The 54,631-nt window shown below is 62.2% G+C and carries 49 protein-coding genes and 2 pseudogenes; 21 read left to right on the top strand and 30 right to left on the bottom strand.

Annotated elements, in window-relative coordinates:
* Positions 1–231: 231 nt before the first annotated feature.
* From sat to ABT23_RS04790, 3 genes are all read right to left on the bottom strand, one after another.
* Positions 232–1,440, bottom strand: a complete 1,209-nt coding sequence (sat, locus tag ABT23_RS04800) for a sulfate adenylyltransferase (RefSeq protein ID WP_296631933.1) — start codon at positions 1,438–1,440, stop codon at positions 232–234.
* Between the two features lie 165 nt (positions 1,441–1,605).
* On the bottom strand, positions 1,606–2,019 hold the full coding sequence (locus ABT23_RS04795) for a hypothetical protein (RefSeq protein WP_018507696.1): 414 nt from the start codon (positions 2,017–2,019) through the stop codon (positions 1,606–1,608).
* 122 nt (positions 2,020–2,141) lie between these two features.
* Positions 2,142–2,852 (bottom strand): type 1 glutamine amidotransferase, encoded by a 711-nt coding sequence (locus tag ABT23_RS04790; RefSeq protein WP_296631930.1) that lies wholly within the window; start codon positions 2,850–2,852, stop codon positions 2,142–2,144.
* A gap of 234 nt (positions 2,853–3,086) precedes the next feature.
* On the opposite strand from ABT23_RS04790, the gene ABT23_RS14790 reads away from it, so the two are divergent.
* Complete coding sequence (locus ABT23_RS14790) at positions 3,087–3,446, top strand: TIGR02281 family clan AA aspartic protease (protein ID WP_366366158.1); 360 nt, start codon at positions 3,087–3,089, stop codon at positions 3,444–3,446.
* Positions 3,447–3,586: 140 nt separating this feature from the next.
* Here ABT23_RS14790 and folE2 read toward each other — a convergent pair.
* The 4 genes and pseudogenes from folE2 to ABT23_RS04765 all read right to left on the bottom strand — a co-directional run bounded on the left by folE2 (position 3,587) and on the right by ABT23_RS04765 (position 7,390).
* Positions 3,587–4,346, bottom strand: a pseudogene (folE2, locus tag ABT23_RS04780) (GTP cyclohydrolase FolE2).
* A 63-nt stretch (positions 4,347–4,409) separates the two neighbouring features.
* Complete coding sequence (gene dxs, locus ABT23_RS04775; RefSeq protein WP_296631928.1) at positions 4,410–6,266, bottom strand: 1-deoxy-D-xylulose-5-phosphate synthase; 1,857 nt, start codon at positions 6,264–6,266, stop codon at positions 4,410–4,412.
* Position 6,267: 1 nt separating this feature from the next.
* Positions 6,268–7,155: a polyprenyl synthetase family protein gene (locus ABT23_RS04770; RefSeq protein WP_296631926.1), complete on the bottom strand. Its 888-nt coding sequence runs from the start codon at positions 7,153–7,155 to the stop codon at positions 6,268–6,270.
* Entirely contained in the window at positions 7,148–7,390 is a 243-nt protein-coding gene (locus ABT23_RS04765; RefSeq protein ID WP_296631923.1) for an exodeoxyribonuclease VII small subunit, read from the bottom strand. Before ABT23_RS04765 ends, ABT23_RS04770 begins: the two co-directional genes overlap by 8 nt.
* A gap of 278 nt (positions 7,391–7,668) precedes the next feature.
* Between ABT23_RS04765 and ABT23_RS04760 the strand changes: the two genes are divergently transcribed.
* The 3 genes from ABT23_RS04760 to ABT23_RS04750 are packed head-to-tail and all read left to right on the top strand — an operon-like array spanning position 7,669 to position 10,102.
* Positions 7,669–8,781 carry an aromatic ring-hydroxylating dioxygenase subunit alpha gene (locus ABT23_RS04760; RefSeq protein WP_296631920.1) on the top strand — a complete coding sequence of 371 codons (1,113 nt, stop codon included), beginning with the start codon at positions 7,669–7,671 and terminating at the stop codon, positions 8,779–8,781.
* Positions 8,782–8,839: 58 nt separating this feature from the next.
* Complete coding sequence (locus ABT23_RS04755; protein ID WP_296631916.1) at positions 8,840–9,706, top strand: DMT family transporter; 867 nt, start codon at positions 8,840–8,842, stop codon at positions 9,704–9,706.
* A gap of 27 nt (positions 9,707–9,733) precedes the next feature.
* Entirely contained in the window at positions 9,734–10,102 is a 369-nt protein-coding gene (locus ABT23_RS04750; RefSeq protein ID WP_296631913.1) for an STAS/SEC14 domain-containing protein, read from the top strand.
* 34 nt (positions 10,103–10,136) lie between these two features.
* Here the strand turns inward: ABT23_RS04750 and ABT23_RS04745 are convergent, their stop codons facing one another.
* Genes ABT23_RS04745 through pip form a run of 3 tightly spaced genes read right to left on the bottom strand, consistent with a single transcriptional unit; the run spans position 10,137 to position 12,726 of the window.
* Positions 10,137–10,904: a DUF3025 domain-containing protein gene (locus tag ABT23_RS04745; protein WP_296631910.1), complete on the bottom strand. Its 768-nt coding sequence runs from the start codon at positions 10,902–10,904 to the stop codon at positions 10,137–10,139.
* Positions 10,901–11,764 (bottom strand): tetratricopeptide repeat protein, encoded by an 864-nt coding sequence (locus ABT23_RS04740; protein ID WP_296631907.1) that lies wholly within the window; start codon positions 11,762–11,764, stop codon positions 10,901–10,903. Before ABT23_RS04740 ends, ABT23_RS04745 begins: the two co-directional genes overlap by 4 nt.
* Positions 11,764–12,726 (bottom strand): prolyl aminopeptidase, encoded by a 963-nt coding sequence (pip, locus tag ABT23_RS04735; protein WP_296631905.1) that lies wholly within the window; start codon positions 12,724–12,726, stop codon positions 11,764–11,766. Before pip ends, ABT23_RS04740 begins: the two co-directional genes overlap by 1 nt.
* 238 nt (positions 12,727–12,964) lie before the next feature.
* Between pip and ABT23_RS04730 the strand changes: the two genes are divergently transcribed.
* The 4 genes from ABT23_RS04730 (at position 12,965) to ABT23_RS04715 (ending at position 17,032) form a co-directional block, all read left to right on the top strand.
* The gene (locus tag ABT23_RS04730; protein WP_296631902.1) at positions 12,965–13,354 is read left to right on the top strand and encodes a hypothetical protein; all 390 of its coding nucleotides are present in this window, start codon (positions 12,965–12,967) and stop codon (positions 13,352–13,354) included.
* Between the two features lie 62 nt (positions 13,355–13,416).
* Positions 13,417–14,520, top strand: coding sequence for an FIST N-terminal domain-containing protein (locus tag ABT23_RS04725; protein WP_296631899.1), 1,104 nt, complete (start codon positions 13,417–13,419; stop codon positions 14,518–14,520).
* Positions 14,521–14,546: 26 nt separating this feature from the next.
* Positions 14,547–14,810, top strand: a complete 264-nt coding sequence (locus ABT23_RS04720) for a hypothetical protein (protein WP_018507711.1) — start codon at positions 14,547–14,549, stop codon at positions 14,808–14,810.
* A 14-nt stretch (positions 14,811–14,824) separates the two neighbouring features.
* Positions 14,825–17,032 (top strand): EAL domain-containing protein, encoded by a 2,208-nt coding sequence (locus ABT23_RS04715; RefSeq protein WP_296631895.1) that lies wholly within the window; start codon positions 14,825–14,827, stop codon positions 17,030–17,032.
* Between the two features lie 159 nt (positions 17,033–17,191).
* Here the strand turns inward: ABT23_RS04715 and ABT23_RS04710 are convergent, their stop codons facing one another.
* From ABT23_RS04710 to cydP, 8 genes are all read right to left on the bottom strand, one after another.
* Positions 17,192–18,463 (bottom strand): FAD/NAD(P)-binding oxidoreductase, encoded by a 1,272-nt coding sequence (locus tag ABT23_RS04710; RefSeq protein ID WP_296631892.1) that lies wholly within the window; start codon positions 18,461–18,463, stop codon positions 17,192–17,194.
* 49 nt (positions 18,464–18,512) lie between these two features.
* Positions 18,513–18,944, bottom strand: coding sequence for a group II truncated hemoglobin (locus ABT23_RS04705; protein WP_296631889.1), 432 nt, complete (start codon positions 18,942–18,944; stop codon positions 18,513–18,515).
* A gap of 4 nt (positions 18,945–18,948) precedes the next feature.
* Positions 18,949–19,236 carry a cyd operon YbgE family protein gene (locus tag ABT23_RS04700; RefSeq protein WP_296631886.1) on the bottom strand — a complete coding sequence of 96 codons (288 nt, stop codon included), beginning with the start codon at positions 19,234–19,236 and terminating at the stop codon, positions 18,949–18,951.
* Complete coding sequence (locus ABT23_RS04695; RefSeq protein ID WP_296631882.1) at positions 19,233–20,381, bottom strand: FAD-dependent oxidoreductase; 1,149 nt, start codon at positions 20,379–20,381, stop codon at positions 19,233–19,235. Before ABT23_RS04695 ends, ABT23_RS04700 begins: the two co-directional genes overlap by 4 nt.
* An 82-nt stretch (positions 20,382–20,463) precedes the next feature.
* Positions 20,464–20,601 (bottom strand): cytochrome bd-I oxidase subunit CydX, encoded by a 138-nt coding sequence (gene cydX / locus ABT23_RS04690; RefSeq protein WP_296631879.1) that lies wholly within the window; start codon positions 20,599–20,601, stop codon positions 20,464–20,466.
* An 11-nt stretch (positions 20,602–20,612) separates the two neighbouring features.
* The gene (gene cydB, locus ABT23_RS04685; protein WP_296631872.1) at positions 20,613–21,749 is read right to left on the bottom strand and encodes a cytochrome d ubiquinol oxidase subunit II; all 1,137 of its coding nucleotides are present in this window, start codon (positions 21,747–21,749) and stop codon (positions 20,613–20,615) included.
* A gap of 9 nt (positions 21,750–21,758) precedes the next feature.
* A complete protein-coding gene (locus ABT23_RS04680; RefSeq protein WP_296631869.1) occupies positions 21,759–23,351 on the bottom strand; it encodes a cytochrome ubiquinol oxidase subunit I in 1,593 nt (530 codons plus the stop codon).
* Positions 23,341–23,559, bottom strand: coding sequence for a cytochrome oxidase putative small subunit CydP (gene cydP, locus ABT23_RS04675; RefSeq protein WP_296631866.1), 219 nt, complete (start codon positions 23,557–23,559; stop codon positions 23,341–23,343). Before cydP ends, ABT23_RS04680 begins: the two co-directional genes overlap by 11 nt.
* A 178-nt stretch (positions 23,560–23,737) precedes the next feature.
* Here cydP and ABT23_RS04670 point away from each other — a divergent pair, with 178 nt between their 5' ends.
* On the top strand, positions 23,738–25,021 hold the full coding sequence (locus ABT23_RS04670; RefSeq protein WP_296631861.1) for a sigma-54-dependent Fis family transcriptional regulator: 1,284 nt from the start codon (positions 23,738–23,740) through the stop codon (positions 25,019–25,021).
* A gap of 67 nt (positions 25,022–25,088) precedes the next feature.
* On the opposite strand, the gene acnA is transcribed toward ABT23_RS04670, so the two are convergent.
* From acnA to ABT23_RS04645, 5 genes are all read right to left on the bottom strand, one after another.
* Entirely contained in the window at positions 25,089–27,737 is a 2,649-nt protein-coding gene (gene acnA / locus ABT23_RS04665) for an aconitate hydratase AcnA (RefSeq protein ID WP_296631859.1), read from the bottom strand.
* Positions 27,738–27,819: 82 nt separating this feature from the next.
* On the bottom strand, positions 27,820–28,170 hold the full coding sequence (locus ABT23_RS04660) for a DUF3147 family protein (protein ID WP_296631856.1): 351 nt from the start codon (positions 28,168–28,170) through the stop codon (positions 27,820–27,822).
* 10 nt (positions 28,171–28,180) lie between these two features.
* Positions 28,181–29,689, bottom strand: a complete 1,509-nt coding sequence (lysS, locus tag ABT23_RS04655) for a lysine--tRNA ligase (protein WP_296631853.1) — start codon at positions 29,687–29,689, stop codon at positions 28,181–28,183.
* A gap of 13 nt (positions 29,690–29,702) precedes the next feature.
* Positions 29,703–30,137, bottom strand: a complete 435-nt coding sequence (locus ABT23_RS04650; RefSeq protein WP_296631851.1) for a type II toxin-antitoxin system VapC family toxin — start codon at positions 30,135–30,137, stop codon at positions 29,703–29,705.
* Positions 30,137–30,370 carry a type II toxin-antitoxin system prevent-host-death family antitoxin gene (locus tag ABT23_RS04645; protein ID WP_296631849.1) on the bottom strand — a complete coding sequence of 78 codons (234 nt, stop codon included), beginning with the start codon at positions 30,368–30,370 and terminating at the stop codon, positions 30,137–30,139. Before ABT23_RS04645 ends, ABT23_RS04650 begins: the two co-directional genes overlap by 1 nt.
* Before the next feature lie 240 nt (positions 30,371–30,610).
* Between ABT23_RS04645 and recQ the strand changes: the two genes are divergently transcribed.
* The 5 genes and pseudogenes from recQ to ABT23_RS04620 form a co-directional block, all read left to right on the top strand.
* On the top strand, positions 30,611–32,407 hold the full coding sequence (gene recQ / locus ABT23_RS04640; RefSeq protein ID WP_296631847.1) for a DNA helicase RecQ: 1,797 nt from the start codon (positions 30,611–30,613) through the stop codon (positions 32,405–32,407).
* 87 nt (positions 32,408–32,494) lie between these two features.
* A complete protein-coding gene (locus tag ABT23_RS04635; protein WP_296631845.1) occupies positions 32,495–33,043 on the top strand; it encodes a metalloregulator ArsR/SmtB family transcription factor in 549 nt (182 codons plus the stop codon).
* Positions 33,027–33,509: an SRPBCC family protein gene (locus ABT23_RS04630; protein ID WP_296631842.1), complete on the top strand. Its 483-nt coding sequence runs from the start codon at positions 33,027–33,029 to the stop codon at positions 33,507–33,509. Before ABT23_RS04635 ends, ABT23_RS04630 begins: the two co-directional genes overlap by 17 nt.
* A gap of 184 nt (positions 33,510–33,693) precedes the next feature.
* The gene (locus ABT23_RS04625) at positions 33,694–34,134 is read left to right on the top strand and encodes a helix-turn-helix transcriptional regulator (protein WP_296631840.1); all 441 of its coding nucleotides are present in this window, start codon (positions 33,694–33,696) and stop codon (positions 34,132–34,134) included.
* A 288-nt stretch (positions 34,135–34,422) separates the two neighbouring features.
* Positions 34,423–34,686, top strand: a pseudogene (locus ABT23_RS04620) (integrase core domain-containing protein); the annotation flags it as partial.
* A 61-nt stretch (positions 34,687–34,747) separates the two neighbouring features.
* On the opposite strand, the gene ABT23_RS04615 reads toward ABT23_RS04620, so the two are convergent.
* The 4 genes from ABT23_RS04615 to ABT23_RS04600 all read right to left on the bottom strand — a co-directional run bounded on the left by ABT23_RS04615 (position 34,748) and on the right by ABT23_RS04600 (position 42,366).
* Positions 34,748–36,550: an autotransporter outer membrane beta-barrel domain-containing protein gene (locus ABT23_RS04615; protein ID WP_296631837.1), complete on the bottom strand. Its 1,803-nt coding sequence runs from the start codon at positions 36,548–36,550 to the stop codon at positions 34,748–34,750.
* Between the two features lie 710 nt (positions 36,551–37,260).
* Positions 37,261–39,942: an aminopeptidase N gene (gene pepN / locus ABT23_RS04610; protein ID WP_296631834.1), complete on the bottom strand. Its 2,682-nt coding sequence runs from the start codon at positions 39,940–39,942 to the stop codon at positions 37,261–37,263.
* A 24-nt stretch (positions 39,943–39,966) separates the two neighbouring features.
* Positions 39,967–41,071, bottom strand: a protein-coding gene (prfB, locus tag ABT23_RS04605) for a peptide chain release factor 2 (RefSeq protein WP_363928506.1) whose coding sequence is annotated in 2 segments (ribosomal slippage) — positions 39,967–40,989 and positions 40,991–41,071 — 1,104 coding nt in all. Because the reading frame shifts where the segments join, the coding sequence is not laid out codon by codon here.
* Between the two features lie 14 nt (positions 41,072–41,085).
* Positions 41,086–42,366, bottom strand: coding sequence for an MgtC/SapB family protein (locus ABT23_RS04600; RefSeq protein WP_296631829.1), 1,281 nt, complete (start codon positions 42,364–42,366; stop codon positions 41,086–41,088).
* Between the two features lie 254 nt (positions 42,367–42,620).
* Between ABT23_RS04600 and ABT23_RS04595 the strand changes: the two genes are divergently transcribed.
* From ABT23_RS04595 to ABT23_RS04580, 4 genes are all read left to right on the top strand, one after another.
* Positions 42,621–43,670: a c-type cytochrome gene (locus ABT23_RS04595; RefSeq protein ID WP_296631826.1), complete on the top strand. Its 1,050-nt coding sequence runs from the start codon at positions 42,621–42,623 to the stop codon at positions 43,668–43,670.
* Positions 43,667–44,134 (top strand): DUF302 domain-containing protein, encoded by a 468-nt coding sequence (locus tag ABT23_RS04590; protein WP_296631823.1) that lies wholly within the window; start codon positions 43,667–43,669, stop codon positions 44,132–44,134. The genes ABT23_RS04595 and ABT23_RS04590 overlap by 4 nt, the downstream gene beginning before the upstream one ends.
* Before the next feature lie 160 nt (positions 44,135–44,294).
* Positions 44,295–44,738: a universal stress protein gene (locus tag ABT23_RS04585; RefSeq protein ID WP_296631820.1), complete on the top strand. Its 444-nt coding sequence runs from the start codon at positions 44,295–44,297 to the stop codon at positions 44,736–44,738.
* Between the two features lie 36 nt (positions 44,739–44,774).
* Positions 44,775–45,008: a hypothetical protein gene (locus tag ABT23_RS04580; RefSeq protein WP_296631818.1), complete on the top strand. Its 234-nt coding sequence runs from the start codon at positions 44,775–44,777 to the stop codon at positions 45,006–45,008.
* 82 nt (positions 45,009–45,090) lie between these two features.
* Here the strand turns inward: ABT23_RS04580 and dsrA are convergent, their stop codons facing one another.
* Positions 45,091–46,395, bottom strand: coding sequence for a dissimilatory-type sulfite reductase subunit alpha (gene dsrA / locus ABT23_RS04575; RefSeq protein WP_296631815.1), 1,305 nt, complete (start codon positions 46,393–46,395; stop codon positions 45,091–45,093).
* Positions 46,396–46,931: 536 nt separating this feature from the next.
* Between dsrA and ABT23_RS04570 the strand changes: the two genes are divergently transcribed.
* The 3 genes from ABT23_RS04570 to ABT23_RS04560 are packed head-to-tail and all read left to right on the top strand — an operon-like array spanning position 46,932 to position 50,980.
* Positions 46,932–47,324 carry a response regulator gene (locus ABT23_RS04570; protein ID WP_296631812.1) on the top strand — a complete coding sequence of 131 codons (393 nt, stop codon included), beginning with the start codon at positions 46,932–46,934 and terminating at the stop codon, positions 47,322–47,324.
* 6 nt (positions 47,325–47,330) lie between these two features.
* A complete protein-coding gene (locus ABT23_RS04565) occupies positions 47,331–48,398 on the top strand; it encodes an HD domain-containing phosphohydrolase (protein WP_296631809.1) in 1,068 nt (355 codons plus the stop codon).
* Between the two features lie 50 nt (positions 48,399–48,448).
* The gene (locus ABT23_RS04560) at positions 48,449–50,980 is read left to right on the top strand and encodes a response regulator (RefSeq protein WP_296631806.1); all 2,532 of its coding nucleotides are present in this window, start codon (positions 48,449–48,451) and stop codon (positions 50,978–50,980) included.
* Positions 50,981–51,166: 186 nt separating this feature from the next.
* On the opposite strand, the gene ABT23_RS04555 is transcribed toward ABT23_RS04560, so the two are convergent.
* Positions 51,167–53,521 carry a serine protease gene (locus ABT23_RS04555; RefSeq protein WP_296631804.1) on the bottom strand — a complete coding sequence of 785 codons (2,355 nt, stop codon included), beginning with the start codon at positions 53,519–53,521 and terminating at the stop codon, positions 51,167–51,169.
* Positions 53,518–54,573: a tetratricopeptide repeat protein gene (locus tag ABT23_RS04550; RefSeq protein WP_296631801.1), complete on the bottom strand. Its 1,056-nt coding sequence runs from the start codon at positions 54,571–54,573 to the stop codon at positions 53,518–53,520. Before ABT23_RS04550 ends, ABT23_RS04555 begins: the two co-directional genes overlap by 4 nt.
* Between the last annotated feature and the right edge of the window lie 58 nt (positions 54,574–54,631).

Raw genomic sequence — 54,631 nt, 5'->3', positions numbered from 1 at the left:
TTGTCCTGACCCTTGCAACCGTCGCACTTGTCGGTACGAACATAGGTTGGCATTACAGTCTCCTAAAGTTAGCTAACAATCCGCGTACGTCGCGGTCCGCTTAGAACTGAACCCGTCCTTGGCCGGGGCGACTCGCGAATCCGCTTCCGGTAGGCTCGTGTCCTAAAACTCTTTTCTGGCCACAGTGCGGCGCAGAAAAACGGACGGTCCGTGGACCGTCCGCAAAAATCATCATGCCGCCGAGTGACCTTTCAACTCGATCTTGACGTTTTGTTCGGCCGAGAGTCCAGCGTAGTACTTCTGGAGCACTTTCGCGACTTCCGGGCGGCTGAATTCGACCGGCAGGTCCTGACCTTCGGACAGCATCGAGCGCACCTTGGTGCCGGACAGCAGGATGCGGTCGTCCTTGGTGTGCGGGCAGGTACGCTGCGAGGCCATGCCGCCGCACTTCTTGCACCAGAAGGTCCAGTCGATGTTCATATTCTGCGTTTCGAGCGAGCCCTTGGGGATCTCGTCGAAGATCTTCTGCGCGTCGAACGGGCCGTAATAGTCACCGACGCCAGCGTGGTCCCGGCCGACGATCAGGTGCGAGCAGCCGTAGTTCTGACGGAACAGGGCGTGCAGCAGGGCCTCGCGCGGTCCGGCATAGCGCATGTCGAGCGGGTAGCCAGCCTGGATCACGGTGTTGGGGGCGAAGTAGTTCTCGACCAGCACGCTGATCGCTTCGGAACGCACTTCGGCGGGGATGTCACCCGGCTTCAGCGCGCCCAGCAGCGAGTGGACCAGCACGCCGTCCATGGTCTCGATGGCGATCTTGGCCAGGTATTCGTGCGAGCGGTGCATCGGGTTGCGGGTCTGGAATGCCGCGATCTTGGACCAGCCCAGCTTCTCGAACAGGGCACGGGTCTCGGCCGGGGTCATGAACTGGTCGCCGTATTCTTCCTTGAAGGTGCCGGTGGACAGGACCTTGACCGGGCCGGCCAAGTTGTACTTGCCCTGCGCCATGACCATCTTGACGCCGGGGTGCTCGAGATCGGTGGTCTTGTAGACCTGCATGCACTCGTGCGCCTTGTCGATGGTGTACTTATCGGTCACCTTCATGGTGCCCATGATCTCGCCGGATTCGCCGTCGACCAGGGCGATCTCGTCGCCGTCCTTGATGGCCTCGTCGTCGGTCGAGAGGGTGACTGGGATGGGCCAGAACAGGCCGTTTGCCATCTTGTAGCCGTCGCAGACGCCCTGCCAGTCGGACTTGGTCATGAAGCCGTCCAGCGGGGTGAAGCCGCCGATGCCCATCATGATGAGGTCGCCGGTTTCGCGCGAGCTCATCTTGAGCTTGGGCAGCGAGGCTGCGCGGGCTTTTTCGGCGACGAGTGCGTCGCCCGTCAGTAGCAGGGGTTTGAGTTCACCGCCGCCATGGGGGCGTACCAGTTTGGACATGCTGTCTCCTCAGACTGTATGGGGGTATTAGAGTCTGGGCAGAATAGCACCGGGGGGGAGCCCTGAATAATCCTTTATTTTTATTTGAGGATAAGCAGGTTTGATATTAATCGCAAAAATGAAAAAGCCCGGATTACCCGGGCTTTTTCATTCAAAAACAAATCGTTATGCGTCAAAGAAGGCTGGCATGTCGGTTTGCTCGGTCTTGATGACATCGACCCAGGCGGGTTTGGTATCGCCGCCGGCCGCGGCCAGCTTTTTGGTTTCTTCGTAAAGCATTTTCCAGCGATTGTAGAGACAGTCGCTGACCTTGCGCATACCCGAGTCGAAGTAGGAGTTGTGCAGGTCGCCTACGGTGCGGGTGAAGGATTCCATCTGCTCCAGCAGGTTATGCGGGTAGCCGTGGCGGTTGGGGTCAGCATATTTGACCATTTCGCGTTTGACTGCGCGCACGAAGACCTTCTGGCCTTCGGTAAGGTCGGCTTCGGTTCGCGGCGCGCCGCCGAAATTCATCACTTCGTTGATGAAACCGTTCAGGCGCTCGCCGAAATCGAAATTGGCGTAATCCACGTTCTGCATAAATCCTCCAATATTTCCTGTTTCAGGTATTCAGGTGATGCTGTAAGACTGGATATGACTCCGCCGTCTATCCTACGCCGCGCGATGTGGCTGTCCAGCGTCTTCCCGGGGCGGTCTTGCGATTATTTTCTAAGCCCTTGAATCCAGCGGGAATAAATTTTGTCCGCCAGTTCATGCAGACGGGCGGTGCGGGCTGGCAAATCCGCCTGGATCGCATCGGGCGACTGCACACCGGGACTGTCGCTGGCGGCGATTTCGTCGGCGCCGTTGTCGCACCAGCTGGCGACGAGTTCGGGCGTCATTTCGACATGGCATTGCATGCCGATATGGCGGTCGTTGAGCACATAAGCCTGGTTGACGCAGAAGGCGCTGTCGAGAAGGCGCGTGGCACCCGGCGGCAGGGTGAAGGTTTCGCCGTGCCAGTGGAATGCCAGCATGGGCTGCGTGGTGTCGCCCAGCCAGGAGCGCGCGGCATCGGCGTCGGTGATGCGAACGTCGCCCCAGCCAATTTCCTTGACTGGATTGGCGCCGACCGTGCCGCCCAGCGCTTTGGACATAAGTTGGCCACCCAGACAATGGCCGATCACCGGAATGTCCGAGGCGACCGCCTGGCGGATCAGCGCCAGTAGGGGCGGGATCCAGGGCAGATCGTCATTGACGCTCATCGGGCCGCCCATCAAGCAGACGCCTGAAGCGCCGTTAAGGTTTTCAGGCACGCTGTCGCCGGCGTCGACGCGCACCAGTTGCCAAGGAATGCCGTGACGATCCAGGAATGTGGTGAAATACCCCGGCCCCTCGGTGGGCGAATGACGGAAAACCAGAACAGGACGCATGATGCCTCTCAAGAAAAAAACGGTCGCGATGATGATAGCTGCTGGCGGGCTGGCCTGCACAACCGTCTGGGCCACAAGCATATCGGTGGTGGGCCTGTTCAAGGACAAGGCGATCGTCAGTATCGACGGCGGTAAACCGCGTACCCTCAGTGCGGGGCAAACGATCCAGGGCGTGAAACTGGTCTCCGCGGATTCCGACAGCGCCAGCTTACGGCGACGGACAGCCGCCCGAGCATTTCCCTCACGGCCGACGCGCGTGGTCATTTCGCGGCGGCAGGTGCGCTCAACGGATATCCGATGACCTTTCTGGTCGATACGGGTGCTACCGCCATCGCCATCAGTGCAGCCGAGGCCAAGCGTATCGGGATCGACTACCGGTCGGGCCAGCCGGTCGGTGTGGGGACTGCGGCGGGTGTGGTGCCTGCGTGGCGCGTCAAGTTCAATACGGTCAAGGTCGGCGGGATCTCGGTCAACCAGGTGGACGGGATGGTGGTGGAAACCGGTCTGAACGTGCCGTTGTTGGGGATGAGCTTCCTGAACCGGATGGAAATGAAGCGCGATGGCCAGACGATGACGCTGACGCAGCGTTACTGATTATTCGTTGACATCAAAACACAAGGCCTGCAATGCAGGCCTTGTGTTTTGATGGGTTCGGGTTGGGAGCGGGCCGGTTTCGCGTGTGGCTCCGGTCGCGGCGTTTAACGTTAGCCTGCGCCGCAAACGGGGCCAGCGCTTTACGCCTGGATCTGTTTGTCGCGTTCGATCACGGCATAGGCGCTGTGATTGTGGATGGACTCGAAATTTTCGGCTTCCACGACATACGCATCGATCAGCGGTTCGGCGTTCATCGCCGCGGCGACATCACGCACGATGTCTTCGACGAACTTCGGATTGTCGTAGGCGCGTTCGGTGACGTATTTCTCGTCCGGCCGCTTCAGCAGACCGAACAGTTCGCACGAGGCCTGATCCTCGACCTTGCGTACCAGGTCCTCGATCCACAGGAAGCCGTTGGTCTTCGCGGTGACGGTGACGTGCGAGCGCTGGTTGTGCGCACCATACTCGGAAATTTTCTTCGAACACGGGCACAGGCTGGTCACCGGCACCAGCACCTTGGTGGTGTGGGTGTACGCGCCGTTCTCGATCGCACCGATGAAGGTGACCTCATAGTCGAGCAAGCTCTGCACGCCGGAGACGGGCGCGGCCTTGTTGACGAAGTAGGGGAAGCTCATTTCGATGTAGCCCGATTCGGCTTCCAGGCGTTCGACCATCTGACGCAGCATGCCCTCGAAGTTCTCCACCGAAATCTCGCGCTCGCGCGTGTTGAGGATTTCGATGAAGCGCGACATGTGCGTGCCCTTGAAGTTGTGCGGCAGGAACACGTACATGTTGAAGGTGGCGATGGTGTGCTGCGACCTTGTTGATGGCGATTTGCCGCGTGTCGGCCGAACTTTGCACGTCCGGCATGCAAACGGCGGTATCGCAAATCTGGTTCATGGCAGGCTCCTTGGTATCGATGCAGTTTAGACTAAGTATAAACTGCCGGAATAGTTGAGTAAACTACTCGGGTAATAGGGTTATCCGTTGACGGACGGCATGCTCGATGCCTGCGGCATCGAGTCCGCAGTCGGCCAGCATCCTGGTGGGGTCGCCATGTTCGATGAAGGTGTCGGGCAGGCCCAGATGCAGGATCGGCATGATGACACCGAGTTCGGCCAGCGCCTCGGCCACGCCGGCACCGGCCCCGCCCGCCACCACGTTTTCCTCCAGTGTGACGAGCAGGCGATGACCGTGCGCCAGTTCGCGCAGCAGGTCCAGATCCAGCGGCTTCACGAAGCGCATGTCGGCCACGCTGGCGTCGAGTGCCTCGGCAGCTTGAAGGGCGGGTGCAACCAGGCTGCCGAAGGCGATCAGCGCCACGTCATGGCCGCGCCGCCGCAGCACGCCTCTGCCGATCTCGACGGCGTCAAGCCCGGCGTCGATCGTGGCGCCGACTCCGCTGCCCCGCGGATAGCGCACTGCCGCAGGGCCTTCGTGCAGGAAGGCCGTGGTCAAGAGTGCCCGGCATTCGTTCTCGTCCGACGGCGCGGCGATCAGCATGTTGGGGACACAGCGCAGGAAGGAGAGATCGAAGCTCCCGGCATGGGTGGGGCCGTCTGCGCCGACCAGGCCGGCACGGTCGATCGCCAGCATCACCGGCAGATTCTGCAGGGCGACGTCGTGGATCAACTGGTCGTAGGCGCGCTGCAGGAAGGTGGAGTAGATCGCCACCACCGGCTTGATGCCTTCGCAGGCGAGGCCGGCGGCAAAGGTCAGTGCATGCTGTTCGGCGATGCCGACATCGAAATAGCGCTTGGGGTAGTCCTGCGAAAAGCGCACCAGGCCGGAGCCCTCGCGCATCGCGGGGGTGATGCCGACCAGTCGCGTGTCGGCAGCGGCCATGTCGCACAGCCAGTCACTGAATACTTGCGTGTAGGTTGGCTTGCCACCGGTTTTTTCCGCGACGCCCGCAGCGGGGTCGAAACGCGATACGCCGTGATACAGGCAGGGATTGGCTTCGGCGGGCGCGTAGCCCTTGCCTTTGCGGGTGACCACATGCAGGAATTGCGGGCCATTGAGCTGCTTGATGTTGGAGAGCGTGTCCAGTAGTACGTCGAGGTCATGGCCGTCGATCGGACCGATGTAGTTGAAGCCGAATTCCTCGAACAAGGTGCCCGGCGTCACCATGCCTTTCATGTGTTCCTCGGCGCGCTTGGCGAGTTCGCGGATCGGCGGGGCGACGGACAGCACTTTCTCGCCGGCACGGCGTGCCGCCGCATAGAACTTGCCCGACATCAGCCGCGCCAGGTAGTTGTTGAGCGCGCCGACATTGGGCGAGATCGACATGTCATTGTCGTTCAGCACCACTAGCAGGGGGAGATCGGTTGCCCCGGCGTTGTTGAGCGCCTCGAACGCCATGCCAGCAGTCATCGCGCCATCGCCAATGATGGCCACGGCGCGCTGGTCGCTACCCAGTTGATGAAAGGCTTCGGCCATGCCGAGTGCCGCCGAGATCGACGTGCTGGAGTGGCCGGCGCCGAAGGCGTCGAACGCGCTTTCGGCGCGACGCGGGAATCCGGCGATGCCGCCCGGCTGGCGCAGGCCGGCCATCCCGGCGCGACGACCGGTCAGAATCTTGTGGGCGTAGGTCTGATGGCCGACGTCCCATACGATGCGGTCACGCGGGGTGTCAAATACATAGTGCAGGGCGATCGTGAGTTCCACCGTGCCGAGATTGGAGGCGAGATGGCCGCCGGTCTGGCCGACTGAATTGACCAGGAACTCGCGCAGTTCGTTGGCGAGTTTGGGCAGGTCGGCAGGCGACAGCGTGCGCAGTTCGTCCGGCGAATTGACGGTGTCGAGCAGGGACGTGGGCATGTCAGAACGTCCGCTCGATGACGAAGTCGGCCAGCTGGCGCAAGCGTGCTGCGGGCGGCCCAAGCTCGGCCAGTGCGGCGTGGGCATCGGCGCGCAGCTCCTGCGCGAGTTCGCGTGCGCGTGCTGTCCCGAGCAGGCTGACGTAGGTTGGTTTGTTGTTGGCCGCGTCCTTGCCCGCGGTCTTGCCCAGCGTCGCAGTGGGGGCCTCGGCATCGAGCACGTCGTCGACCACCTGGAAGGCGAGGCCGATGCACTTGGCGTAATGGTCGAGCGCGGCGGCGGTCGTGTCGGATAGCGTGCCGCACTGCGCACCCAACAGCACCGAGGCGCGGATCAGCGCGCCTGTCTTGTGGATGTGCATGAATTCGAGTTCGGTCAGGTCGAGCGGTTTGCCGACGCTGGCCAGATCGATCGCCTGGCCGCCGGCCATGCCGCGCGAGCCGGCTGCCTGTGCCAGTAGCTGCACCATCTTCAGCTGCGTCGCCGCATCGTCGGCGAGCGCCCGCGATGCGAGGATGTCGAACGCCAGGCTCTGCAGGGCATCGCCCACCAGCAGTGCGGTCGCTTCGTCGAACTCGACGTGCACCGTGGGTTTGCCGCGTCGCAGCGCGTCGTCATCCATCGCCGGCATGTCGTCGTGCACCAGCGAATAGGCGTGGATCAGTTCGACCGCCGCCGCGGCGTGCTGCACGCGTTCAGAGGCGGCGCCCGTGACGTCGGCCGCGGCGAATGCCAGCAGTGGACGCACGCGCTTGCCGCCGCCCAGGACGGCATAGCGCATGGCCTCGTGCAGGCGTTGCGGGGCAATGCTGGATGGCGGGAGCCACTCGGCCAGCACGCTTTCCATGCGCGTCTGGCATGCCTGGGTCCAGGCGGAAAAATCAGTCATCGGTGTCTTCGGTCTTGAAAAGCAGCAAGGCCCCATTTTCCAGAATCTTCACCTGCTGCTCGGCATCGGCGAGCTGCAGGCGACAGTATTGCAATAGCTCGGCGCCGCGCTTGTAGGCCGTCAGCGAGGCTTCCAATGGCAACTGGCCGGATTCCATTTCGGCCACGATGGCTTCCAGTTCGGCCAGTGCGGACTCGTAATCTTTGGGGGGCGTGGCGGCGCGGGACTTGGCCATGAATATCGAACCCGGCGGAGAAAGGACGATACTTTAACAAATTCAGCGTTGAGGCGCCTCCCCGGGTATGCGGCTATGCTAGAATTTCGCGCTTTCCCTGCCAGGCGATACCTTCGTCTGACGGGGGGTCATCCGTACCCGCACCCCTCAAGGGGCGGGGGAGGCCGTGGTCGCCAAGACGCCAAAACGTCAGCAACCACGCTCTAAATCCGGTGGGTCATTTACTTGCCGCTCCAGTGTCATTACTGGAGGGGGCTTGGTTTTGAGTAGGGTACGCCATGAGCGATCTCGCCGAATCCAGCGCCTTGTCGCTAACTTCGCCTCAGTTGCCAGTTTCCTGGTATTTCGATCCGGCCATCTACGCGCTGGAACTCGAGCATTTGTTCAAGCAGGGTCCCGGTTATGCGGGCCACCAATTGATGGTGCCCGAGCCGGGCGATTATCACGCGCTGGAAATGTTCGATGGCGCGAGAATGCTGGTCAACGGCGGAACGAATATCGAGTTGTTGTCCAACGTGTGCCGCCATCGCCAGGCGCTGATGCTGACCGGTCGCGGGAAGCTGCCGTCCAACAACATCGTCTGCCCGATCCATCGCTGGACCTACGACAGCCAGGGCAAACTGATGGGGGCACCGGAGTTTCCCGGCAATCCCTGCCTGAACCTGAACCGTACCGGTCTACAGAACTGGCAGGGCCTGCTGTTTGCCGGCAAGCGCGATGTGCAGACCGATCTGGCCGGCATGCAGGCGGCGCGCGAACTGGATTTTTCGGGCTTCATGCTCGATCGCGTACAGGTCACACACTACGCCTGCAACTGGAAGACCTTCATCGAGGTGTATCTGGAGGACTACCACGTCGCGCCGTATCACCCGGGCCTTGGCCATTTCGTCACCTGTGATGACCTGAAATGGGAATACGGGGACTGGTGGTCGGTGCAGACGGTGGGCGTCAATCGTGGTTTGTCGAAGGCAGGTTCCCCTGTCTACCAGAAATGGCACGAGCAAGTGCTGGCGTATCAGCAGGGCAAGGCGCCCGCGCACGGCTCAATCTGGCTGACCTATTACCCCGGCCTGATGGTTGAGTGGTATCCGCATGTGTTGGTGGTGTCGTCGATCGTGCCGACCGGGGTCGAGTCGTGCACCAACATCGTCGAGTTCTACTATCCCGAGGACATCGCCCTGTTCGAGCGCGCCTTCATCGAGGCCGAGCAGGCCGCATACCATGAGACCGCGGTGGAGGACGAGGATATCTGCGAGCGTATGCACAAGGGGCGGCGCGCGCTGTACCAGCAGGGTATTTCCGAGACCGGGCCGTACCAGTCGCCGCTGGAAGACGGCATGATGCATTTCCATTCCTTCCTGCGGCGCGAGATCGGGCCGCATCTCAAATGAGAGGGTTGAGCATTTCGAGCGGGCGGCCGATGCCGCCCGTTTTTTTCGTCTGTCCGCCATGAAGTCGAGCTGGATGCTGGTGGCGGCTGCCTTGTTCGCGCTGATGAGCGTGCTGGTGAAGCATGCCTCCGCAAACTTCTCGCCCGCCGAACTGGTGTTCTATCGATCGGCATTCGGCCTGCTGGCGATCTGGGCGGCGATCGCCATCCATCATCGTCAGGTGTGGGCTCCGCTTGCCACACCTTGTTTCAGCGCCCATCTGTGGCGCGGACTGGCGGGGTTCACTGCACTGGTGCTGTTCTTCTACGCATTGTCGCGACTGCCACTCGCCACCGCGGTCACCCTCAATTACACGGCCCCGCTGTTTCTCGCCGCCTTGTCGGCCTGGTGGCTGCACGAACGCCACGGGCGCGGTCTCGTCGGCGCGGTACTGCTGGGCTTCGCCGGCGTATTGCTCGTGTTGCGGCCGCAGGTTCAGGGTCAGGCCTGGCTGCCTGCGTTGGCCGGTCTGGCGTCAGGGATGCTGGCCGCGGTGGCCTACGTCAACGTCAAGAATCTGGGCAAGCTGGGCGAGTCCGAATGGCGGGTGGTGTTTTACTTCACGCTGCTGTCGACCGCAGGCGGCGCTGCCTGGATGGCGCTGGCCGGGTCGCACATTCCGCAGCGGGCCGACTGGCCGTGGCTGATCGGCATCGGCGCCACCGCCACGGTCGCGCAACTGGCGTTGACGCGGGCGTATCATCGCGGCCGCACGCTCACGGTCGGCTCGCTGGCCTATACCACGGTCGGATTTTCCGCCTTGTACGGTGTGGTGCTGTTCGGGGAGCGGCTGCCGCTGATGGCGTGGATGGGCATGGCAGTCGTGGCCATTGCCGGCATCTGGGCAGTCCGCGCGTCAACCTCAACCCCGCCCGATTCGCTATAGTGAAAGCACTTTCCAGAGGAGCACATCATGATCAGCCTGAACGTCAAGGGTAACCAGATCGCCGTCACCGTAATGGGCCAATTTACCCTGGCCGATTATCAGGAATTTGAGCAGGCAGTGAACTACGGCATCCAGTTCCAGGGTACGGTCAACCTGCTGTTCGATCTGCGTGACATGCTGTCGTTCAGTGTCGACGTGGCGTGGGAGGAACTGAAGTTTTCACGCGAGCACAAGACCGATTTCGGCCGTATCGCCATACTGACTGGCGACCAGTGGGTGGCGTGGAGCATGTGGGTGAACCGCATGTTCATGTCGGCGGATATCCGCCTGTTCGACGATCTGGACATGGCCCAGGCCTGGGTGGCAGGTGGCGAGTTGCCGGCTGCGGCAAGCTGAGGCGAACCGCATACGGCGGACACGGGCTGTCATGTCATGAGGAGAGGTGGCGCGCCGGCCTGAAGATGTCCTGGTTGGCGTAATACGCCGCGCTTGCATTGGCCGGGTCCCAGCCGGGGATGCCCTGCACCGGCAAGGGTGCGAGTTGGCGTGGCGAGTCGATCCCGGCAAGCGCACGAACCGACAGTTCCTCCACACCATCGGGGTCGAGCGACGCTGCAATCAAGGTCAGGCATTTTCCGGTCATCCCCGGGTAGGGGGCGAGCAGCTTTTCCAGCAGCGCATGACCGACCACGACAAATCGCATCGCGGTTTCAACCGCATGCCGGTGGTCCCAGAACAGCGGCCGCCAGGCGCGCTCGGACAGCAGGGCCGGCCATGCCGGATCACGGCTGATTACCCATACGCCGGACTCGTCCAGTACCGTCAGTGCATCGCGGCGGCGGCCTCGGGTTGGCCCGGTCTCGCCGGCAATCGCACTGCCATGGGCCGCATTCAACGCAGCCTTGAAGCGCGGGAAACGCAGCCAGACCAGCGCGTTCAGCACGTCGTGCCATGTCTCGGCGCGGGTCGGTACCTGGCCAGTCTGCAGGATGTGCGTTTCGTAATCGCGCGCGGACAGGCGGCCGTCGGGTGCAAAAAAACGCAGCGGTAGGCCACGCGCGTTGCGTGTATCGAGGCGGATGGCCTGGGCGTTGAGCGCATCGAGGCAATCCGCGCCGGGCGCGGGCTGGGCGCATACGAGATCCAGCGCATCGATCAAAGATCGATAAGGTGCGAAGGCGGGGTGGTCGAACTTCAATGCAGCGATTCGGACAGCGCCTGGCGGTATTGGCGCGTCAGCGGATGTGCGCTGCCCAGTAGATCGAACAGTGCGAGCAGGCTGCTACGGCCGATGTCATCGCGGTAGCCGCGATCGGTTCGCGCGATCCACAGCAGTTCGTCCATGGCGGTTGCAAACTGGTCTGCAGCCAGCAACTGAGCTGCACGCTGGAAATGTGCATCCAGATCGTCCGGCTGCTGAGCAAGGCGGGCGTCGAGCTCGGCCAGCGGCGGCGCCTGCCGGGCCGTTTCGGCCAGATTCAGGTGCGCGTGCAGGCGGGCGATCTCGGGCGCCGTCCGTGCCTCCGGCGGCAAGCTGTCGAGCAGTTTCAGGGCTTGTTCACCTTCGCCCTCGGCCCAGAGCAATTTGGCAAGATCGCGCGGGATGGCGAGGTTGTCGGGCTCGGCCATCGCCGCGTTGGCCAGCAGCATGCGCGCCTGCTGCACATTGCCTGCCTGCCATGCGGCGACGCCCAGCGCATGAGCGCGGTGGGCATCGCCCGCGATGAAGCGATCGAGTACTTCACGGAAGCTGCTGTCGGGGTCGGCGCCGTGGATGGTGTGGGCGACCTCGCCGCGCCAGAAGAATTTCACCGTCGGCACCGAATTCACGCTGAAGCGGCGCGCCAGCTCGGGCAGTTCGTCGGCGTTCAGCATGACGAGCAGGAACTTGCCGCCGTATTCGGCAGCCAGCTTCACCAGCCGCGGCATCAGGATGAAGCAGGGGCCGGCCTTGGGGGTCCAGAAATGCACCAGCACCGGGCCCTTGTGCGAGTTTTCCAGCACCAGCCGGTTGAAATTTTCGGCACTGGCGTCGAAGACATAGGGAGACAGGGCCATCAGTCGAATACTCCGGTTCGGGCGAACTGGTCGCACGCAGCGACCAGTTCGCGTGCGATCCCCGGCTCGAATGCGGAGTGTCCGGCATCCGGCACGATGACATAGCGGGCCTCGGGCCAGGCACGCGCGAGTTCGTCAGCCGACACGATGGGGCAGACAGCGTCATAGCGCCCCTGCACGATGATTGCCGGGATACCGCGGATGCGATCGACGTTGGCGAGCAGGCTGTTGTCGGGCAGGAAAATATTGTTGACGAAGTAGTGCGCTTCGATCCGCGACAATGACAGGGCTCTTTTGTCGTCGCCGAACGCGGAGACGAGTTCGGGGTTGGGCAGCAGGGTCGAGCACGAGGCCTCGAAGGTGGCCCAGTGATGGGCGGCGGGTTGGTGCACGGTCGGATCAGGATCGACGAGGCGGCGATAGTAGGCCGTCAGCAGATCGTGGCGTTCGTCCTCCGGGATGAATTCGGCGAGTTGGCGCTGCGCCTCGGGAAACAGGACGCGAATACCGTGGAGAAACCAGTCGATCTCACTTTTGCGGCAGAGGAAAATACCCCGCAGCACCAGCCCGCGGCAGTGCTCGGGATGCGCCTCGGCGTAGGCGAGCGCCAGGGTCGAGCCCCACGAACCGCCGAAGACCAGCCAGGATGCGATGCCGAGTTCGCGTCGCAACGCTTCCATGTCGGCGATCAGATGCGGCGTGGTGTTGTCGGCCAGTTCGCCATGCGGCGTGGAGCGGCCGCTGCCGCGCTGGTCGAACAAAACGATGCGGTAGCGTGCCGGATCGAAGAACCGCCGCTGCACAGGCGAGGTGCCGGAGCCGGGCCCGCCGTGCACGAACAGCACCGGGATGCCATCCGGGTTGCCGGACGTTTCCCAGTAGATGCGATGGCGATCTGCCGTTTCCAGCATGCCGCTGGCATAGGGGGTGATGAACGGGTGGAGCGAAGCAATGTCGGGCATGACGGACGCCTTGAATGATAAGCCGAATCATATCCCCGGCCCATGGGGCGTGAACAGGTGAGACTTGCGCGATGCGTCGTAGGGACTGGCGGCCGCAGTATCGACAGGCGCGTGCGGGGACCGTATGCTACCCATGCGCAAACAATGCGCCGACAGGCGACCGGGTCATCCGGATCGCATGGGCGAATAAAAAAACAGGTCCACTGTTTCCACCATAACTGATACGAGGAGTTCTTTCATGAGTCATGTCGTCAAGGTTGCCCTACTGGGACTGGGTGAAGTCGGGGAGAAATTCGCCGAGCATTTTCTGGAGAAGATCCAGGAGGAGGGCGTCAACGTGGAGATCGTCGCCGTTGCGCACCGCAATCTGGAATCGCCCGTTGCATTGGGGTTCAGCCATAGCAAGGTGCCGGTGTTCAAGGATGCGATGGAAGTGGTGACCATGGGGGCGAAGGTGGACATCATTTTCGACCTGACCGGCGATCCCGAACTGCGCAAGAAGCTGCGGGTGGCGCTTCAGGAAAACCATAACCAGCACACCGTGATCGCCCCTGAAGTGGTCGCCCATCTGCTGTGGAACTTCTTCGGCGAAGGCGAGTTGCCGAGCAGCGGCCAGACGGGCTATTGACGCATGGGCTTGCCGGCTGAGAGGTCGGTACGCTATGTGGATGCATTCCCTGACTTAAAGACATGACATCGCCTTTCAAATTCGCCCACGCCGCGAATCCCGACTGGACCCAGGCGGCCCAGGCCTGCATGGGCCAGCTGGGTGCGATCCCGTCGGGCGCGACGCTGGGGTTCCTGTATGTGTCGGACACCTTTGCCGACGAACTCGATGCGATCCTGGCATTCTTCAAAAGCGCGACCGGCGTGCCCCACTGGACCGGCAGCGTGGGGGTCGGCGTTTGCGCCACGGGCGTGGAGTATCTGGAAGAACCCGCACTGGCCGTGATGCTGGCGGAATTCGATCCCGCCGATTTCAGCATGCTGCCGGTGCTGCGTTCGCCGCAGGACATCGAGGCGCAGCCGGCGCAAGCCTATTTCGCCGTGGCGCATGGCGATCCGGCAAACAGCCGCATACAGGAATTGATCGACAGTCTTTCCGCACATGTATCGAGTGGATTTGTCGTCGGCGGGTTGTCGAGTTCGCGTGGCGAGACGACGGCGCAGATCAGCGATGGTGTGGTGAGCGGCGGCTTGTCGGGCGTGCTGTTCAGCGAACGGGTGAAACTGGCGACGCGGTTGACGCAGGGCATCTCGCCACTGGGGCCGCGCCATCGCATCACCACAGCGAACAAGAACGTCATCGGCAGTCTCGATCACCGCCCTGCGCTGGATGTGATGAAAGAGGAAATCGGCGACGTGCTGGCGCGCGATCTGCGGCGTGCAGCCGGCTATATCTTTGTCGGCCTGCCAGTCCGCGGTTCGGATACCGGAGATTATCTGGTGCGCAACATTCTCGGCGTCGACCCGCAGAACAACCTCGTGGCGATCGGCGAGTATGTCGAGCCGGGAGACGAACTGCTGTTCTGTCGCCGCGACCAGCAGACCGCCGAAGACGACTTGTTGCGGATGCTCTCGGCCATCGGGGCGCAACTGGCCGTGCCGATCCGGGGCGGCGTATATTATTCCTGTCTGGGGCGCGGCCAGCATATGTTCGGTGCGCCGAACCGGGAATTGGAATTGATTCGCGACACCCTCGGAGACTTTCCGTTGGTAGGGTTCTTTGCCAACGGGGAAATTTCCTACAACCGTTTATATGGCTACACCGGGGTATTGACCCTGTTTGGCTGATCAGATGAAGAAACACGGAGATACGCATGACCCTGCACGCCATGAAAGAAGATGAAATCCGCCTGCTGCGCGATGAAATCGACATGCTGATGAACGAGCGTCGGCAGCTCTTGCAGGTGACCGGTGCGGCGGCGGTATTCGTCGCCAACCTCGATACCGACAGCCTGCCCGATGAAGCCGACACCATCGATGCGGCCGAAATGCTGGCCGAACAACTCAACGGCTTGTCCGAGGAGACACTCAAGGACGCATTGGAATCCGTGCGTGCCGAGGTCGATCCCGCACAATAGCCGGATTTAACACCTTGGCCCTTCCGGCATTGCCAGCCCTGACCGAAGTCAGGCGCATTGCGCTGATTGTCGGGCTGACGGCGCTGGCCTACGCGTTGACGGGGTGGGCCAGCCTCACGATCACGGCGTATGTCGCCGATGTGGTGGCCGTGGTCTGGCTGGCAGCCGGCATCGGCGCCATGGCGAGCCTGCGCTTCGGCATGGCAGGCGTCGTGGGGGTGCTGCTGGGATCGTTTGCGCTCAACAGTCAGATCCTGCCGCCGGAAGCGGCATTCCGCCTGGCGCTCGGCGCGGCCGCGGGGGCAGCTGTGATCGGGTATCTGCCGCGCTACCTGCCGCCCTTCAGTTCCACCCTCGATTATGTTTCCAGTGTCGCCAAGTTCGCGCTCGTAGCGGCGCCGCTGGGATGTGCGGTGAGTGCGCTGGCGGGCGTATTCAGCCTGGGTTTCTTCGGTCATCTGCATGCCGACCTGGTGTGGCGGACCTTGGGGATCTGGTGGCTGGGGGAGCTGCTTGGGGTGTACCTGATCGCACCGCTGCTCCTGACGGCGTCGCGCTGGGATTTGTTGCCGACCAACAAGGGCGCGCGCCTGGAGGGCCTGGTGCTGGTGCTCGGCATGCTGCTGCTGACCCGCGTGATGATGGAGTACGCCGAGCCCCTGCGGCCGGCCGAAATCGTCCTGTTCGTCTTGCTGCCCGGCGTGCTGTGGGCGGCGCTGCGATTCTCGGTGACCGGGGCGAGCGTGGCCATATTCCTGGCTGCGCTGATCGTGCTGGGCGTTTCGCTCGTCTCCTTCGGCGGACTGACCAGTGCCACGATGCCGCGTGACGTGTTTGCGCTGCAGATCAGCATGATGACCATGGCGCTGGGCGGCCTCTTCGTGTCGGCTGCGCTGACCGAACGCCGCTATTCCGAAATGCGGCTCGACATGCTGGCCAACCACGATCCGCTAACCGGCCTGCCCAACCGTTCGTATTTCCAGGATTTCCTCGGTCATGCGCTGGCGCGCGCGCAGCGCGAGAAGCTCCAGATCTCGCTGCTGTTCATCGATCTCGACCGCTTCAAGCACATCAACGACTCGCAGGGACACGAAGTGGGCGATCAGGTGCTGCGCGTCGTGGCCAACCGGCTGGATGAGCAGTTGCGCGCCGACGACTTCGTCGCCCGGCTGGGCGGGGATGAATTTGCCGTCATCCTGATGCACCCGCCGGCGTCTCGGGCTGCCAGCCGTGTGGCCCGCAAGCTGCTCAAGGCGCTGGCCGAATCGTTCAAGCTCGAGCGGCGCCGTTATGCCATCGGCGCCAGCATCGGTATCAGCGTGTATCCGGACGACGGGCTCGACGCCAACACCTTGCTGCGCCAGGCCGATTTGGCGATGTATCAGGCCAAGCAGCGCCGCAGCGGCTTCGAATACTTCAGCGATGAACTGAACACCGTGGCGCAGCAGCAGCTGAACCTGGAAACCGGCCTGCGCCAGGCGCTCGAGCGCGACGAACTGGCGCTGGCCTATCAGCCGAAAGTCGATCTTGCCAGTGGCCGCGTGGTGGGGCTGGAAGCCCTGGCGCGCTGGCTGACCCGGTCCGGCGGCATCATCTGGCCCGATCAGTTCATTCCGGTGGCCGAGGAAACCGGCCTGATCATGCCGCTGGGCCGCTGGGTGGTGCGGGCGGCGTGCGAACAGTGGATCGTCTGGCGCGATGCCGGCCTCAACCCACCGCCCGTGGCCATCAATCTGTCGCCGCGCCAGTTTTCCGATGCGCGCCTGATCGACGATATCGATGCCATCCTGAAGGAAACCGGCATGGAGTCATCGTATTTGCAGCTGGAAGTGACCGAGAGTGCGGCGATGGAGAATCCGGCGCGTACCTTCGACATGCTCGGCGCCCTGCGCCAGCGCGGCCTGCATGTCTACATCGACGATTTCGGTACCGGACATTCCAACCTGGGCCAGTTGAAACGCATGCCGATCGACGCGCTCAAGATCGACAAGAGTTTCGTGGACGATGTCCTGACCGACAGCGACGATGCCGAGATCGCCAATGCCATCATCCGCCTGGCGCACGCCCTGAATCTGCGGGTGGTGGCCGAGGGGGTGGAATCGGTCGAGCAGGTCGCGTTTCTGAAAGACCAGGGCTGCGACGAAATCCAGGGCTATGTGGTCGCGAAGCCCTTGCCGCCGGACAAGGTAGCGACGTTCTTCGGGCGGCAGTTCAATTTCTAAAAAGCCCAGGCGGGGCCAGAGTGCCGTGGGCTGAATCGGCATTCAGCCTGCTTTGCCGCTGATTTCTCTGTATAGGCTGACCGCTAATTACGTAGCGTAGCCTGCGAGCAGCAAGCTCGAGATCCGGGTCTGTTCAAGGCGGCTCCTGTTCAATCGGGATTAGTTGAGACGTTTGATGCCGAGTGCCTTCAGGACGTATTTCTCGTACAGCGGCTCCGAGTTGCCAGTTTTCATCTTGCGCATGAAATATTTCTCGAACGCCACCTTGGCCAGGTGCACCCACTTGCCTTTCCTCGCCCAGGTGACGTTGCGCGGCGGGATCTGCGGGATCGCGACGAAGGCTGCACCGGTATCGCCCATGTCGGCCAGGCAGATCGTGCTCCAGGTGCCGGTATGGCTGGGCGGCGTGCCGGCGAGTTCATCGGCGATGTTGTGGACGATGGCGGTGACCATCGATTCGATCATGTAGCCGGTCTTGGGCGTGCCGGTGGCGACCGGCGTCTGCTCGACCGGCGGAATCGCGATGCACACGCCGGCCGAATAGATATTGGGGTATGTCGGACTGCGCTGATATTCGTCGACGATCACGAAACCGCCGGGATTGCACAGGCCTTCCACTGCGGCGACCGCCGCCACGCCGCGAAACGGCGGCAGCATCATCGCGTAACTGAAATCGATCGTGTGTTCACGCACCTTCTCGCCAAAATCGTCGACTTCCTCGACATGCATTTTCCCCGCCTCGACCCGGGTCGTTTTCGCGTTGGTGATCCACTTGATGTGGCGCTGGCGGAATTCGGCCTCCAGCAGTCCCTTCGAGTCGCCCACGCCACCCAGCCCAAGGTGCCCCACATAGGGTTCGGACGAGACATAGGTAATCGGCACCTTGTGGCGCAGCTTGCGGCGGCGCAGGTCGGTTTCCAGCGCCATCGCGTATTCGTAGGCAGGGCCGAAGCACGACGCGCCAGGCAGCGCGCCGATCACCACCGGGCCAGGGTTTTTCAGGAATTCGAGATAGTGTTCATACGCGCGCTCGGCATGCTCGACCGTGCAGACCGATTCCGTGTGTCCGCCATCCGGGCCCGCGCCCGGCACCAGGTCGAAGGCGAGTCGGGGACCGGTAGCGATCACCAGGTAGTCGTAGTCGACGACGTCGCCGTTGGCCAGGTGGATCCGGCTGTGGGTCGCGTCGATCGTGTCGGCGCGCTGGGCGATGAACTGGATGCCCTTCTTTTCCAGGTAGGGCCGCAGCTTGAACGTGGTCTCGCGCGTCTCGCGCCAGCCCAGCGCAACCCAGGGGTTGGACGGCACGAACTGGAAGGTGTCCGACGCGTTGATCAGGGTGACGGTGTGCGATTTGTCGAGCAGGTGACGCATTTCGTAGGCAGCGGGCGTGCCGCCCGTGCCTGCGCCGAGGATGACGATGTGTGCCATGAAGGAGAGTTCGATTGAAGAAAAGTGGACATGAAAAGGAGGGCTGCGGTCAGCGTCCGCCGGGTTGCCGCATGGGCGTGGTCTCGGGCCGGTTGCGCATGTGTTCGCCCAGCTGGACGAACTGCGCAAACAAGGCGGCCCACAGGGCCTCGTCCGTCACCGTGTCCGCCAACGCCAGCTGCATGCACAACAGCCATTGGTCGTGCTCGTTCGGGCCGATGGCGTAGGGAAGATGGCGGCGGCGCAGCATGGGATGGCCGTGCTTCTCGACATAACGTTGCGGGCCGCCCAGCCAGCCGGAGAGGTAATCGAACAGCTTGTTGCCGGATTCGGTGAGGTCGGCCGGATGGAGCTTGCGCGCGGCATAGGTCCCCGGCAGTTCGTCCATCAATTCGTAGAAGCGGTCGACCAGCTTGCGGATGACGGTGTCGCCGCCGATGCGCTGGTAAGGGGTCAGGACGGATTGTTCGGTCGCCTGCATGTCGCTACCTCAGGAAATATTGCACATAGAAAACCAGCACCATGCCCATGCCGAGCCAGGCGACGACAGGGCCGAGCAATGTGCGCAGGATCCTGTTGCGTGGAATGAAGCCGATGCCGTGCACAAAGCCTGCCGCCAGCCCCCACATGATCAGCATGAGCGTGCCGTGCCCGATGGGGCTGCCATCCTCGACGGTCAACGGTCGCGGAAACAGCGTGACGAGGAGCATGAGCACGAAAGCCGCGGCCAGCGTGATGCCGCGTACCCACCCGCGATCGAGCATGGCCATCATCCCGGTTTCGCCTTGCGGTAGGGCCGCAGGTACTGCCACTCGAAAAACCGTTTGGCCCAGTGGAACAGGCGGCACGGCGGCAGCACGAGCGCGCGTTTTTCATTGCGATAGACCAGGATGCCGCGGTCGAGCGTATCGACGATGCAGATGAGCTCGGCCTTGAAGCGCGCGACGGGCGGCTTGCCCGCCAGGGCCAGCAACAGATTCTCCGCCGCGGCCTTGGCCTGCAGGTCGGCGATGTGCGCCTGCTTGGGCAGCCAGTCGGGACCGGGATAGCTCCCGGAATCACCAGCGACATAGACCTTGTCCGAGCCCGCGACCCGGCAGTGGGCATCCGCCTGGAAAAACCCGCCGTCGGACAGCGGCAGGCCGGCCTCGGCTGCCCAGGCGGGGCCGCTCATGCCGGGCATGAAGAGAATCAGGTCGGCCGGAATATTGCCGTCCTCGGTCCGGATCCTGTCCGCTTCGAAGCCGAGCGGTTTGTGCCCGAGATGGGTGGCGATGTCGCGCTTCTTCATCTCGCGCAGCAGGCCGGCGACCGCCTTGTCGCCCAGGCGCTTGCCCGGCGTTTTCGCGGCATTGAAGAACACCAGCTTGAAGCGGTCCCGGCGGCCCTGTTTGCGCAGCAGCGTGTCGATGCCGAACAGCAGTTCGAACATCGGTCCGCCGCGCATCGCGCCCTGTTCTTTCGGATTGGTCCCGAAGCCGAAGGCGATCGTGCCGTCCGTCATGTTCGCCAGCCGCTCGCGGATCGCGTCAGCCGCCGACGCGCCTTCGCAGATCGTCAGCGCGTGCTCGATGCCGGGCAAGGCCTTGAGGAAGCGCCCGCCGCTGGCGATCAGCAGGGCATCGTTGGCGAGGGATCCGCTGTCGGTCAGCACGGTGCGCCCGCCGTCGGCAAGGCCGGTGACGCGGCCGGCGTGGAAGGCGATATCGTGCCTGGCCAGAAAACCCGACACGTCGATATCGAGATCGGCGCCACGCCGCATGCCCGATGGCACCCAGATCAGGCTCGGGTAGTACGTCAACGTGGCCCGCGGGGCGACGAGCGTGATCCGCACTTCGCGGTCGCGCCGGCGCAGTTCGCGTACGGCGGTGAGTGCGGCGAATCCCGATCCGAGAACGACGATATGGGGTGCGCTCATGGCGAACGCCTGCGACAAGCCTGCGAAATCAAGGCAAACGAAGGACTTGCCCGCGCGATGCGGGTACGCTCATCCATGGAGGTCAACCCTGCCGTGCGTCGTTCGCGTTCTTGTTGCGCACCTCGTCGAGCGCGCATTCCTTGGCGTCGCACATCATTGCGCTGATCGAGGCGAGCAGCACGGCCATCGTGACTCCGAGTATCCAGGCGAAATACCACATGGTGATTCCTTTCAGTAAGCCGACTTGTCGTTGGCGGCGATGAATTCCGTCGTGACCTTGCCCCACATCACCTTGTAGGCCCACGAGGTATAGAAGATGATCAGCGGCATGAAGATCACCGTGGCGCCGAGCATCAGGCCGAGCGTGAGGTGCGAGGACACGGCGTCGTACACGGTGAGGCTGGAGCGCGGATCGGTCGACGACGGCATGATGAAGGGGAACATCGACACGCCAGCGGTACCGATGATGCCGGCGCATGCCAGCGACGAGGACCAGAACGCCAGCCCGGCCTTGCCGAGGCGCGCGAATAGAATGCCTGCCGCCAGGGCGGCGAACGCGGCGATCGGTACCCACTTCGCCCATGCATAGGTGTGGTAGTTGGTCATCCAGGCGCCGGCGGCGGTTGCCACGGTCTTGGCGAGCGGGTCGGGCAGGCCGTTGGGATCGATGGTGCTGGTGATCACATAGCCGTCGATGCCGGTCGCCACCCACCAGCCCGCGAGCGCGAAGGTGACGAAGGTCAGGGTGCCGAAAATCAGGCTGGCGGCGCGGACGCGGCGGTAGATGTCGCCCTCGGTGCGCATCATCAGGTAGTTCGCGCCCTGGAAGGTGATCATGCCCAGGCTGACGACGCCGGCGAGCAGGGCGAACGGGTTGAGCAGTTGCCAGAAGCTGCCGGTGTAGGTCGACATCAGGATGTCATTGAAGTGGAAGGGTACGCCCTGCAGCAGGTTGCCGAAGGCGACGCCGAAGATGATCGGCGGCACGGCGCCGCCGATGAACAGGCCCCAGTCCCAGGTGCTGCGCCAGGCCGGGTTCTGGATCTTGGAACGATAGTCGAAGCCGACCGGGCGGAAGAACAGCGCCCACAGCGCGGCCATCATCGCCCAGTAGAAGCCCGAGAACGCGGTGGCATAGACCAGCGGCCAGGCGGCGAAGACCGCGCCGCCGGCGGTGATGAACCAGACCTGGTTGCCGTCCCAGTGCGGCGCGACAGTGTTGATGACGGCGCGGCGTTCGAGGTCGTTGCGGCCGACGAATGGCAGCAGCACGCCCATGCCCATGTCGTGGCCGTCCATGATCGCGAATCCGACCAGCAGCACGCCGATCAGCAGCCACCAGACGAGTTTCAGGGTTTCGTAGTCCATGTCAGCTCCTTAGATCCTGTCAGCCATCGCGCCAGCGGGCAGTGCGCCGCCAGCCGCCTTTTCGCCGTGGTATTTGCCCGTGCCGAGGCTGGCCGGCCCCTGCCGTGCATATTTCGTCATCAGGACCATCTCGACGATCAGCAGCGCGGTGTAGAAACCGATGAATCCGGCGAGCGAGCCGTAGATGTTGGCCGGCGTGAGGTTGGAGACCGAGATGTGGGTCGGCAGCACGCCGTAGATCGTCCACGGCTGGCGGCCGTATTCGGCGACCACCCAGCCGAGCTCGGCGGCGATCCACGGCATCGGGATGAACCACAGCGCCCAGCGCAGCAGCCATTTCTTCTCGAGGAAGCTGCCCTTGACCGAATAGAACAGCGCCAGCGTGAACAGCGCCAGGAAGGCGAAGCCCAGTGCCACCATGATGCGGAAGCTCCAGAACAGCGGGGCGACGCGCGGGATGGTGTCGTCGACTGCCTGCTGGATCATCTCGGGCGTGGCCTGCGACACGTCGACGATGTATTTCTTCAGCAGCAGGCCGAAGCCGAGGTCGGCCTTGTGCGCGTCGAACTGCGCGAGCGCAACCTTGTCGTCGTGGTTCCTGCGCAATTGCTCCAGCGCGACTACCGCGTGAATGCCGTTTTCGATGCGCTCGCGGTTCCTCGCCTTGATCTCCTTGATGCCGGGCATCGTCTTGGTCAGCGAGCGCGTGCCGATCAGGCCCAGGGCATAGGGGATCTGCAGCTGGTAATCGTTGCGCTCGGCCTTCTCGTTCGGCACGGCGAACACGGTGAAGGCCGCCGGGGCGGGCTCGGTTTCCCACATCGCCTCGATCGCCGCCATCTTGGTCTTCTGCGACTCGCTCACGGTATAGCCGGATTCGTCACCCAGCACGATCACCGACAATGCCGAGGCGAAGCCGAAGCCGGCGGCGATGCGGAACGAGCGGCGCGCGAAATCGAGGTCGCGCCCCTTCAAGAGGTAATAGCTGGAAATGCCGAGCACGAACAGCGAGGCGGTGACATAGCCGGCCGACACGGTGTGTACGAACTTCGCCTGCGCCGTGGGGTTGAAGACAATGGCCCAGAAATCGCTCATTTCCATGCGCATGGTGACGAAGGAGAACGTCGCGCCGACGGGATCCTGCATCCAGCCGTTGGCGATCAGGATCCACAGCGCCGACAGGTTTGATCCGACCGCCATCAGCACCGTCACCATGAAGTGCTTCCACTTGTTGAGCCGGTCCCAGCCGAAGAAGAACAAACCGATGAAGGTCGATTCGAGGAAGAAAGCCATCAGCCCTTCGATCGCCAGCGGCGCGCCGAAGATGTCGCCGACGTAATGCGAGTAATACGCCCAGTTGGTGCCGAACTGGAATTCCATGGTGATGCCGGTGGTCACCCCGAGCGCGAAGTTGATACCGAACAGCTTGCCCCAGAAGCGCACCATATCCTTGTAGATGGGACGGTCGGTGATGACGTAGGTCAGCTCCATGATGACCAGGATGAACGCCAGCCCCAGCGTGAGCGGTACGAACAGGAAGTGATAGAGCGCGGTGACTGCAAATTGCAGCCGCGACAGATCGACGAGTTCTTCAGTCAGCATGGGGGCTCCCGGGTGAGGGTTGAGAGGAGTGGACGGATTGATTGGGGTTGGCCAGGCGCTCGGCTACGGCATCGGCGTCGGGGTGCAGCGCATGGCCGTCGAAGAACGCATAAAAAATGGCCGCGATCACCAGCAGCTTGATCGCAATGGCGAGCGAGATTTCTTTTGCCAGCGGGTGGTGCAGGAACGTGGGCATGGGCGGTTTCATGAGTACTCCAATATTCGCAAGTGCCGTGCCAACTCCCTGGGCCAGGTGGGGGCTTTTATTTCTCTTTGGTTTCAAAAGAATAGATCAATTTTGTGACAGGCGTTGAAAGCACGGACTGTCATTTATGACAAAACCTGTTAATGTTTTGTGATTCAAATGACATAAGTGGCATAAGACAATGTCACCGGCCAACGAACTCATCAGCTTTCTTGAGACCCATCCCGATCCCCAGATCGTCATGGGGATCGATTACCGGATTCTGGCGGCCAATGCGGCCTATCGCCGTGTGTATGCCGGCGAGCGGAATGTGGTCGGGCAGTTTTGCTATGCGATATCGCATGGCTACAGCCGGCCCTGCGACGAATGCGGTGAATCCTGCCCGCTCGCAGCCAGCCGGGTCAGCGGCGAGCCCCGGCGTGTGCTGCATCTGCACCATACGCCGCGCGGCGAGGAGCATGTCGACGTCGAGCTGACGCCGATCATCGGTACGTCGGGCAAGATCGCGTATTTCGTCGAACGCATGCTGACGGTACGCGAGGCCAGCAGTTTTCCCGCCGAAAGTGGCATGGTCGGCAAGTCGGCCGCCTTCAATCGCATGCTCGAACTGGTCCGGCGCGTGGCGCCGTCGGACACCGCCGCCCTGTTGCTGGGCGAATCGGGCACCGGCAAGGAACTGGTCGCGCAGGCCATCCACCAGCAGAGCCGGCGCGAGCATGGGCCGTTCGTGGTGGTGGAGTGCTCGGGGCTGACCGAAACCCTGTTCGAGAGCGAACTGTTCGGCTATGAGAAAGGTGCGTTCACCGGCGCCAGCCAGCGCAAGATCGGCCTGGTCGAATCGGCGTCAGGCGGCACGCTGTTTCTGGACGAGGTGGGTGACATTCCGTTGAGCCTGCAGGTCAAGCTGTTGCGTCTATTGGAAACGGGGACCTTTCGCCGGGTCGGCGGCGTGGAGACGCTGCGTGCCGATTTTCGTCTGATCGCCGCCACTCATCGCGATCTCAAGACCATGGTCGAGCGCGGCAGTTTCCGGCGCGACCTGTATTACCGGCTCAGCGTGTTCCCGATCCACCTGCCAGCCTTGCGCGAACGGCGCGGCGACATCGCCCTGCTGGCCGAGACGCTGCTGGCGCGGCTGGCGCCGGGGCGGGCCTACACACTGAGCGAGGCCGCACGCATGCGGCTGCAGGCCTACGATTACCCGGGCAACGTCCGCGAACTGCGCAACATCATCGAACGCGCGATGCTGATGGCCGACGGCGATACCCTGCTGGAGGAGCATCTGCCACCCGAACTGAAAAGCGACGAGGCAGGCATGCCGGGCGTGGACGACATCGTGCCGCTGGAAACGGCAGAACTGCGCTATCTGCAATGGGCGCTGGCGCACCATGGCGGCGACCGCAAGTCGCTGGCCGCGCAGCTGGGAATCAGTGAACGGACGCTCTACCGAAAACTGGCCCAGTGACATGCGTCACTGGGTCAGTTTATTTCGCTGGCGGCTCCTTGTCCTTGGGAGCCTGCGCACACCGGATTTACCCCACTAGCTGTTCGAGCACGAAGGGCAGGATGCCGCCCTTGTTGTAGTACTCGACCTCAATCGGCGTGTCGATGCGCAGCTTGAGCGCGACGCGTTCCACTTTTCCATCGGCGCGGTGGATCACCAGCGTGACATCCTGCTGCGGCGTGATACCGGACTCGGTGCCTTCGAGGTCGAAGGTCTCGCTGCCGTCGAGCTTCAGCGTGGCCGCGTCGACGCCGTCCTTGAACTGGCAGGGCAGTACGCCCATGCCGGCGAGGTTGGCGCGGTGGATGCGCTCGAAGCTCCTGGCGACGACGGCCTTCACGCCGAGCAGGGTGGTGCCCTTGGCGGCCCAGTCGCGCGACGAACCCGTGCCGTATTCCTCGCCGGCGAAGATCATCAGCGGCATGCCCTCATGCTGGTATGCCATGGCGGCATCGTAGATCGGCTGCTGCTCGCCGCCCTTCAGCGTGATGCCCCCCTCGGAGCCGGGGATCATCAGGTTCTTGATGCGGACGTTGGCGAAGGTGCCGCGCATCATCACTTCGTGGTTGCCGCGGCGGGCGCCGTAGCTGTTGAAGTCGGCTTTCTGCACGCCGTGCTCGGTGAGGTAGAGGCCGGCCGGCGAGGTCGGCTTGATGCCGCCGGCGGGGCTGATGTGGTCGGTCGTCACCGAGTCGCCGAAGATCGCCAGCGCCCGCGCGCCCTGGATGCCGCCACTGGCGGCCTGGGTGCCCGCAAAGAAAGGCGGCTGCTGGATGTAGGTCGACTTCGCATCCCACTCGTAGACCGTGCCGGTGGGGGCGGAGACGGCATCCCACAGCGGATTGTCGGCGCCGACATCGGCGTAGATCTTGCGGTAGGCCGCGGCATCGGTCGCGGTGCCCATCACGGCAGCGATGTCCGCGTTGCTCGGCCACAGGTCCTTGAGGAATACGGGCTTGCCGTCCTTGCCGGTGCCGATGGCCTCCTTGTCGAAGTCGATGTCGACGCGGCCGGCGAGCGCGAAGGCGACCACCAGCGGCGGCGACATCAGGAAGTTGGCCTTGACCGCCTGGTGCACGCGCGCTTCGAAATTGCGATTGCCGGACAGTACCGACGCCACGACCAGGTCGTTGTCGGCGATGGCTTTCTCGATTTCCGGCTTCAAGGGGCCGGAGTTGCCGATGCAGGTGGTGCAGCCGTAGCCCACCACGGAAAAGCCGACCTGTTCCAGCGCGTCCATGAGGCCGGCCTTGTTGAGGTATTCGGTGACCGCGCGCGAGCCGGGGCCGAGCGAGGTCTTGACGTGCGCAGGCGGCTTCAGGCCGAGCGCGGCGGCTTTCTTCGCTAGCAGGCCGGCCGCCAGCATCACGCCCGGGTTGGAGGTGTTGGTGCAGGAGGTGATGGCGGCGATGGCGATGTCGCCGTGTTTGATCGGCGTGTGGCCGGTATGAAGCGCGGCGGCGCCCTTGCCGTAGCCGCCCTCGGCCACCGGTTTGTCCATCAGTCCGGTGAAGGCAGATTTCAGGTTGGCCAGCGCGATGCGGTCCTGCGGCCGCTTGGGGCCGGCGACCGAGGGTTCGACGCTGGCGAGGTCGAGTTCCAGCACCTGCGAGTAGTCGATCTCGTCTGCCTTGGGGATGCCGAACAGGCCCTGCGCCTGGTAGTAGGCGCGGATCGTGTCGACCTGCGCGGGCGCGCGTCCGGTGGCAGCGAAGTACTGGCAGGTCGCTTCGTCGACCGGGAAGAAGCCCATGGTCGCACCGTATTCGGGCGCCATGTTGGCGATGGTCGCGCGGTCGGTGACCGACATCGCGGCTGCGCCTTCACCGAAGAATTCGACGAACTTGCCGACGACCTTGGCTTTACGCAGCATTTCGGTGATGGTCAGCACGACGTCGGTGGCGGTGACGCCGGGTTTGGCGTGGCCCTTGAGGTTCACGCCGACGACGTCGGGCGTGAGGAAATACACGGGCTGACCCAGCATCGCGGCTTCGGCCTCGATGCCGCCCACGCCCCAGGCGACGATGCCGAGGCCGTTGATCATGGTGGTGTGGCTGTCGGTGCCGACCAGCGTGTCGGGATAGGCCATGCCGTCCTTCTCCATCACGCCGCGCGCCAGGTATTCCATGTTCACCTGGTGCACGATGCCGACGCCGGGCGGCACCACCTTGAAGGTGTCGAAGGCCTGCATGCCCCACTTGAGGAACTGGTAGCGCTCGCGATTGCGCTCGAACTCGATCTTCATGTTGAGGTCGAGCGCGTCGTGCGTGCCCGAGGCGTCGACCTGGATCGAGTGGTCGACCACCATGTCGACCGGCACCAGCGGCTCGATCTTCTTCGGATCCTTGCCCATTTTCTGTGCGGCCGAGCGCATCGCGGCGAGGTCGGCCAGCAGTGGCACGCCGGTGAAGTCCTGCAGGATCACGCGCGCCACGGTGAAGGGGATTTCCTCGGTGCGCTCGGCATTGGGCTTCCAGCTTGCCAGCTGCCTGACATGCTCGGGCGTGACCTTCACGCCATCACAATTCCGCAGCACCGACTCCAGCACGACGCGGATGGATACCGGCAGGCGCGCCACGGACGTTCCGAGGGCGGTTTCCAGTTTCTTCAGCGAGGCGAAGCGGGCACTGCCGCTGCCGGTGGAAAAGGAGTCGAAGCTGTTGAAGGTGTCGGTCATGGTGGGTTGACTCGTGTAAAGAGGGTCGAAACAGGCGAAAGGCGGAATTTTACCGGAAGCGCGCCGTGCGCAGGCGATGCGGTTACAGGCGGATGCCGAATGCAGCCAGCAGCTTGACCATGCCAAGGTAGGCCAGCGCCGTGGCGGCGCTGGATACGCCGAGGCTGACCCAGAATCCCCAGCCGCTGCGCAGCAGAAGCGGCAGCAGAACGAATAGCAGCAGGGAGGGCAGCACCAGCCAGAAGATACCGCCGGCCAGCGTGGCGACCTTTTGCACGTCGCCGGTGTCGAGATACAGCCAGACAAAGGCCAGCAGCGAAGTCAGCGGCAAAGACGCCAGCGCGGCCGCCCAGAAAGTGCTGCGCTTGGCCACTTCGGCCACTGCGACGAGGATCAGCGCGGACAGGCCGATCTTGAGCGCGTATTGCCCCATGGCGGCTGGATCAGCTTTCGCGCCGCATCTGCGGGAACAGGATGACGTCGCGGATGCTCGGCGAATCCGTCAGCAGCATGACCAGGCGGTCGATGCCGATGCCGCAGCCGCCGGTGGGCGGCAGGCCGTGCTCGAGCGCGCGGATGAAGTCGGCGTCGTAGTGCATCGCCTCCTCGTCGCCGGCTTCCTTGGCCCGCACCTGTTCCATGAAGCGCTCGGCCTGGTCCTCGGCGTCGTTCAGCTCGGAGAAGCCGTTGGCCATCTCGCGCCCGGTGATGAACAGCTCGAAGCGCTCGGTGATGTCGGGCTGGCTGTCGGAGCGGCGCGCCAGCGGCGAGACTTCGGCCGGGTAGTCGATGATGAAGGTCGGCTGGATCAGCTGCGCCTCGGTGGTTTCCTCGAAGAAGGACAGCTGCAGCCCGCCGAGGCCGTCCTGCGGTTTGTACTTGGCCTTCATCGCGGTGAACTGCGCGATCAGCCAGTCGCGGTCGTTCAGCTGCGCCACGGTGTATTCAGGGTTGTATTTGCGGATTGCCTCGACGATGGTGAGGCGGTCGAACGGCTTGCCGAGCTCGATCTCGTTGCCCTGATAGGTGACCGTGGTCGAGCCGGTGGCGGCGACCGCGGTGTGGCGGATCAGCGCCTCGGTGTAGTCCATCAGGTAGCGGTACTCGCGGTAGGCCTCGTAGAACTCCATCATGGTGAACTCGGGGTTGTGACGCGTCGACAGCCCCTCGTTACGGAAGTTGCGGTTGATCTCGAACACCTTCTCGAAGCCCCCGACCACCAGGCGCTTCAGGTACAGCTCGGGCGCGATGCGCAGGAACAGTTCCATGTCGAGCGCGTTGTGATGCGTGGCGAAGGGCTTGGCCGCGGCGCCGCCGGGGATGGGGTGCATCATCGGCGTCTCGACTTCGAGGAAGCCGTGGCCGGTCATGAACTCGCGGATGCTCTGGATGATCTTCGAGCGGCGCATGAAGGTTTCGCGCGCGGTGTCGTTGGTGATGAGGTCGAGGTAGCGCTGGCGGTATTTCTGCTCCTGGTCGGCCAGGCCATGGAATTTCTCCGGCAGCGGGCGCAGCGCCTTGGAGAGCAGGCGGATCGATTTCGCCTGGATGGTCAGTTCGCCCTTGTTGGTCTTGAACAGCGTGCCGGTCACGCCGAGGAAGTCGCCGAGGTCCCAGTGCTTGAACGCCTCGTGCGCCTCGGTGCCGGTGAGGTCGTTCGACACGTAGACCTGAATCCGTCCGCTCATGTCCTGCAGCGTGGCGAAGCTGGCCTTGCCCATCACACGCTTCAGCATCATGCGGCCGGCGAGTTGCACCTGCACGCCCTCGGCTTCCAGCGCCTCCTTGGTTTTGTCGCCATGCTCGGCGGCCAGCTTGCCAGCGTAGTCGTGGCGCTGGAAGTCGTTGGGGAAGGCGACGCCCGCTTCGCGAATCGCTGCGAGCTTGGCACGGCGCTCCATGATGATCTGGTTCTCGTCGAGTGGCGGCGTGGTAGAGGTTTCTGTGGTCATGATGAGCGAGGAATCAATCGCCGAAATAGGCGACTTCGAGTTGGAGTTGTAAAGCGGCGCGCCGCATCACGTCGTCGGCGGTGGCGATGACGACGGAGCCGAGCACGGATGCGGTCGCCAGATGAAGTGCGTCGAGCGTGCGCAAGGGCAACGCGGTGAGTTCGTCCATCAAACGCAAGGCTTCGATGAAATCGGCATCGGTCGAAGGCGCAACGGTGAGCAGGCCATTCTGGATGTCGGTGCGCACCTCGTTCATTGCGGCCGCCTCCTGCTCCGGGTTCAGGCGTGCCTGGCGGCGTTTGCGCGCGAGGGTCGAGCGCAATTCGACCAGCGTGAGACGGCTGATGTGGGCGGGTGCCAGTTCGGAAAAATAGGCATCGAACGCCTCACTATTGCGCTCGGGCAGGTAGCGCTTCACGAGCGCGCTGGTGTCGAGGTAGACACGCATCAGCCGCGTTCGTCGCGGTCTTCGCGAATCAGGACTTCGCTCGGCACATCCTGGAACGGCATCGTCGCGCGGAAGGCAGCCAGCGAACGGAATGTCTTTTTGCGCGGTTCCACCGGCAGGATGCGCGCTACCGGCTCGCCATGCTTCACGACCAGCACTTCGTCGGCATCGGCGAACATCTGGTCGGGGTGCGACAGGCCTTCGCGGGCTTCGCGGATAGTCAGGGTTTTCATGGGTGCCTCCAACGGGGCAAAACGTGACACAATTATAGCCGATGTGACACGCTGATTTTCCAGCTGGAAAATCAGAATTAACCCAATGCTTTCATTTGGCCACTGAGCCGTTCGCCCTGAGCCTGTCGAAGGGCTGCCCTTCGACAGGCTCAGGGCGAACGGTCAAAATGAATCACCCTAAACGAACGGTGTCGGAAATTAGCCCGGCGCCGCCAGCGTGCCTTATTTGAAACCAGCTTCATGTCCGACACTCCGTTAGATATCCTCAACCGCGTCTTCGGCTACCCCGCGTTTCGCGGCGAGCAGGCGGCCATCGTCGACACGCTGGTGGCGGGTGGCGACGCGCTGGTGCTGATGCCCACCGGCGGCGGCAAGTCGCTGTGTTTCCAGATTCCTGCCCTGCTGCGCGAGGGCTGTGCGGTGGTGGTGTCGCCGCTGATCGCGCTGATGCAGGACCAGGTCGCGGCGCTGCAGGAACTGGGCATCGCCGCGGCCTTCCTCAATTCCAGCCTCGACGGTGCGGCGGCAATGCAGGTCGAGCGCGAATTCGTCACCGGCCAGTTGAAATTGCTCTACGTCGCCCCGGAGCGCCTGCTCACGCCGCGTTTCCAGGACCTGCTCGAACAGGCTAGGGTGGCGCTGTTCGCTATCGACGAGGCACACTGCGTGTCGCAATGGGGGCACGACTTCCGCCCGGAATATCTGGGCCTGTCGGCGCTGCACGAACGCTTTCCCGCGGTGCCGCGGATCGCGCTCACCGCCACCGCCGACGCCGCGACGCGCGCCGAAATCCTGCAACGCCTTGATCTGGGCGCCGCGCGCGTCTTCGTGGCCAGCTTCGACCGCCCCAACATCCGTTATCGCATTGCCGAAAAGTCCGACCCGCGCCGGCAGTTGCTCGATTTCCTGGGCGAACACAAGGGCGAAGCCGGCATCGTCTACTGCAGCACGCGCAAGAAGGTCGAGGAAACCGCCGCCGGATTGGCGCAGGCCGGCCTCACCGCGCTGCCTTACCACGGCGGCATGGACAACGCGACGCGCGCCCGCCACCAGGAAAGATTCCTGCGCGAGGACGGCGTCGTCATGGTCGCCACGCTCGCGTTCGGCATGGGCATCGACAAGCCCGACGTGCGCTTCGTCGCCCACCTGGACTTGCCGCGCTCGGTCGAAGGCTACTACCAGGAAACCGGCCGCGCCGGGCGCGATGGCGAGCCCGCCGAGGCGTGGATGGCATGGGGCCTGCAGGACGTCGTGACGCAAAGACGTTTTATCGACGAAGGCGAGGCCGAGGACGCGCACAAGCGCATCGGCCACGCCAAGCTCGACGCCCTGGTCGGCCTGTGCGAAGCGGCAAGCTGCCGCCGCGTTGCGCTATTGAGCTACTTCGGCGAAGCCAGCCAGCCGTGCGGCAACTGCGACGTCTGCCTGAATCCGCCGACGCTGTGGGACGGCACCGAGGCCGCGCAGAAGCTGCTCTCCGCCGTCTACCGCACCGGTCAGCGCTTCGGCGCCGGCCATGTCATCGACGTGCTGCTCGGCAAGGCGACCGAGAAAATCGACCGCTTCGGCCACGGCCAGCTGAGCGTGTTCGGCATCGGCGCCAGCCAGACCGACAAGGTGTGGCGCGCCGTGCTGCGGCAGCTGGTCGTGCGCGGGCTGCTGGAGGTGGACCACAGCGCCTACGGCGCGCTCAAGCTCACCCAGGCAGCCAAGCCGGTGCTCAAGGGCGAGGAAACCGTCATGCTGCGCGCCATCGAAGCGCGGCCGGCGCGCAAGAAGTCTCGCCTCGCCCCCAGTTCCGGCGCCGGCGTTCACGACGATGAAGATCCCTTGTTCCTGTCCTTGCGCGCCTGGCGCCGCGAAACCGCCAACGAGAAGGGCGTGCCCGCCTACGTCATCCTGCACGACGCCACCCTGCGCGAGATCGCCGCGCGCCGACCTGTGACGCTGGCGGAACTGGGCGAGATATCGGGGCTGGGGACGAAGAAGCTGGAAGCGTATGGTGAGGCGGTGCTGGGAGTGGTGGCGGAGGGCTGAACCGGCCGCTGGCCGCGGTCTCTGACGAACGCCCAAGCGCGTCCATAATTTAACTGAAAAGTTAATTAACCTTGCTAGAAAGTTACGATGAGCCCTGCAACCGACACCCTGAGCATGACCTTTGCGGCCCTGTCAGACCCCACCCGGCGGGCCATGCTGGCGCGTCTGATACAGGGCGAGGCTTCGGTGAACGAGCTTGCCGCGCCATTCAAGATGAGCCTGCCTGCCGTCTCGAAACACATCAAGGTGCTGGAAAAGGCGGGCTTGCTGATCAAGACCCGCCATGCACAGCAGCGCCCCTGCAAGATCGACGGCGTGCAACTCAAGCAGGCGGTTGACTGGATCGAGCAGTACAGGCAGCTGTGGGAAGGACGCCTGGACCGTCTGGATGCCTGTCTGCAGGAGCTACACACCAGTGAGTCCGGCATCAGGCTGGTACAGGAAACGGCTTCCGGCCCCGGCGCGGGCAGGTCCGTCGATACGCCGGGTAAGGCCAAGCGAAGTGCGGGCAAACGAGCCCAATCTGCCTCAAGCCCTAAACACACCCATACCAGACGATCCGCGGGCACCTCACCCCCAACCAAGGAGAAAATCGATGACAACGAGCTTCAACAGCAAATTGGATTTGACTTTTGAGCGCATCGTCGATGTGCCACCCCGGCTGGTTTGGCGCGCCTGGACCGAACCCGAGCTGATCAAGCAATGGTTTTGCCCCTTGCCATGGAAAGTCATCGAAGCCGAAGTCGACGTGTGCCCCGGCGGCATGTTTCGCACCAGCATGCAGTCGCCCGAAGGCGAGGTATACCCCAACATCGGCTGCTTTCTCGTAACGATCCCAAACGAAAAGCTCGTCTGGACCAATGCCTTGTTGCCCGGCTTCCGGCCCGCCTCGATGAACGCCCCCTGCAGCGATGAGTCGGCCGGGTTCATGTTTACCGCCACAGTCGAAATGGCCCCCCATGGCGAAAACAGCACCCGCTACCGCGCCACCGTCATTCATGCGGACGAAACGGGGTGCCGGACGCACGCCGCCATGGGCTTTGAGGCAGGCTGGGGTGTGGCGCTCGACCAACTGGTCGCCATGGTCAAGCGGGGCATTTGAACATTCATCCCCCCGAGCCGGATACCGAGGGAGAGGCCGTCTCGCGGCGCAGGCCTGGGGTTGGCGACGGCAGCAAAGACCGAGGGATCAGCGACCAATTTGGCGATAACCGTCGACCGGCGCGCTTGAATGAGGTCGATCCCTGTACCATTTACCTTTACCCGTACGCTATGAGGACCGCAAATTGTCGAACATCGCATCTGTGCTCAAGGAAGAAATCGCCCGACTCGTCCGCAGGCAGTTACGCGGCGAAACCGAAAGCCTCAAGAAGGCATCGAGCCGCTACCGTGCCGATATCGCCGCTTTGAAGCGGCGCATCGAGGCCTTGGAAAAGCAGATATCCCGCCTCGAAAAAATGGTGCCGAAGAAGGTCGCCCCTATCGCCGACGGGGAATCCGAAACGAAACTGCGGTTCAAGCCGCAAGGTGTGCGTGCGCAGCGGACGCGGCTCGGACTGTCCGCGCCGGAGATGGGAGCGCTGGTGGGCGTTTCCGCCCAAACCATCTACAACTGGGAAACCGGCACGACGCGCCCAAGGAACGAGCAGCTTGCCGTCATCGCGACCGTCCGGAAGATGGGCAAGCGCGAGGTCCAGGCACGGCTTGACCAGATGCGCGCGGAGTGACGGGCCAGGCCCGCCACTCCGCTCGCCGTACGAGAGCCACTACGTCCGGATGTCCTGACGGGCCACTTCGCTGACTGGCCATCCTGGAAGGCGTCGAGTACGATAATGATGTTGCAGACGGGTTCGGGCACCTTGACCGGTTCACACGGGCCCAACAGAGGTTGCGATGGTTGACGATCCAGGCGTGACAGGCGGGTCCTCGGCCGAAGCTGCCATTGGCATTCAGAGCAAGCTAAGTCAGCCATGCCCCCCATACCGGTCATCGATTCAAATTCAGGTTGAAGGGGGACCACGCGGGTGCGCCGGCCGCAGAGCAACGGCTTCGTCGAACGCCTGCATCGCACCCTGCTGGACGAACACTTCCGGGTGGCGGGCCGAACGACCTGGTACGAGTCGGTTGAACAGATGCAGGAGGATCTGGATCGTTACCTGCACCACTACAACCACGAGCGGCCTCATCAGGGCCGCATGATGGAAGGAAGAACGCTTATCCGGATGTTCCTGGAAGGCATCGTCGAGCAGCCCGGGTCAGGCTTGGCAGAGGCTGCTTAAAACAACACCGGCTTGGAGCCGGTGTCAGGTGAATATTTGATCTGTACAATCAAGATAAAAACTAGAAACCAATCATATAGCTGACGTAAGCTGTTGTTGAGCCAGTGCTTTGGAATGGCAGTTGCTGGTAGTAAATATCACCAGAAATACGTTGTTTTTTGGACACCGCATAATAGGCGCCTGCAGAAGCTACCGTTCTTGTGCGTTGAATGCTGTCGTTGAAGTTCTCGGAAGTTAAGCCACTAATCCCAGTCGAGGTTGCAGAATAGTCATCTACTCTGTGTTCCAGGTCGTGCTCAACACCCAGACTGCCCGTCAAAGTGATTCTGGGCGTCATTGCATGGTGTAGTTTTAATCCGACCAGTGCAGTTGTGGAACGATCAGCTAAGGAGGCATAACGCAAGGGGAAAGAAACACCCGTCTCAGTGTAGCCATCTTGTTTGATGACGGTGTAACGCAACGCAAGATAAGGGCGCAGCAATGTGTTATCCCTATAAGTGAAGGCATAACTTAATTCACCTACATAGCTTTGCGTATTCAGGTTTGTGGATCCAACCCCTGCTTCAGAGGTGCCAATCACATCGCGAGTAGTTTTTATATCGTTATCCAAATAAGCATTCGCCAGCTTGACTTGATAACCTAAAGCGTCAGTATTCTGATTCCACACAAGAAATACACCCATCATTGGCGTCTTATTTGAAACTTTAATGCCTGTAGGCATGTTGTTATTTACATTTTCATCGAGGAACCCACCAATTCGGATATTTTCTGAGGCTTTGTAGCCAAAAACAACTACAGCGCTAGTGCTGCTTGAGTCTGGATTATCCCCATTGGTGTAGCGGCCACCTCCCGATAAACACATACCTTGACTATCAAACAGATTACAGTCGTATGTGTTCATATTTGCAAAGTTTGTAGAAGTGGCAGCATGATTGAAAACACCTCGTAATCTTTGTGCGGACTTACGGATTGATGCTTGTGTATCAATTGCCGATGGGCCGCTCAGGTATACGAGTAAATCCCAACTATCAGCCAATAATCCATTCGCAACCAAACTATAATTGTAGCCATTATATGTACCTGCCACACCAGTCACGCCAGACAGGGAGTTAAGGCCTTTTAATACGTTTAGATAGCGGGTAGCAGTTATCGTCGAGGCATTGACTCCAGCGACCAAGGTTGTGCCCGCATTGCCATAAATATTAAAAGCCATTGCGCCAACACTACCAGGGGCAGACAATTGCCCATAATGAGCCGGGTCGTTAATAATAATGTTATAACTTAACGGCAAACTACCAACGAGCGTTACGGGGCTTGATGATGCTCCACTTTGCCCTTGTAAATTATTAAAAACATCGATCGAAGTTCCAGCACTATTCCCAATACTTCCAAAGCCGCCGGTAATCGTTCCCACGTTGGTTAACGAGGTAATTGTCCCTTGATTGGAAATTCCGTACCTAACTGTTGCATCAATTTGCCCAAAGTTGACAACATCAACATTGCCTCCGGCTTGGGTCCACAATCCCCATTGATTGTATGTATAGATTGACCCGTGATTGATCAAGGAGGCCGATGTTGCAGTGTTTAAAACAACCACCGCTCTACCATTCACACCAAAAGGTGCGTCGTTTGATACAGTGACTCCAGAGTTAATATCTACGGCAGCGCCAGTATCAAGCGTTAAACCTTTTACATTTCCTCCATCACAACTTGCTGCAATATCCAGGGCAGAGGTGACGGTAACGCCACCATTACATAATGCAAATACTTGTCCTATATGCAAGGTGCCAAGTAAAACAGCAAGCTTAAGTAGATTGATTTTACTTATGGATTTAATGTCACGCTCAATACGCTTTAACAACATAACTTACCCCTTATTTTTGTTGCGGCTGACGAGGTTACCGTCTCGCCAGACTTATTCGTGGTTGGCGCGTTTTCTGTAATGTCGAAGTCCAGATCTTCTGCGGGATTCCCTGGCCCGACGATGCTTCTTCCTGTGTTCTGCAGAGCCGTTTCATACTTCGCTGCTTTTGCAAGATCCGTTCTTTACGACGAATGTATGCGAATTGAGCATGGAGACAAGCTTTTACTCAGAAACTTTTAACAGATCAGCAAGTTAGTTAATAGCGGTTTCTTTCGCCACACCGGCCTTGATTCCCGCGATGGCAATGCTGCAAATTGAAGACACAGCAGGCCCCCTCGATGGCATGTAACTCACCCACCCTAACGGCGGTCCCATAAAATCCTGAAAGTGTAACAGCGCGGTACATAGACCCCTTCTGACCACCTACACTCGGGCTGGCGACTCAAACGCAGTTTTTCAGTATGGCCACGATTCAGAAGATCCAGGCCAAGGTCTCCTTCTGGTCGAGAGTGGGGGTTCACCGGATTGGAAAGCAGCCGTCCGGCGTGAGTCCTGATCAGTGGCTGTTCAAGATCGCATAGCGGGCGGAGTTGGCTCGGAACCCGCCGGCAGCGGCCGAATACCAGCCGTAGCGACTTCTTCTCTGACTGACCGCTACGGGCGACGGCAGCCCAACAACTTCAGCCAACAAGCACCTGTTCGGCCGACGATCAAGCCTTCAACGCATTCCCCACCACTTCAGCTACGTCCTTCGCCAGCCCCTCGACCGCCGCGATGCGCTCCAGCGCGGCGCGTGCATGGGCCTGTCGGCTGGCGTCGAACTGCCGCCAGCGGTCGAAGCTGCGCGCGATGCGGGAGGCGACCTGCGGGTTCATGGCTTGCAGGTCGGCGATGACGTCGGCGGCGAGCGCGTAGCCTGCGCCGTCGGCGGCGTGGAAGGCGCGCGGGTTGGCGCCGCAGAAGCCGCGGATGAGGGCGTAGACGCGGTTGGGATTCTTGAGATCGAACGCCGGGTGGCGCATGAGTTCGCGCACGGTGGCGGCGGCGGCGGTGCGCGCGGTGGCCTGGATGGACAGCCATTTGTCGACGACCAGGGCTTCGTCGTGCCATTGGTCGTAGAAGGCGGTGAGCGCGGGCGCACGTTCGGGTACGTCGAGCTGGGCGAGGGTGGCCAGCGCGGCGGCGACGTCGGTCATGTTGCTGCCGCTTTGAATTTGCGCGACGAGGCGCGGCGCGATGTCCGCTGGTGCGGCGTCGGCCAGATAGGCCAGGCAGGTGTTGCGCAAGCTCCGGCGGCCGGCTTGTGCACCGTCGGGCGCGTAGTCGCCAGTGGGGGCGAGCGCCTGCCAGGCGGCTTCGAACCGGGGGCGCAAGGCCGCGGCAAGCGTGCGGCGCAGGGCAAGCCGTGCGGCAAAGATCGCGTCGGGGTCGATCACGCCGCCGGCGGCGGCGACGGTGTCGGCGAGCACGGTTTCGGACGGCAGCGCCAGCGCTTCGGCAGCCAGCGCGGCATCGCCCGCCAGGCCGTCGCCCAGCACACGCGCGCAGGCGTCGATGAAGGTGGACGGAATCCAGTCCGTGCCTGCTCCGCCTTGTGCGATGCCCGCCAGCAGCACGCGCGTGGCGAGGCGCTGGCCGGCCTCCCAGCGGTTGAAGGCGTCGGCGTCATGCGCCATCAGGTGGGCGAGCTCAAAGTCGCTCTGCTCGAAGTCCAGCCGCACCGGCGCGGAAAAATTGCGCAGCAGCGACACGACCGGCGCGGCAGGCACGCGCTCGAAGACGTAGGTTTGCGTGGGCTGGGTCAACGACAGCACGCGGGTGGTGGATGTCCCGATTTCGCCGGCGAGTTGTAGCGTGGCGTCGCGGCCGTCTGGCAGCACGAGGCCGACGGCGACGGGAATGTGCAGGGCGCCGTCGTCCACGACCTGGCCGGCATCGAGCAGCCGTTTTTCGTAGGCGGTGGGCGCCAGGGTCTGTGTCAGCGTGAGCGTGTAGGTCTGCGCCGTCGCGTCGTAAACGCCGCTCGCTTTCAGCACCGGCGTGCCGGCGCGCGCATACCAGCGGCGGAACTGCGTGAGGTCGACTTGGCTCGCGTCAGCCATCGCCGCGACGAAATCCTCGCAGGTGACGGCCTGGCCGTCGTGGCGTTCGAAATACAACTTCATGCCGCGCTGGAAGCCGTCTTCTCCAAGCAGGGTGTGGATCATGCGGATGACTTCCGCGCCCTTGTTGTAGACAGTGGCGGTGTAGAAGTTGTTGATCTCGGCGTAGGAGGCGGGCCGGATCGGGTGCGCCATCGGGCCGGCGTCCTCGGGAAACTGGCTGGCACGCAGGCCACGCACTTCCTGGATGCGGGTGACGGGGCGCGAGTGCACGTCGGCGCCGAATTCCTGGTCGCGGAACACGGTGAGGCCTTCCTTCAGCGACAGCTGGAACCAGTCGCGGCAGGTGACGCGGTTGCCGGTCCAGTTGTGGAAGTACTCGTGCGCGACGACGCGGTCGATGCCCTGGTAGTCGGCATCGGTGGCGGTGTCGGGGCGGGCCAGCACGTACTTGGTGTTGAAGATGTTGAGGCCCTTGTTTTCCATGGCCCCCATGTTGAAGTCGCCGACCGCCACGATCATGTAGCGGTCGAGGTCGTACTCCAGGCCGAAGCGCGTTTCGTCCCAGTGCATGGCTTTTTTCAGCGCGGCCATCGCATGGTCGCACTGGTCGAGCTTGCCGGGTTCGACAAAGATTTCGAGCCTGACCGGGCGGCCCGACGCGGTGGTGAACGTGTCTTCCAGCACGTCGAGCCTGGCGGCGACCAGCGCGAACAGGTACGCCGGCTTGGGGAAGGGGTCCTCCCAGCACACCCAGTGGCGCGACGCGTCGTCGCTGTTGCCTGCGGCGACCGGGTTGCCGTTCGACAGCAGCACCGGAAAGCGCGCGCGGTCGGCTTCCACCGTGCAGCTGAATGTCGCCATCACGTCCGGCCGGTCCGGGAAGAAGGTGATGCGGCGGAAGCCTTCGGCTTCGCACTGGGTGAAATAGCCGTCTTTCGATTTGTAAAGGCCGGAGAGCTGGGTGTTCTGGTCCGGATGAATGTGCACCGTGGTTTCAAGCCGAAACGTATCGGGCAGCGGCGCAGCGATCGTCAACCGGTCTTCGGCGTGGAGGTACCGTGCCGGGTCGAGCACGGCGCCATCCAGCGTCACGCTCGTCAACTCCAGCGCTTCGCCGTTCAGCACCAGCGGACTCGCTTGAGCGGCCGGATTGCGCCGGCAGGCGAGACGGCTTTTGATCTCGGCATGACCCTCGAAAATGCCCACGTGCAGGTCGACCGAGTCGATCAGCCAGGCGGGCGGGGCGTAGTCCTTGAGAAACAGCGTGACGGGGGTGTCGGTACGCATGGCGTCTCCCAGGAATGCGCGGGCTTAAACGCCCTGTTTCAGGCTCGCTTCGATGAACACGTCCAGATCGCCGTCGAGCACTTTCTGCGTGGCGGAGACCTCGACGTTGGTGCGTAGATCCTTGATGCGCGAGTTGTCGAGCACGTAGCTGCGGATCTGGTGGCCCCAGCCCACGTCCGACTTGCCGGCCTCGAGCTTGTCCTGCTCGGCCTGGCGCTTGCGCAGTTCTGCTTCGTAGAGCTTGGACTTCAGCATCGACATCGCCTCGGCGCGGTTCTTGTGCTGCGAGCGGTCGTTCTGGCACTGCACCACGATGTTGGTGGGCAGGTGGGTGATACGCACCGCGGAATCGGTCTTGTTGATGTGCTGACCGCCGGCGCCAGACGCGCGGTAGGTGTCGATGCGCAGGTCGGCGGGGTTGATGTCGACCTCGATCGAATCGTCGACTTCCGGATAGACGAACACGCTGGCGAAGCTGGTGTGGCGGCCGCCGGACGAATCGAACGGCGATTTGCGCACCAGGCGGTGGACGCCGGTTTCGGTGCGCAGGGTGCCGTAGGCGTATTCGCCTTCGATCTTGATGCTGGCGGACTTGATGCCGGCGACGTCGCCTTCGGATTCTTCCAGCAGCTCGGCCTTGAAGCCCTTGCGTTCGGCGTATTTCAGGTATTGCCGCAGCAGCATCGATGCCCAGTCGCAGGCCTCGGTGCCGCCGGCGCCGGCCTGGATGTCGACGAAGCAGTTGCTGGGGTCGGCCGGATTGTTGAACATGCGGCGGAATTCCAGCGTGGAGACGTCCTTCTCGATGCCGGCGATGTCGGACTGCACAGCAGCGAGCGTGTCGTCGTCGTTTTCCTCGCGCGCCATCTCGAACAGTTCGGCGGCGTCCTTCAGGCCCGACGCCACGCGGTCGAGCACCTGCACCACGTCTTCCAGCGACTTGCGTTCACGACCGAGTTCCTGGGCGCGGGCGGCGTCATTCCAGAAGTCCGGCGCCTCCGACAGGCGGATGACTTCTTCTAGGCGATCTTTCTTGTGATCGTAGTCAAAGAAACCCCCTGAGTTGGGTGGTGCGCTCGCCCAGGTCGGCGAGTTTGGCTTCGATCTGATTGAGGCTTTCAGCTTCCATGATTGTGCTCGGGATTATGCGGAAAAGCCGCGCATTATAGCCCACGCGATCACCAGTCCCAGACCGATCGCACCCATGCCCGCCACCGCGTGACGTGCCATCTGCCAGCCGCCGATGACCAGGGTGAGCAGCGACTTGAAGGCCAGGTTGGCCAGCGTGGCGAGCGTGACGACGTTGACCACGACTGCAACTGGCAGCTTGTCCAGGTCATACAGGCGCAAGCTGGACAGCGTGATGGCATCCACGTCGGTCAGCCCCGATACCAGCGCCACCGCATACAGCCCGCGCGTCCCCAGCCAGTCCGACAGCCAGGCCGCCGCCAGCAGCACGATCGCATACATCAGGCCGAAGCCCAGTGCCGTGCGCAGTTCGGTGGGGTTGGCCATCGCCAGTGCAGGCATTTCGCCCTGCGGCCGCAGCCGGCGCACGCCGTAGATTGCGCCGAGGCCGCCGATGGCCAGCCCGCCGACCAGCACCGGCAGCAGTTGCGGCAGCACGCCGGGTGCCAGCACTGCGGCCAGCACGCCCAGCCGCACCTCGACCACCAGGTTGGCGAGCACGATGACGATCACGGCGATCGGCATCATGTCCCGGCTAGTGCGGGCGTGGCGGCTGAAGGCCAGGGTCGTCGCGGTGGACGACACCAGCCCGCCCAGCAGGCCCAGCATCACCGCGCCCCGTTCCTGGCCGACCAGCCGCAGCGCCGCATAGCCCGCCAGGCCCACGCCGGCGATCAGCACCACCATCCACCAGATCTGATAGGGGTTGAGCGCGCCGTAGGGACCGTAATTCCGGTTCGGCACCAGCGGCAGGATGATCAGCGCCAGCACAGCGAACTGCAGGACCGACAGCAGGTCGTGGCGGCTCATGCGCTGGCTCCAGCCGCGCAGTTCGGGCTTGAAATACAGCAGCATGGTCGCGACGATGCCCAGCATGACCGCCAGCTGGATCTCTTCGTGCCACACCATCACGCCGAGGCCGTAGCACAACATCAGCGCCGCCACGGTCGTCGTCCCGGGGTCGCCGTCCTGGGGCGGCGATTGCAGATAAGCTGCGATCATCATCGCGCCGACCAGGAACAGCCCCACCGCGATCAGCCACAATTCGCCCAGGGTCGTTGCAAGATGCGCCGCCAGCACGCCGAGCAGCGCCGTCAGGGCAAAGGTGCGCAGGCCGGCCTTGGCCGCCGGATTGCGCTCGCGCTCCAGGCCCATCAGGAGGCCGATTGCCAGAGCCACGACGTAGCGCGGCAACGAGGCCAGTTCGGGGGGCAACCAGTTGATCAGTTCTTTCATCGTTGTGCGTTCAAAGGGATGCGTGGAGTATCGTAGCGTCGGTTGGGCGCGGTTTTGCATGGCTTCCCGGCTTTGCAAAACCGATCGATACGGCTATAGCAGATAGGCAGGCGGGGCGATGGCGGGCTCCGCCTGCGCATATTTTTGCATGCCCCGGCAATCAATCGCGCGAAACCGGTTTGTTTTGGGGATTTACAGGTTTAGAATAAATATTAAGATATTCATGTATTCTTATTGAACGGAGAGAAACGCTCATGCTGCTTCGTCTATTTGCATTGATCCTGCTTGGCGGATTGGGCTGCTCACAGGCCCAGGCGGATCTGAACGGCGCCAAGCTGTATGCGCGCAACTGCGCCGCCTGTCATGGCGAAAAAGGCACGGGCGGCATCGGTGTTCCCCTGGCGCTGCCTTCGTTCCAGGCCAGCATCAGCGACGACTACCTGCGCAAGACCATCCACCTGGGTCGTCCGGGCCGGGTCATGCCGACCTTTTCCAGCCTGAAGGAAGACGAAATCGACGCCATCGTCGGCTACGTGCGCTCCTGGAACCACGGACCGGCCGTCACCTATTCGGACAAGCCGGTACAGGGCAATCCGACGCACGGCAAGCAGCTGTTCCAGAAATACTGCGTCGCCTGCCATGGCGTCAATGGCGAAGGCGCAAAAGGCACGGGGGTGACCTTCTCGCGGCCGCGCGATCTGCCCATCATGGCGCCCGCGCTGCACAACCCCGGCTTCCTGGCTGCAGCGCCCGACGCCATGATCAAGGCCACGCTGATGAAAGGGCGCGCAGGCACGCCGATGGTGTCCTTCCTCAAGCAGGGACTCAAGGAAAAGGACATCGACGATATCGTCAGCTATGTACGCAGCTTCGAGAAGCAACCGCTTGCAGGCTCAGCGCAGGTATTGCAGGCGGAAACTCCGGTGATCGTTCGCGACTCGCCCTATGACCTGAAAACCACCGTGGAAAACGTCAAGACGGCGGTGACCACCCACAACTTCTTCTATGGACGGGTGCAGACGCTGGAATATGGCCTGACCAAGCCGGAAAACGAAAACCCGAAACAGGTCATCGTCTATTTCTGCAACATCAGCCTGCTCAACCAGGCCCTGGCCATCGATCCGCGTGTCGGCATGTTCCTGCCTTGCCGCATCACCATCCTGGAAAAACCCGACGGCAAGGTCCAGGTAATGTCGGTCAACCCCAAGGTGCTGAGCCGGCTGTTCAACAATTCCGAGTTGAATGAATTGTGCGAACAGATGAAGCAGAACTACACCGCCATCATGGAGGAATCGACGCTATGAAGAAGCTGATCCAGAAAATGGGCGTCGCTGTCCTGGCGCTGCTTGCCCTCGGTTCGCCCGCCCTGGCGGAAGACCTGATCATGGCGCGCGTGAACGCGCCCTTTCCCGAGGCAATGACGCTGCTGCAAAGCGCCATTTCGTCCCGCGGCTATACGATCACCCGCCTGCAGCAGGTGAACGAGAACCTGGCCCGGCGCGAATTCAAGAGCGACATGTACCGCGTGGTGTATTTCGGCAAGCTGGATGAAGTGCGGCAGGTGACGGCCGCCCATCCCGAACTGATTCCCTTCCTGCCGCTGAACATCACGATTTTTGCGGAAGGCGAACAGGCCATTCTGGTGGCGAGCCATCCGCAGGCGCTGCAGCAGTTTTTCCCGGATCCGGCCCTGAAGCCCGTGCTGGAGCGCTGGGAAAAGGACATGGACGAGATCATGGACGAATTGCGCGAGGGCGCCAACTCGTAAACGCAGCGTCCGCCGCCCCGCGCTTGCCGCCCGGCAGCGTCGGACGGAAATCAATGGACTATGATGAATTCACACGGTCTGCAGCCTGTCGTGAAGAGGGCTAACGGCTGCGAGGCGCCCAGCTTTTTCCCCGGACGCACGCACGTGAGAGAGGTGCATCATGTACAAGTCCATTATGGTGGCGATCGATGGCAGCCAGACCTCCGAACTGGCGCTGAACGAGGCCATTCAATTTGCCAGAGCGGCGGGATCGCGCCTGCGCATTGTCAACGTGGTGGATGAAGTCAACCTCAACTGGTCTGAATTCCCGAACACGGCAGAACTCTGGAACGTGCTGGCCGCCAGCGGGCGTGCGCTGCTCGGCAAGGCGGCTTCCACGGCAGCCGAGGCCGGCGTCGAGGCCGACACCCGGCTGATCGAGCTGGACCGGCTGGGCGATCGCATCCCCGATGTCCTGGCGCGCGAAGCCGACGCCTGGCCGGCCGATCTGATCGTGGTCGGGACGCATGGCCGGCGCGGTCTGAGCCACCTGTTCCTGGGGAGCGTCGCCGAGGGGATCGTGCGCGTGGCGAGCAAGCCGGTCCTGCTCGTTCGCGGCAAGTAGCCGTGTTTTTCTCCCGTCTGCGATAAGGAGAGCAAGATGAACGCAAGACTGAATGACGTGCTTGTGCATATCAACGAAACGCTCGACGATGAGGCATTGCATCGCCTCGAAGAGGGCATCCGCCATGATGCGGGCGTGATCTCGGTGGGACATCGCCCGGAAAAAACACACATGATCATGGTGGTCTACGATACGGACGCCACCCGGGCATCCAGCCTGCTCCATCGCTTCGAGGAACGAGGACTGCACGCCCAGCTTGTCGGGCTGTGACGCCCGCCTGGCCCATCAGACAACTACCCGCGCCGGAACCCGCGCAAGCGCAGGCGACGTCATGCGGCCATATCGGTCCCGCTCAGGCTGCTTTCTGCTTGTATTCCACCCATTTGGCCACCTGTTCGTCCCAGTCGTCGGAACGGAAGTAGGGGTTGGAACGCGGCTCCTTGATCATGTTGGGATCGACCGGGATATCCATGCCTTCGAGGAAATTGGCGAGCCCGATCCGCTCGATCATTTCGCCGGTGCGCTCGTGGTCGAGCGCATTCTCCGCGAAGAAGTCGAGGATGTTGCGCGCCAGTTCGTTCAGCTTCTCGAAGTCCTCGTCGGTTTCCAGCTTCATGAACGGAATGATCACGCTGCCCATGGTGGCGCCGATCTTCAGCACGCCCTTGCCGCCCACCAGGATGGTCACCCCCTTGTCCTTGCCGGGCAGCAGACCGCCGGGAATGACGTTGAGACAGTGCATGCAGCGCACGCAGTTCTTGTTGTCGATGCACAGGGCGTTGCCGTCGCCAAGATGCGCCACCGAGGTATGTTCGCCCGCCTGCACTTGATCGGCCGGCACCACGGTAATGGCCTTGGTCGGGCAGCGGCCGACTACATCGTTGTAGAGGTCGTGCATGCCGTGCACCTTGTAATAGTCCTGCACCAGCGTCTCGTTGATGCGAATGTTGTCGCGCCAGGTGCCGATGGTCGCCATGTCCGAACGCTGGATCGCGTTGACGCAGTCGTTCGGGCAGCCGGAGAACTTGAACTTGAACTTGTAGGGCAGCGACGGACGGTGCATGTCGTCGATGTTGTTGTTGATGACGGTGCGCAGCGCCCGCGCCTCGTCGAAACACGACATTTCGCAGCGCGCCGAACCGACGCAGGACATCGAGGTGCGCAGCGCCGGGCCGGCGCCGCCGAGGTCGAAGCCGATTTCGTTGAGGCCGTTGAACACCGCCTGCACGTTCTCGCTGCTGACGCCCTGGAACATGATGTCGCCGGATTGGCCGTGGAACGCGATCAAGCCCGAGCCGCCGTTGTCGACCCACACGTCGCACAGCTTGCGCAGCAGGTCGGAGGTGTAGTGCATGCCGGCCGGCGGCTGCACGCGCAGCGTGTGGAATTCGGCGGCCTCGGGGAAGAGTGGCTTGCCGGATTCGTCCTTCAGTTCGGTGAAGCGCGGAATGATGCCGCCACCATAGCCGAACACGCCGACCGTGCCGCCCTTCCAGAAGCCCTTGCGGGCTTCGTAGGAGGTTTCCAGTTGGCCGAGCAGGTCAACCATCATGTCGTTGTCCTTGGCCAGGCGTTTGAGACCGGTCACGAAACTGGGCCACGGCCCGCTTTCAAGCTGGTCGAGCATGGGGGTGTCATGGAGGGGGCGAGTAGACATGGCAGTCTCCAGGGAATAAGGAAGACCTTCTCCAGTCTAGACAATACTTGAGTGATTTTATCGGGATTACCCAAATGGGTAGGAAATGGGTAGGTTTTTATGTAACACATTGTTTTTGTTATTAGTGTGTTGTCATGTCCGTGCCATTTTCCATGCCGCGTGCTTTGGGTGGGTTGGATAGGCAATCCTCTGCGGCCGTAAGCCGACTGACGTGCCGGGGATCAGGCCCGGCGTTTCGTGAACTCGATGTCCAGGCTGTTTCATGAGAGGTCTGCGCTGGTACAGACGCCGCGCAGATATGCCGGCTGGACCGGCAGCCGTACCCCGTTGTTTAATAAGGCCGCGCAATTCGGGGTAGACATGACATGAAGAGGCAGGGTCGCACGGCGGAGCATAACCATTAATTCTCGGTGAATGGCCTATGCTGTGCTGTAATCGAAGCGTGCGCTGGCCTTGCCGGCCGCATCGACACGAACATCAAAATAAAAAATCAAAGCGGGGGAACAGTCCGAACCGGAAGGCTGAGGGAATGTACCGTGGCAACTGTCCTGATCATCGAAGACAACCCCCACAACATGAAGCTGGCGAGCTTTCTGTTGGAAAACGCCGGATACACAGTATTGCAGGCGAGCGACGCACAAGCCGGAATCGCGCTGGCGCGGATGCATCGGCCTGACATCATCCTGATGGATATTCAGCTGCCCGGGATGGACGGACTCGCTGCCACCCAAGTGATCAAGGCCGATGCCGGCTTGCGGCACAGCAAGGTTTTTGCGCTCACGGCCTTTGCCATGAAAGGCGACGAGGACAAGATCCGGGCGGCGGGCTGCGACGGCTATATCGCCAAACCCTTCAATTACCGAACGTTTCTCGAAACGATTGCCGCCGCACTGCCTGCCGGCGCGACCGTAGACCTGCACGGGGAATAGGCACACATGGACGCCGCCGTCATACAAAAAACCATCCTGATCGTCGATGACGACGCCAAGAACCGGGCCCATCTCTCGCTGCTGCTGAAATCCGAAGGCTATCTCACGTTCGAGGCGCAGAGCGGCGAAGCCGCCCTCCAGTGGGCGACGACGGAGAAGCCGGACCTCATCCTGCTCGATGCCATGATGCCGGGCATGGACGGCTTTCAGGTCGCGGCGGAACTCAAGGCCGCCGATGCCACCCGGGCCATCCCCATCATCATGGTGACCTCCCTGTCGGGACGCGAATCGAGGCTGGCCGCCCTGCAGAGCGGAGTCGAGGAATTCCTCACCAAGCCGGTGGACCGCGCGGAATTGTGGGTGCGCGTTCGCAACCTCCTGCGGCTCAAGGAATACAGCGATTTTCTCGCCAATTACAACCACACGCTGGAAGTGCAGGTGAGGGAACGCACCGAGCAACTCGTCGAAAGCCAGTTCGACACGCTCTACACCATTTTGCGCGCGGCGGAATTCCGCGACGAGGAGACCGGTGCGCATATCCGCCGCATCAGCCACTACTGCAAGCACCTGGCCGGACAACTGGGGATGCCGCAGGACTTCGTCGAGACGATCTATCATGCGAGTCCGCTGCACGACATCGGCAAAATCGGCGTGCCGGATATGGTCCTGCTCAAGCCGGGCCGCCTCGATCCGGTGGAGTGGGAGAGCATGAAGTCCCATGCCGAACTCGGCGCCAGGATCCTGGGCGGCGGGAAGACCACCTCGCCCTACACCCGCATGGGTGCGGCCATTGCCCAGAATCATCATGAGAAATGGGATGGCAGCGGCTATCCGGGTCGGCTCGTGGGGGACGCCATTCCGCTGGAAGCGCGGATCATGGCGATCTGCGACGTGTACGACGCGCTGCGCAGTGTCCGTCCCTACAAGGCCGCGTTTACCCACGAGCAGGCCTTCAGCCTGATCGTGGAGGGCGACGAGCGGACTCACCCCAGCCATTTCGATCCTGCCGTGCTGGCCGCGTTTATCCGCTGTGCCGACGTATTCAACGACATCTATCAATCGCACACCGATTGAGCGGTGGCGCGCGCACCTACCTTCCCGATCACACCAACACGAGCCTCGCCATGACAGAATCGACAGACTCCGGAAACGCCCGGGAGCGGGCCCTGTGGTACGGCCATGCGATGGAACAGCTGGTCGAGGTGGTGCAACGCCTGTCGATGGCGCGCGATCTGGCTACCGTGATGGACATCGTCAAGCATGCGGCGCGTGCACTCACCGGCGCCGACGGCGCAACCTTCGTGCTGCGCGACGGCGACAAATGCTTTTACGCCGACGAGGATGCGATCAGCCCCCTGTGGAAAGGGCAGCGTTTTCCCATGGATGTCTGCATCAGCGGCTGGGCCATGCTGAACCGGCAGCCTGCAGTGATCGAGGACATCTACGCCGATTCGCGCATTCCCGCCGATGCCTATCGCCCCACCTTCGTCAAAAGCCTGGCGATGGTGCCGATCCGCACCCTGGATCCGGTGGGCGCCATCGGAAACTACTGGGCGGAACGGCATCAACCGAGCCCGGAACAGGTGAAGGTGCTGCAGGCGCTCGCGGACACGACGGCGGTCGCGCTGGAGAACGTACAGGTCTACGCGGAACTCGAGAAGCGCGTTCGCGAACGCACCCTGGAGCTGGAAACCATCCTCGACAACATCCAGGTGGGCGTCGTTTTTTCCACCCACAACCGAATCGTGCGCGCCAATCCCAAGACGGCCGACCTGTTCGGCACGGTTTCGCCCGACGCGCTGGCGGGCACGCCGATCGGCTCGCTGCTGCAGCCGGCAGGAAGCGGGACGCTATGGGGCGACCCCGGGCAGGAACGTGCGCCAAGCGAGATCTTCGATACCGAAATCCAGCTGAAGCGCCAGGCCGTTCCGTTCTGGGCACACGTCGTCCACAAGCCGCTGGATCCCGAGCTTTATCCGGACGGCGCGATCTGGATGATCGACGACATCAGCGCCGCCAAGGAAAAGGAAAGCCTGCTCATCCAGATGCACCAGGCCGCCGAGGAATCGACCCGTTTCAAAAGCGAATTTCTGGCCAGCATGAGTCACGAACTGCGCACGCCGCTCAACGCGATCATCGGCTTCTCGGAAGTGTTGCGCGACGGCCTGGTCGGCGAACTGAACGACAAGCAGCACGAGTATCTGTGCGACATCTTCGACAGCGGCCAGCATCTGCTCGCGCTCATCAACGACGTGCTCGATCTATCCAAGGTCGAGGCGGGCAAGATGCACCTGGAACTGGAGAAGACCGATCCCATCCCCCTGTTGGGCGGCAGCCTCTCCATCGTCAAGGAGAAATCGCTGGCGCACCGGATCAGCCTGAAGCTGGAAGTGCCTGAAGAGATGGCGCCATGCTGGCTGGATCCGCGCAAGCTCAAGCAGATCGTCTACAACCTGCTTTCCAATGCGGTCAAATTCACGCCGGAAGGCGGCGCGGTCACGCTGCATGCCGGCGTGGTGACGCGCGAGGCGGCATTACAGCGGGCGGGCGACCTGCCCGAGGTGCGCACCCCGCTTCCCGAAAACATCGATGCCTTCCTGCAGATCGACGTGTCCGACAGCGGCATCGGCATCGAGGCGGACGACATGGCGCGGCTGTTTCAGCCTTTCGTCCAGATCGACAGCTCGCTGTCCCGCCGTTTCGAAGGAACGGGGCTGGGCCTGGCGCTGGTGCGCAAGCTGGCGGAGCTGCATGGCGGCGGCGTGCGGGTGGCCAGCCTGCCCGGCCGCGGCAGCCGCTTCACGGTATGGCTGCCTTACCGCGACACGCCCGGCGAAGCGGACAGGCAGGCCATCCTGGTCCGGCCCGATACCACGCCGGTGGTGGTGGAAGCACCGCGGGTGCTGGTGGTGGAGGACAACAACCAGGCGGCCGATCTCATCCGCATGCAACTGGAGGCCAACGGCTGCGAGGTCATGCGCGCGGCTTCGGCCCAGATCGCGCTCGCCATGCTGAACGAGTCGCCGTGGCCTGACCTGATCAGCCTCGATATCCTGCTGCCCGACATGGACGGCTGGGAGCTCCTCGCCCGGATCAAGCAGAACCCCCAGTTCGCGCAGACCCCCGTCGTCATCATGTCGATCGTCGCCGACTGCAGCAAGGGCTTCTCGCTGGGGGCCGCCGAGGTGCTGCAAAAGCCCGTGTTGAAGGATGGCCTCGATGCCGCGCTGGAGCGGCTCGGGCTTGGGCGCACCGACGAAGCCGGCGAGCCGCGGACCATCCTGGTCGTGGACGACGATCCGCACGCAGTCGAGCTCGCCATGGCCTACCTGAGATCCTTCCCCTTCAAGGTGCTGCAGGCGTCTGGCGGGGCCGAAGGCATTTCGATGGCGAAAACCCATTTGCCCAGCCTGATCATCCTCGACCTGATGATGCCGGAGGTAAGCGGCTTCGAAGTGGTGGAGGCGCTCGCCGCGCATCCCGAAACAGCCAAGATCCCCATCCTCGTCCTCACTGCCAAGCTGCTGACGGCGGAAGATCAGCATGCGTTGAACGGCCGCGTCACCCAGATCATGGAAAAGTCGGATTTCAACCAGCGCCGCTTCATGAGCGAAGTGTGGCGGGCGCTGGGTCGCAGGCAATTTGTCCCGCTGTAGTAGGCATCAGGGGAGTGCATGATTTTGGGTAGTTGACTGTCTCTTGTTCGGCCTAAGCGGTCTTACGCCGACCCAGGCAAAGGTGTCCGCTTATGCCTTTTGAGCGGTCGGATGTGTGCGGGCGATTTAAATAGGTTCGCCTCGTCAAAACAAACTCGACACGTGGCCTGCTTTGTATGGACTTCGTTAGTTTGAGTGAACAGATTTGGGTTTGCTTTCAATGTTATGGCGAAGCGATCGTGCCGCAATTGGGTCGAGTGTTCCTAATTGGTTGATAGCTTGAAGCGCGGCCTCCCTGTCACCTTGAGCCAGATCAGCTTCTGCCAATCTGCGCCAAATAATTGGATCCCGCGGGGCGATACGGATTGCTTGCTCGAGGTGCTTACGGGCATTTCCGGGCTGCATCATCTGTGTGAAGGCTTCGGCCATATACAGGCGTGCGTCGAGGGAATTAGGCGCTAACTTGATAGCATGGTCCAATGCTTGAATCGCCTCTCCCAATTGGCCCTGGCGCATTTTTGCTTCACCCAGATTGACCCAGGCGTTGGTGAAGTCCGGTTTCAGCCGGATTGCAGTTTCAAACGCTTTCACCGCCTCATCGTAACGCCCAAGCTTGAGCAGGGAATAACCCTTGTTGCTCCAGTTCTCTGGAATGCCGGGGTGAAGGGCGATAGCTTGCTCCATGTATTCCAGCGACGTGGCGTAATCGCCACGTTTGCCATAAACGGTAGCCAACACAAGCAGGGCGTTGACATCGGTAGGATCAAGGTTGTAAGCACGTTGCCCCGCAATCTTGGCATCGTCCAGCTTGCCTGCATTGACACTGGCACTCGCCAAGCCGGACCAGGCCACGATCTGGTCCGGCTGGATCACGGTCGCTTGCCTCCAGGCAGAGGCCGCACCGGTAAAGCTGCCTTGCTGATAACGGACTGAGCCCAAGCCCAGCCAGAAATTCACATCTTGGGGATTTAATTCGATCAGTTTATTGAAACTCTGTTCAGCGTCGGCGTAGTGCTTGAGGCTTATTTGAACGGTGGCGAGAGAAGACCAGGCCATGATAAGACGGGGATTCAGTCTGATGGCCTTGCGCAAACAGACTTCTGCCGCATCGAGGTTGCCCAGCTTGCCTTGCGACCAGCCTTGATAGGCCCAGGCTTCAGCCGATTCGGGATTAAGCTCTACCGCCTTGCGCCAAGCCTTGTCCGCTTCGGCTAAACGTCCACCCCTCTGCTCTGCCACCCCCAAGGCGATCCAGGTGTCCGCGTCATCAGGCCGGGAAGCGGTGCGCGCGCCCAGTAATTCTGCGGCCTCGGTTCTTTTGCCTTGCTCCAGCTGCAATCCGGCCAGCGCCTTGTTTAGATCGGCATCATCCGGATTCAGGCGCAACCCTTTGCGATATGCCTTTTCCGCGCAGGCGAGATCTTTCCTCTTGGTGCAGACGATTCCGACCATCTTCCAAGCTACGGGATTGCCGGGATTTAGACGAGCAGCAGTTTCATAGGCCGTTTGCGCAGCGTCCATCTGACCGCTGTTGATTTCAACGTCACCGAGCACGAGCCATGCTCGCGGGTCTTGCTGGTAGACCATGGACAAGGCGCGCTGAGCGAATTCGCGAGCTTCGGTGAATCGCCCTTGTTGGGTCAGAATTATGGCTTGGCTGCCTATTGCCGAGGCCAGGTGAGGATCCAACTTGGCCGCACGCTGGTAGTCCAGCATCGCTTGCTTCAATTGCCCTTGGTTTTTCAGGGCATCCCCACGGTTGATGAGTGCCAGAGCGGAAGTCGGGTAGGCAGCCAGCCAGCGGTCCGTCCATTCCTTAAGCGCTGGCCAGTTTCCTTGCCCGGACAACTTTCCGGCTTCGGTGAGCCAATCGGGGTCCGGAACGGGCTCTGGGGCAGAGGAGCTGGTTGCCTGAGCACGTTTCTCCAACTCTTCCAGCCAATCAGTGGGCAGGGCAATATTAAAATTCTGTCCGTAGCTGAAAATGCTGGTGGTCAGCCCGACCAGTCGGCCTTGGGCATCGAACAGGCCGCCCCCACTTGAGCCTGGCGACAGGGGTGCGCTGGTGTAGAGATGGGAGTCGTGTTCCATTTGTGGCAAGGCAGAAACGAGTCCGGAGCTGACCGTCAGCTCAAGGCCGAGAGGGTTACCCACCGCATAAACGGTTTCCCCGACCTTCAGGTCCGCGCGCTTACGCAGCGTGGCCGGTTTGGCCGACAGGCCGGGCACGCTCAGTAGGCAAACATCTCGTGGCAAATCGCTGCGCTGGAGATTTGCTTTCAGTTTCTTCCTTTGCCAGGTCACCTCGATGCCTCGGGCCTCATCTACGACATGACAGTTGGTGGCAACTTGTTCAGGTGCGACGACAACACCACTCCCTTGATTCTCGGGTTGGTTGTGTTCGTCGCGTGTTTCGATCGTGACCACTGCTGTCCGGGCCTGTTCGAATACCTTTTCGGCTTCTCCTGCCCATGTGGGTGACACAGCACATAGGGTAAGGAGAGGAAGTGCACAGACAAAACTGATGGTGGCCGAGTTCATGGTTGTGCCTCCATAGGAAACACAAAGTCCCGGTAGAACTGCTCGGCACGCACACCATCAAGTCCGCGTAGGCGCTGGTAAACACGGTGTACGTCATCCGGCCGATCGGCGTACGCGTACGTCTCGCCCAAGGCCTGCCATACTTTGGCCTGATCGGGTGCCAGACGTAATGATTGCTCGAGCGCTTTGATGGCCTCCGCGTAGTGTCCTGATTTTGCCTGGACAAAGCCGATCTGGCGCCATGGGAACGGGTCGTTTGGATATTTTCCGCTGAGTGCCTCGAACAGGGTGAGGGCTTCAGCCTCTTGCCCATCATCTTTCAGCATGACCCCCAGTTCTCCTTGATAAGAAAACTGGTTTGGCTCTAACCTGACTGCCTCGCGCTGAGCAGCGATCGCCTCGGGATACAGGTTCAGCTGGTAATACGCGGTGGCAAGTTGTTCCCAGGCCCAGTCGAGCCTGCTGGGGTTAGCTGCAATGCCGCGTTTGAGCGCTTCGATAGCGAGTCCATACGCACGTAGTTGAACGAGTACCGTGCCACGCCAGACATGCGTGTCGCCACTGTCCGGTGCGATCAGTGCGGCGCGATCTGCTGCTCTCAGCGCGCGGTTAGAAAGCCCAATGGAATAGTAGGCCTGAGCAAGGCGCAACCAGTAATCCGGACGTTCCGGCCCTATTTCAGTTAAATGGGCTGCGGCTTGGCGTGCGCTTTGGAAATCGCGGCGACTGGCGGCATTGTCAAACAACCGCTCCCAGGATTTGGCATCGACAGGATCAAGTTCGACTGCTCTAGTGAACGACTTCTCGCTTGCATCGACATGGCCCAATATCTGTTCGGTGACGCCCTGTGCGAACCACAGATCGGCAGTTTCCCGGTTCTGCTCGATGGCCGCCTGCAGCACGTCCAGAGCCTTTTCAGCCTGATTAAGGCGAAGCTGGTTCCGTACCAAGGCAAGGGTGATAGAAACTGAGGCTGGCATCCGGGCCAGGGATTTTTCATAAGCATCGACCGCACCTGACCAGTTTTGCCCCCCCTCGCTTGCCAATCCCAACCAGAGCCAGGGTTCATAATTTTCGGGTTGTTGACGCGACCAGTCCGTTGCAAGTTAG

The sequence above is a fragment of the Thiobacillus sp. SCN 63-57 genome (genome assembly GCF_001725555.1).
Classification (GTDB): domain Bacteria; phylum Pseudomonadota; class Gammaproteobacteria; order Burkholderiales; family Thiobacillaceae; genus Thiobacillus.
This window is presented reverse-complemented; position numbering and strand designations above follow the sequence as displayed.

Coding starts and splice junctions, on each gene's coding strand:
- ABT23_RS04740 (WP_296631907.1), bottom strand. CDS start 11,764: ATGGCCCTGTCTCCCTATGTCTTCGACGCCAGTGCCGAAAATTTCAAC.
- sat (WP_296631933.1), bottom strand. CDS start 1,440: ATGTCCAAACTGGTACGCCCCCATGGCGGCGGTGAACTCAAACCCCTG.
- ABT23_RS04580 (WP_296631818.1), top strand. CDS start 44,775: ATGAACGCAAGACTGAATGACGTGCTTGTGCATATCAACGAAACGCTC.
- ABT23_RS04765 (WP_296631923.1), bottom strand. CDS start 7,390: ATGGCCAAGTCCCGCGCCGCCACGCCCCCCAAAGATTACGAGTCCGCA.
- ABT23_RS04760 (WP_296631920.1), top strand. CDS start 7,669: ATGAGCGATCTCGCCGAATCCAGCGCCTTGTCGCTAACTTCGCCTCAG.
- ABT23_RS04730 (WP_296631902.1), top strand. CDS start 12,965: ATGAGTCATGTCGTCAAGGTTGCCCTACTGGGACTGGGTGAAGTCGGG.
- cydP (WP_296631866.1), bottom strand. CDS start 23,559: ATGAAACCGCCCATGCCCACGTTCCTGCACCACCCGCTGGCAAAAGAA.
- acnA (WP_296631859.1), bottom strand. CDS start 27,737: ATGACCGACACCTTCAACAGCTTCGACTCCTTTTCCACCGGCAGCGGC.
- cydB (WP_296631872.1), bottom strand. CDS start 21,749: ATGGACTACGAAACCCTGAAACTCGTCTGGTGGCTGCTGATCGGCGTG.
- ABT23_RS04750 (WP_296631913.1), top strand. CDS start 9,734: ATGATCAGCCTGAACGTCAAGGGTAACCAGATCGCCGTCACCGTAATG.
- ABT23_RS04680 (WP_296631869.1), bottom strand. CDS start 23,351: ATGCTGACTGAAGAACTCGTCGATCTGTCGCGGCTGCAATTTGCAGTC.
- ABT23_RS04615 (WP_296631837.1), bottom strand. CDS start 36,550: ATGTTGTTAAAGCGTATTGAGCGTGACATTAAATCCATAAGTAAAATC.
- ABT23_RS04650 (WP_296631851.1), bottom strand. CDS start 30,137: ATGCGTGTCTACCTCGACACCAGCGCGCTCGTGAAGCGCTACCTGCCC.
- ABT23_RS04585 (WP_296631820.1), top strand. CDS start 44,295: ATGTACAAGTCCATTATGGTGGCGATCGATGGCAGCCAGACCTCCGAA.
- lysS (WP_296631853.1), bottom strand. CDS start 29,689: ATGACCACAGAAACCTCTACCACGCCGCCACTCGACGAGAACCAGATC.
- ABT23_RS04590 (WP_296631823.1), top strand. CDS start 43,667: ATGAAGAAGCTGATCCAGAAAATGGGCGTCGCTGTCCTGGCGCTGCTT.
- ABT23_RS04555 (WP_296631804.1), bottom strand. CDS start 53,521: ATGAACTCGGCCACCATCAGTTTTGTCTGTGCACTTCCTCTCCTTACC.
- ABT23_RS04645 (WP_296631849.1), bottom strand. CDS start 30,370: ATGAAAACCCTGACTATCCGCGAAGCCCGCGAAGGCCTGTCGCACCCC.
- ABT23_RS04790 (WP_296631930.1), bottom strand. CDS start 2,852: ATGCGTCCTGTTCTGGTTTTCCGTCATTCGCCCACCGAGGGGCCGGGG.
- ABT23_RS04600 (WP_296631829.1), bottom strand. CDS start 42,366: ATGAAAGAACTGATCAACTGGTTGCCCCCCGAACTGGCCTCGTTGCCG.
- dxs (WP_296631928.1), bottom strand. CDS start 6,266: ATGCCCACGTCCCTGCTCGACACCGTCAATTCGCCGGACGAACTGCGC.
- ABT23_RS04720 (WP_018507711.1), top strand. CDS start 14,547: ATGACCCTGCACGCCATGAAAGAAGATGAAATCCGCCTGCTGCGCGAT.
- ABT23_RS04710 (WP_296631892.1), bottom strand. CDS start 18,463: ATGGCACACATCGTCATCCTCGGCGCAGGCACGGGCGGCACGCCCGCT.
- ABT23_RS04695 (WP_296631882.1), bottom strand. CDS start 20,381: ATGAGCGCACCCCATATCGTCGTTCTCGGATCGGGATTCGCCGCACTC.
- ABT23_RS04770 (WP_296631926.1), bottom strand. CDS start 7,155: ATGACTGATTTTTCCGCCTGGACCCAGGCATGCCAGACGCGCATGGAA.
- ABT23_RS04725 (WP_296631899.1), top strand. CDS start 13,417: ATGACATCGCCTTTCAAATTCGCCCACGCCGCGAATCCCGACTGGACC.
- pepN (WP_296631834.1), bottom strand. CDS start 39,942: ATGCGTACCGACACCCCCGTCACGCTGTTTCTCAAGGACTACGCCCCG.
- dsrA (WP_296631815.1), bottom strand. CDS start 46,395: ATGTCTACTCGCCCCCTCCATGACACCCCCATGCTCGACCAGCTTGAA.
- ABT23_RS04670 (WP_296631861.1), top strand. CDS start 23,738: ATGTCACCGGCCAACGAACTCATCAGCTTTCTTGAGACCCATCCCGAT.
- ABT23_RS04635 (WP_296631845.1), top strand. CDS start 32,495: ATGAGCCCTGCAACCGACACCCTGAGCATGACCTTTGCGGCCCTGTCA.
- ABT23_RS04595 (WP_296631826.1), top strand. CDS start 42,621: ATGCTGCTTCGTCTATTTGCATTGATCCTGCTTGGCGGATTGGGCTGC.
- ABT23_RS04795 (WP_018507696.1), bottom strand. CDS start 2,019: ATGCAGAACGTGGATTACGCCAATTTCGATTTCGGCGAGCGCCTGAAC.
- cydX (WP_296631879.1), bottom strand. CDS start 20,601: ATGTGGTATTTCGCCTGGATACTCGGAGTCACGATGGCCGTGCTGCTC.
- pip (WP_296631905.1), bottom strand. CDS start 12,726: ATGCCCGACATTGCTTCGCTCCACCCGTTCATCACCCCCTATGCCAGC.
- recQ (WP_296631847.1), top strand. CDS start 30,611: ATGTCCGACACTCCGTTAGATATCCTCAACCGCGTCTTCGGCTACCCC.
- ABT23_RS04705 (WP_296631889.1), bottom strand. CDS start 18,944: ATGCAGGCGACCGAACAATCCGTCCTGACCCCTTACCAGCGCATCGGC.
- ABT23_RS04565 (WP_296631809.1), top strand. CDS start 47,331: ATGGACGCCGCCGTCATACAAAAAACCATCCTGATCGTCGATGACGAC.
- ABT23_RS04560 (WP_296631806.1), top strand. CDS start 48,449: ATGACAGAATCGACAGACTCCGGAAACGCCCGGGAGCGGGCCCTGTGG.
- ABT23_RS04755 (WP_296631916.1), top strand. CDS start 8,840: ATGAAGTCGAGCTGGATGCTGGTGGCGGCTGCCTTGTTCGCGCTGATG.
- ABT23_RS04660 (WP_296631856.1), bottom strand. CDS start 28,170: ATGGGGCAATACGCGCTCAAGATCGGCCTGTCCGCGCTGATCCTCGTC.
- ABT23_RS04700 (WP_296631886.1), bottom strand. CDS start 19,236: ATGATGGCCATGCTCGATCGCGGGTGGGTACGCGGCATCACGCTGGCC.